Annotated in this window: 46 protein-coding genes (2 of these 46 only partly in view); 30 read left to right on the top strand and 16 right to left on the bottom strand. The window is 61.0% G+C overall.

Features of this window, described 5'->3' with window-relative positions:
* The 8 genes from ACSSU5_RS26395 to ACSSU5_RS26360 all read left to right on the top strand — a co-directional run.
* Window positions 1-1,262, top strand: the 3' portion of a protein-coding gene (locus ACSSU5_RS26395; RefSeq protein ID WP_264312883.1) for a cystathionine gamma-synthase family protein. 4 nt of this gene lie to the left of the window's left edge; 1,262 of the gene's 1,266 nt are visible here — the last part of the coding sequence; its start codon lies off the left edge, out of view; its stop codon occupies window positions 1,260-1,262.
* Between the two features lie 123 nt (window positions 1,263-1,385).
* Window positions 1,386-2,822, top strand: coding sequence for an amino acid permease (locus ACSSU5_RS26390; RefSeq protein ID WP_492560283.1), 1,437 nt, complete (start codon window positions 1,386-1,388; stop codon window positions 2,820-2,822).
* Between the two features lie 49 nt (window positions 2,823-2,871).
* Window positions 2,872-3,762, top strand: coding sequence for a LysR substrate-binding domain-containing protein (locus tag ACSSU5_RS26385; protein ID WP_264312885.1), 891 nt, complete (start codon window positions 2,872-2,874; stop codon window positions 3,760-3,762).
* 15 nt (window positions 3,763-3,777) lie between these two features.
* Window positions 3,778-5,166 (top strand): threonine synthase, encoded by a 1,389-nt coding sequence (thrC, locus tag ACSSU5_RS26380; protein WP_492560282.1) that lies wholly within the window; start codon window positions 3,778-3,780, stop codon window positions 5,164-5,166.
* Entirely contained in the window at window positions 5,163-5,600 is a 438-nt protein-coding gene (locus ACSSU5_RS26375) for an Lrp/AsnC family transcriptional regulator (protein WP_492560281.1), read from the top strand. The genes thrC and ACSSU5_RS26375 overlap by 4 nt, the downstream gene beginning before the upstream one ends.
* A 151-nt stretch (window positions 5,601-5,751) precedes the next feature.
* Window positions 5,752-6,792 carry a homoserine dehydrogenase gene (locus ACSSU5_RS26370; RefSeq protein ID WP_264312888.1) on the top strand — a complete coding sequence of 347 codons (1,041 nt, stop codon included), beginning with the start codon at window positions 5,752-5,754 and terminating at the stop codon, window positions 6,790-6,792.
* 12 nt (window positions 6,793-6,804) lie between these two features.
* Window positions 6,805-8,229: an aldehyde dehydrogenase family protein gene (locus tag ACSSU5_RS26365; RefSeq protein ID WP_492560280.1), complete on the top strand. Its 1,425-nt coding sequence runs from the start codon at window positions 6,805-6,807 to the stop codon at window positions 8,227-8,229.
* 480 nt (window positions 8,230-8,709) lie between these two features.
* Window positions 8,710-10,239 (top strand): hypothetical protein, encoded by a 1,530-nt coding sequence (locus ACSSU5_RS26360; protein ID WP_264312890.1) that lies wholly within the window; start codon window positions 8,710-8,712, stop codon window positions 10,237-10,239.
* Window positions 10,240-10,507: 268 nt separating this feature from the next.
* On the opposite strand, the gene ACSSU5_RS26355 is transcribed toward ACSSU5_RS26360, so the two are convergent.
* The 5 genes from ACSSU5_RS26355 to ACSSU5_RS26335 form a co-directional block, all read right to left on the bottom strand.
* The gene (locus ACSSU5_RS26355) at window positions 10,508-10,867 is read right to left on the bottom strand and encodes a cupin domain-containing protein (RefSeq protein ID WP_019472176.1); all 360 of its coding nucleotides are present in this window, start codon (window positions 10,865-10,867) and stop codon (window positions 10,508-10,510) included.
* Complete coding sequence (locus tag ACSSU5_RS26350; RefSeq protein ID WP_264312891.1) at window positions 10,864-11,457, bottom strand: GNAT family N-acetyltransferase; 594 nt, start codon at window positions 11,455-11,457, stop codon at window positions 10,864-10,866. The genes ACSSU5_RS26355 and ACSSU5_RS26350 overlap by 4 nt, the downstream gene beginning before the upstream one ends.
* Before the next feature lie 501 nt (window positions 11,458-11,958).
* Window positions 11,959-14,400 carry a TonB-dependent siderophore receptor gene (locus tag ACSSU5_RS26345; protein WP_492560279.1) on the bottom strand — a complete coding sequence of 814 codons (2,442 nt, stop codon included), beginning with the start codon at window positions 14,398-14,400 and terminating at the stop codon, window positions 11,959-11,961.
* Between the two features lie 94 nt (window positions 14,401-14,494).
* Window positions 14,495-15,469 (bottom strand): FecR domain-containing protein, encoded by a 975-nt coding sequence (locus ACSSU5_RS26340; protein WP_492560278.1) that lies wholly within the window; start codon window positions 15,467-15,469, stop codon window positions 14,495-14,497.
* A 5-nt stretch (window positions 15,470-15,474) separates the two neighbouring features.
* Entirely contained in the window at window positions 15,475-15,993 is a 519-nt protein-coding gene (locus ACSSU5_RS26335) for a sigma-70 family RNA polymerase sigma factor (RefSeq protein WP_492561371.1), read from the bottom strand.
* A gap of 815 nt (window positions 15,994-16,808) precedes the next feature.
* On the opposite strand from ACSSU5_RS26335, the gene ACSSU5_RS26330 reads away from it, so the two are divergent.
* The 7 genes from ACSSU5_RS26330 to ACSSU5_RS26300 all read left to right on the top strand — a co-directional run bounded on the left by ACSSU5_RS26330 (window position 16,809) and on the right by ACSSU5_RS26300 (window position 23,198).
* Window positions 16,809-17,435 carry a LysE family translocator gene (locus ACSSU5_RS26330; RefSeq protein WP_264312894.1) on the top strand — a complete coding sequence of 209 codons (627 nt, stop codon included), beginning with the start codon at window positions 16,809-16,811 and terminating at the stop codon, window positions 17,433-17,435.
* A gap of 211 nt (window positions 17,436-17,646) precedes the next feature.
* Window positions 17,647-18,099 (top strand): hypothetical protein, encoded by a 453-nt coding sequence (locus ACSSU5_RS26325; protein WP_264312895.1) that lies wholly within the window; start codon window positions 17,647-17,649, stop codon window positions 18,097-18,099.
* A 193-nt stretch (window positions 18,100-18,292) separates the two neighbouring features.
* The gene (locus ACSSU5_RS26320) at window positions 18,293-18,847 is read left to right on the top strand and encodes a helix-turn-helix domain-containing protein (RefSeq protein ID WP_264312896.1); all 555 of its coding nucleotides are present in this window, start codon (window positions 18,293-18,295) and stop codon (window positions 18,845-18,847) included.
* Window positions 18,848-18,874: 27 nt separating this feature from the next.
* On the top strand, window positions 18,875-20,221 hold the full coding sequence (locus ACSSU5_RS26315; protein WP_264312897.1) for a glutamine synthetase family protein: 1,347 nt from the start codon (window positions 18,875-18,877) through the stop codon (window positions 20,219-20,221).
* A gap of 78 nt (window positions 20,222-20,299) precedes the next feature.
* On the top strand, window positions 20,300-21,073 hold the full coding sequence (locus ACSSU5_RS26310) for a gamma-glutamyl-gamma-aminobutyrate hydrolase family protein (protein WP_264312898.1): 774 nt from the start codon (window positions 20,300-20,302) through the stop codon (window positions 21,071-21,073).
* Window positions 21,074-21,144: 71 nt separating this feature from the next.
* A complete protein-coding gene (locus tag ACSSU5_RS26305; protein ID WP_492560277.1) occupies window positions 21,145-22,503 on the top strand; it encodes an aspartate aminotransferase family protein in 1,359 nt (452 codons plus the stop codon).
* Between the two features lie 140 nt (window positions 22,504-22,643).
* A complete protein-coding gene (locus ACSSU5_RS26300; RefSeq protein ID WP_264312900.1) occupies window positions 22,644-23,198 on the top strand; it encodes a helix-turn-helix domain-containing protein in 555 nt (184 codons plus the stop codon).
* Window positions 23,199-23,240: 42 nt separating this feature from the next.
* Here ACSSU5_RS26300 and ACSSU5_RS26295 read toward each other — a convergent pair whose 3' ends face one another.
* Both ACSSU5_RS26295 and ACSSU5_RS26290 read right to left on the bottom strand, forming a co-directional pair.
* Entirely contained in the window at window positions 23,241-25,532 is a 2,292-nt protein-coding gene (locus ACSSU5_RS26295) for an Ig-like domain-containing protein (RefSeq protein ID WP_492560276.1), read from the bottom strand.
* A gap of 35 nt (window positions 25,533-25,567) precedes the next feature.
* A complete protein-coding gene (locus tag ACSSU5_RS26290; RefSeq protein WP_492560275.1) occupies window positions 25,568-26,959 on the bottom strand; it encodes a hypothetical protein in 1,392 nt (463 codons plus the stop codon).
* 781 nt (window positions 26,960-27,740) lie between these two features.
* On the opposite strand from ACSSU5_RS26290, the gene mnxG reads away from it, so the two are divergent.
* A complete protein-coding gene (mnxG, locus tag ACSSU5_RS26285) occupies window positions 27,741-33,458 on the top strand; it encodes a manganese-oxidizing multicopper oxidase MnxG (RefSeq protein ID WP_492561370.1) in 5,718 nt (1,905 codons plus the stop codon).
* Between the two features lie 381 nt (window positions 33,459-33,839).
* Here the strand turns inward: mnxG and ACSSU5_RS26280 are convergent, their stop codons facing one another.
* The gene (locus tag ACSSU5_RS26280) at window positions 33,840-34,349 is read right to left on the bottom strand and encodes a ProQ/FinO family protein (protein WP_264312903.1); all 510 of its coding nucleotides are present in this window, start codon (window positions 34,347-34,349) and stop codon (window positions 33,840-33,842) included.
* Window positions 34,350-34,726: 377 nt separating this feature from the next.
* Between ACSSU5_RS26280 and ACSSU5_RS26275 the strand changes: the two genes are divergently transcribed.
* Window positions 34,727-35,470 carry a hypothetical protein gene (locus tag ACSSU5_RS26275; RefSeq protein ID WP_264312904.1) on the top strand — a complete coding sequence of 248 codons (744 nt, stop codon included), beginning with the start codon at window positions 34,727-34,729 and terminating at the stop codon, window positions 35,468-35,470.
* A gap of 24 nt (window positions 35,471-35,494) precedes the next feature.
* On the opposite strand, the gene ACSSU5_RS26270 is transcribed toward ACSSU5_RS26275, so the two are convergent.
* Window positions 35,495-36,376 (bottom strand): LysR family transcriptional regulator, encoded by an 882-nt coding sequence (locus tag ACSSU5_RS26270; protein ID WP_492560274.1) that lies wholly within the window; start codon window positions 36,374-36,376, stop codon window positions 35,495-35,497.
* Between the two features lie 122 nt (window positions 36,377-36,498).
* Between ACSSU5_RS26270 and ACSSU5_RS26265 the strand changes: the two genes are divergently transcribed.
* Window positions 36,499-37,599 (top strand): oxidoreductase, encoded by a 1,101-nt coding sequence (locus ACSSU5_RS26265; RefSeq protein WP_492560273.1) that lies wholly within the window; start codon window positions 36,499-36,501, stop codon window positions 37,597-37,599.
* Window positions 37,600-37,635: 36 nt separating this feature from the next.
* On the opposite strand, the gene ACSSU5_RS26260 is transcribed toward ACSSU5_RS26265, so the two are convergent.
* On the bottom strand, window positions 37,636-38,052 hold the full coding sequence (locus ACSSU5_RS26260; RefSeq protein WP_492561369.1) for a c-type cytochrome: 417 nt from the start codon (window positions 38,050-38,052) through the stop codon (window positions 37,636-37,638).
* A 379-nt stretch (window positions 38,053-38,431) separates the two neighbouring features.
* On the opposite strand from ACSSU5_RS26260, the gene ACSSU5_RS26255 reads away from it, so the two are divergent.
* Window positions 38,432-39,847 (top strand): NAD(P)/FAD-dependent oxidoreductase, encoded by a 1,416-nt coding sequence (locus tag ACSSU5_RS26255; RefSeq protein WP_319026040.1) that lies wholly within the window; start codon window positions 38,432-38,434, stop codon window positions 39,845-39,847.
* Between the two features lie 81 nt (window positions 39,848-39,928).
* The gene (locus tag ACSSU5_RS26250) at window positions 39,929-40,426 is read left to right on the top strand and encodes a RidA family protein (RefSeq protein WP_264312907.1); all 498 of its coding nucleotides are present in this window, start codon (window positions 39,929-39,931) and stop codon (window positions 40,424-40,426) included.
* A gap of 57 nt (window positions 40,427-40,483) precedes the next feature.
* Here the strand turns inward: ACSSU5_RS26250 and ACSSU5_RS26245 are convergent, their stop codons facing one another.
* Genes ACSSU5_RS26245 through ACSSU5_RS26230 form a run of 4 tightly spaced genes read right to left on the bottom strand, consistent with a single transcriptional unit; the run spans window position 40,484 to window position 45,208 of the window.
* Window positions 40,484-41,785 (bottom strand): MFS transporter, encoded by a 1,302-nt coding sequence (locus ACSSU5_RS26245; RefSeq protein WP_492560272.1) that lies wholly within the window; start codon window positions 41,783-41,785, stop codon window positions 40,484-40,486.
* Window positions 41,786-41,817: 32 nt separating this feature from the next.
* Window positions 41,818-43,068: an OprD family porin gene (locus ACSSU5_RS26240; RefSeq protein ID WP_264312909.1), complete on the bottom strand. Its 1,251-nt coding sequence runs from the start codon at window positions 43,066-43,068 to the stop codon at window positions 41,818-41,820.
* Window positions 43,069-43,114: 46 nt separating this feature from the next.
* Entirely contained in the window at window positions 43,115-44,224 is a 1,110-nt protein-coding gene (locus ACSSU5_RS26235; RefSeq protein WP_264312910.1) for a Rieske 2Fe-2S domain-containing protein, read from the bottom strand.
* 33 nt (window positions 44,225-44,257) lie between these two features.
* Complete coding sequence (locus ACSSU5_RS26230) at window positions 44,258-45,208, bottom strand: PDR/VanB family oxidoreductase (protein WP_492560271.1); 951 nt, start codon at window positions 45,206-45,208, stop codon at window positions 44,258-44,260.
* Between the two features lie 174 nt (window positions 45,209-45,382).
* On the opposite strand from ACSSU5_RS26230, the gene ACSSU5_RS26225 reads away from it, so the two are divergent.
* Window positions 45,383-46,147, top strand: a complete 765-nt coding sequence (locus tag ACSSU5_RS26225; protein ID WP_492560270.1) for a helix-turn-helix transcriptional regulator — start codon at window positions 45,383-45,385, stop codon at window positions 46,145-46,147.
* Here the strand turns inward: ACSSU5_RS26225 and ACSSU5_RS26220 are convergent.
* Window positions 46,120-47,826 (bottom strand): M24 family metallopeptidase, encoded by a 1,707-nt coding sequence (locus ACSSU5_RS26220; RefSeq protein ID WP_492560269.1) that lies wholly within the window; start codon window positions 47,824-47,826, stop codon window positions 46,120-46,122. The genes ACSSU5_RS26225 and ACSSU5_RS26220 overlap by 28 nt on opposite strands.
* A gap of 88 nt (window positions 47,827-47,914) precedes the next feature.
* On the opposite strand from ACSSU5_RS26220, the gene pdxR reads away from it, so the two are divergent.
* The 3 genes from pdxR to ACSSU5_RS26205 all read left to right on the top strand — a co-directional run bounded on the left by pdxR (window position 47,915) and on the right by ACSSU5_RS26205 (window position 50,378).
* Window positions 47,915-49,420 carry a MocR-like pyridoxine biosynthesis transcription factor PdxR gene (gene pdxR, locus ACSSU5_RS26215; RefSeq protein WP_492560268.1) on the top strand — a complete coding sequence of 502 codons (1,506 nt, stop codon included), beginning with the start codon at window positions 47,915-47,917 and terminating at the stop codon, window positions 49,418-49,420.
* Window positions 49,421-49,706: 286 nt separating this feature from the next.
* A complete protein-coding gene (locus tag ACSSU5_RS26210; RefSeq protein WP_492560267.1) occupies window positions 49,707-49,952 on the top strand; it encodes a hypothetical protein in 246 nt (81 codons plus the stop codon).
* 156 nt (window positions 49,953-50,108) lie between these two features.
* The gene (locus ACSSU5_RS26205) at window positions 50,109-50,378 is read left to right on the top strand and encodes a DUF3077 domain-containing protein (RefSeq protein ID WP_492560266.1); all 270 of its coding nucleotides are present in this window, start codon (window positions 50,109-50,111) and stop codon (window positions 50,376-50,378) included.
* Window positions 50,379-50,472: 94 nt separating this feature from the next.
* Here the strand turns inward: ACSSU5_RS26205 and ACSSU5_RS26200 are convergent, their stop codons facing one another.
* Window positions 50,473-52,326 (bottom strand): ABC transporter ATP-binding protein, encoded by a 1,854-nt coding sequence (locus ACSSU5_RS26200; protein ID WP_492560265.1) that lies wholly within the window; start codon window positions 52,324-52,326, stop codon window positions 50,473-50,475.
* Window positions 52,327-52,475: 149 nt separating this feature from the next.
* Here ACSSU5_RS26200 and ACSSU5_RS26195 point away from each other — a divergent pair, with 149 nt between their 5' ends.
* The 6 genes from ACSSU5_RS26195 to ACSSU5_RS26170 all read left to right on the top strand — a co-directional run.
* Window positions 52,476-52,778: a hypothetical protein gene (locus tag ACSSU5_RS26195; protein ID WP_492560264.1), complete on the top strand. Its 303-nt coding sequence runs from the start codon at window positions 52,476-52,478 to the stop codon at window positions 52,776-52,778.
* Entirely contained in the window at window positions 52,771-53,472 is a 702-nt protein-coding gene (locus tag ACSSU5_RS26190; protein WP_264312919.1) for an SDR family NAD(P)-dependent oxidoreductase, read from the top strand. The genes ACSSU5_RS26195 and ACSSU5_RS26190 overlap by 8 nt, the downstream gene beginning before the upstream one ends.
* Window positions 53,469-54,827 (top strand): class I adenylate-forming enzyme family protein, encoded by a 1,359-nt coding sequence (locus ACSSU5_RS26185; RefSeq protein WP_264312920.1) that lies wholly within the window; start codon window positions 53,469-53,471, stop codon window positions 54,825-54,827. Before ACSSU5_RS26190 ends, ACSSU5_RS26185 begins: the two co-directional genes overlap by 4 nt.
* The gene (locus tag ACSSU5_RS26180) at window positions 54,824-55,060 is read left to right on the top strand and encodes an acyl carrier protein (protein WP_264312921.1); all 237 of its coding nucleotides are present in this window, start codon (window positions 54,824-54,826) and stop codon (window positions 55,058-55,060) included. Before ACSSU5_RS26185 ends, ACSSU5_RS26180 begins: the two co-directional genes overlap by 4 nt.
* A gap of 6 nt (window positions 55,061-55,066) precedes the next feature.
* Window positions 55,067-56,086, top strand: a complete 1,020-nt coding sequence (locus tag ACSSU5_RS26175) for a 3-oxoacyl-ACP synthase III family protein (protein WP_492560263.1) — start codon at window positions 55,067-55,069, stop codon at window positions 56,084-56,086.
* Between the two features lie 65 nt (window positions 56,087-56,151).
* Window positions 56,152-57,671, top strand: the 5' portion of a protein-coding gene (locus ACSSU5_RS26170) for an acyltransferase family protein (protein WP_492560262.1). The gene runs 496 nt beyond the window's last position; 1,520 of the gene's 2,016 nt are visible here — the first part of the coding sequence; the start codon lies at window positions 56,152-56,154; its stop codon lies off the right edge, out of view.

Here is a 57,671-nt window from a genome sequence, read left to right as displayed (position 1 = left end):
ATAACCAAGCAAAGGTCGCTAACGGCGCGCAGCCGGGTATCGGAACACGGGTGGTGTGGGAGGGGGAACAGGTCGAGCACCCCTTCAACGCCACCCAAACCCCGATCATCGCCAGTGCCGCCTATGGCTACCAGGATATCGACGCCTGGTACGACATTGCGCTGGGCAAGCAACCGGGCTTCATCTACAGCCGCATGAGCAACCCGACGGTTGCCGTGCTTGAGGACAAGCTCTGCGCACTTGAACACGCCGAATCGGCTGTGGCCTTCAGTACCGGCATGGCCGCCATCAGCGGTGTGTTGCATACCTTCTTGTGCAATGGCAAGCGCGTGGTCTCGACCCGCGACAGCTACGGCGGCACCAACAAGATATTCGAAGAGTTTTTGCCCCGTCAGGGCGTCGAGGTGACGCTGTGCGACACCCTCGATACCGAGGCCATTGAGCGTGAAATCGCTCGGGGTTGCGATGTGGTCTACCTGGAGACGCCGAGCAACCCGACACTGAAAATTCTCGACATCCGCCGCCTGGTGGCCGCGGCCAAGCGCGTGGGGGCATTGGTCGTTGCCGATAATACGTTTGCCACACCCCTCAACCAGAACCCGCTGCTGCTCGGTGTCGATGTGGTGGTGCACAGTGCGACCAAGTTCCTTTCTGGCCATGGCGATGTGCTCGGCGGGGTTGTCTGCGGTAGCGAAACCTTGATGGCGCAGGTGCGTCATTACCGTGAAATCAACGGTGCCTCGCTGGACCCGTTTTCCGCGTACCTGATCATTCGCGGCATCAAGACCCTGGCGCTGCGCCTGCGCCAGCAGCAGGCCAGCGCCCAGGCCCTGGCTGAATACCTGTGCAGCGAGCCGCTGGTCGAGTCGGTCAACTACCCCGGTTTGCCGCAACACCCCGGCCACGCGATTGCCAGTGCACAGATGCGCGGCTTTGGCGCGATCGTCAGCTTCGTGCTGGTGGGCGGCATGGACACTGTCGTCAAACTGCTGCCCAAGCTGCGCTATGCCCACCGCGCCGGCAACCTCGGTGCGGTGGAAACCATCTACGGGCCGGCACGGACAACCAGCCACGTGGAAAACACCCTGGAAGAACGCCAGGCACTGGGCATTTCCGAAGGCCTGGTGCGGGTTTCGGTGGGCATCGAAGATACCGCCGACCTGCTGGCAGACCTGCGCCAGGCGTTCGCCACAGTGCACGCCCAACGGGTGCAGGGGCAGGCCAGCGGTACCTGTGGCCGGCACGTCGAAGTGTCCACCTGAGGCACTGCGCACGCCCTTCAAGATTCATGAAAGCCATAACAATAACAGCCGCTGGCACATCGACGGGGCAGGCCTCAGGGCCTGTTGCCGGTTGATTGCCAGACACTTCATGAGAACCCAATTATGTCCACCGAACACTCAAACGCGGCGTCGGGCCAACCGGCCGGCTACAAGAAAGAGATGCACACGCGCCATATCGTTATGCTGGCGCTGGGCGGTGTGATCGGCACTGGCCTGTTTCTCACCTCGGGTTACACGGTCAACCAGGCCGGGCCCCTGGGCGCGGTGATCGCCTATATCGTTGGCGCGGTCATGGTCTACCTGGTAATGGTCTGCCTGGGCGAGCTGGCGGTGCAGATGCCCGAAACCGGCTCGTTCAGCAGCTACGCAACCCGCTATCTGGGGCCGGGCACCGGGTACACGGTGGCCTGGTTGTACTGGCTGACCTGGACGGTGGCCATCGGCTCGGAGTTCACCGCCGCGGGTATCCTGATGGTGCGTTGGTTCCCCGACACGCCGGTGTGGATCTGGAGCGCGCTGTTCGCCATCACGGTACTGGTCAGCAATGTGGTGTCGGTGCGCCTGTTCGCAGAGACCGAGTTCTGGCTTTCGCTGGTCAAGGTGCTGACGGTGATCACCTTCATCGCCATCGGTGGGGCCGCGATCTTCGGGCTGTTCGAGGTGCAGCATGTGCAGGGCATCGGGTTGTCCAACTTCACCCGTGAAGGTTTGTTCCCAACCGGCTTGCTGCCGATTGCAATGACGTTGCTAGCGGTGTCCTTCGCCTTCTCCGGCACCGAGCTTATCGGCATTGCCGCCGGTGAGGCGAAAGACCCACAGGTCAGCGTGCCCAAAGCGATACGTACCACTGTAGTACGCTTGGCGCTGTTCTTCGTTGGCACCATCATCGTCCTGGCCACCTTGTTACCGCGTGAACAGGCAGGCTTGGTCGAAAGCCCCTTCGTTATGGTCTTTGACCTGATCGGCATCCCGTACTCGGCCGACATCATGAACTTCGTGATCCTCACCGCGCTGTTGTCTGCCGCCAACTCCGGGCTTTACGCGGCCTCGCGGATGCTGTGGACGCTCAGTGACCAAGGCCATATGCCCAAGTGCTTCGCCCGCCTGTCGCCACGCGGCACGCCGGTCAACGCCATCATGCTGAGCATGGCCGGGGCCTTGGCATCGCTGCTCAGCAGCGTGCTGGCGCCGGACACGGTGTACCTGGCGCTGGTGTCGATTTCCGGCCTGGCGGTGGTGGTGGTGTGGATGAGCATCGCCGCCAGCCAGATGGCCTTCCGTCGGCACTATGTGGCCAATGGCGGTCGGGTCGAGGACCTGCACTTCAGGGTGCGCGGCTACCCGTGGGTGCCGCTGGGCGCGATTGCCTGTTGCGTGCTGGCGTGCGTCGGCATCGCCTTCGACCCCGAACAGCGTGTTGCCCTGTATTTCGGCATACCGTTCATTGCCTGGTGCTACTTCGTCTACTGGGTGACCTGCAACAAACGTGCCCAACGGTTGGCCGCAGCGCCGGCAGGATCAGGTGTTGGCGCGACCTGAACGACTCGGTTCATGATGCACGGATCCAACGGTGAACGAGGTCGTGTCGATGAAGCAAAAATCCCTGCCGCCGCTCAACTGGCTGCGGTCTTTCGAAGTGTCGGCACGCGCCTTGAACTTTACCCACGCGGCAGAGGAACTGCACCTTACCCAGGGCGCGGTGAGCCAACAGATCCGGCAACTGGAGAGCCACCTGGGCGTGGCTTTGTTCAAACGCTTGCCCAGGGGCCTGGGCCTGACCGAAGAAGGGCAGTCCTACCTGCCGGTGGTGCAGGATGCGATCAGCCGCCTGGCGGTGGGCACCAACGAGATTTTTGGCCAGCACAAACGCGGGCCGGTGAAGGTGCGTGGCAGCTTGTCGTTCCTGCAGTACTGGCTTGCCCCACGGCTGCCGGACTTCAGCCGCCAGCACCCGCACATCGATATCCGCTACATCAGCAACCTGTGGGTCAAGGCGCCGGATGGCGAGGACGACCTGGAGGTGCGCTGGGGCAATGGCGAATGGCCCGGCCTGCATGCCCAACGGTTGACCTGGGACGTGCTGGTGCCGGTGTGTTCACCGGCACTGATGGCGCGCTCGGCCATTCGCGAGCCACGCGACCTCAGGCACCACCCGTTGCTGCATGTGCTGGGCTATGAGGAGGGCTGGGGGTATTGGCTCAAGCGGGTTGGCGCGGACGATGTCGATTACTCGCGAGGGCTGCAGTTCGACACGTTGGTGTCCACCATCCGCATGGCCGAACTGGGCCAGGGGGTGGCGCTGGCGCGGTCTTCCGTGGTCGAGGACCAGCTCAGGGAAGGCCAGTTGGTCGCGCCGTTCAGCCAGCGCATCGAAGCAAGTGAGTCGTTTTACCTGGTACGCGAGCAGGGCCGTGCATTGCCGCCCGATGCTGCGCTGTTTTCTTCCTGGCTGGTGGCACACGCGCACCGGCCTTCGTAACCCTGTGGAGTTTTCATGCACTACGTCAGTACCCGCAACGGTGATGTACGGGCGGACTTCCGTGAGGTCGTGCTGTCAGGGCCTGCCGCCGATGGCGGGCTGTATGTGCCGGCACACTTGCCGGTGATCAGCCCGGAGGCGATCGCCAGCTGGTCTTGGCTGCCATTCGATGAGCTGGTCTGGCGGGTGATCGCGCCCTTCGTCGGCGATGCCATCGATGATCAGTGCTTGCGCGCGCTGCTCAGCGACAGCTTCAAGGCCTTCAGCCATCGCGCCATCACGCCGTTGCAGCAAATTGGCCATAACGAATGGATTCTGCAGCTGTTTCATGGCCCCACACGTACCTCCAAGGACTTCGCCGCGCAGCTTCAGGCGCGGCTGGTCGGCCACTTTCTCGACCAGTCGGGCGATGAGGCACTGGTGGTGGGCGCCACCAACGGGGATACCGGCATTGCAGCCATCGAGGCCTTCGCGACCAGGGCGAATGTGCGCCTGGCAATCCTCTACCCCCGCAACGAGATCCCTGCAGACCGCCTGGCCGCCTTGCTGGCGGCAGACCCCGCCAGTGTTCAGCTGATCCCCGTCGATGGCAGTTTCGATGATTGCCAGACGCTGGTGGCGCGGCTGTTTCGTGCCTGGCCACTGGAGGGGTTGATACCGGTGTGTTTCAACTCGACCAACTGGGTAGGGGTGCTTGCGCAGATCGTATTCTACTTTCACGCGGCCTTGCAGCTGGGGGGCGGCACCCGCCCGGTCGGGTTCAGCGTACCAGCGGCGAGCTTCGCTGAAATCTACGCCGGCTTCATTGCGCAGAAAATGGGGTTGCCGATCAATCAGGTGATCGTTTCGACCAACAGCAACGATGCCCTTCACCGTTTTCTGCACCGCAATCGCTACGCCCCGCACGCCAGCCAGCGCACGTTGTCACCGGCCATGGACTTCTCACTCTATTCAAACCTCGAACGCTTCATCTGGGAGCTGTACGGGCGCAGTGGCAGCAGCGTCGCGGCGCTGATGGCGCAGTTCGAGGCGTGCGGTGAACTGAGTATCGGCAATGCGCAATGGCTTCAGGCGCGGGTGTTGTTTGATTCCTATGCGGTGGATGAGGGGGAGGTGCGTGGCGAAGTCATCAAGCTGCACGCGCAAGCCGCAGCGCTGGTTGACCCGCACACGGCAGTCGGCGCGTTGGCCGGCCGGATGCATCGGCGCAGCCTGGGTGCGCCGATGGTGACCCTGGGCCAGATCGCGCCGGTCAAGTCTGCCGCGCTGCTGGCGCAGCTGGGCGTCTGGGACGGTGAGCTTGCGCCTCAGCCAGCGCTGCAAGACGGGCCGCCAGCCCTAGGCCAGGGGGATCTGGAGGGCTTGTGCAAGGCCTTGCTGGCGGCGCAGTCGAGGCCCGCATGAAACGCATCCTCGATCCGCTGGACGAGCGCATACTCGCCGAGCTGAGTGCCAACGCGCGGATCGCCCATGCCGAGCTCGGGGCCAAGGTAAACCTGTCGCGCAATGCGGTGCGCCAGCGCATCGAACGGCTTGAGCGCGATGGCGCGATACAGGGTTACACCGTTCGGCTGGGCGACTCGCGTCGGCCGTCCTCGTTGATCAGCGCGGCGATTTTCGTCTATCGCTACGATCGCATGCGCGGCGACGACGTGCTGGCCAAACTGCGCACCATTCCCGAGGTGATCCAGTGCGAAGTGCTCAGTGGCGAGTTTGACCTGATGTTGAGGGTTGAAGCGGCCACCCCAGAACGGGTCCACGCGGTCTGGAAGGAAATCGCCGGCATGCCGGGTGTTGAAAACACCGTTACCTCGTTCGTCCTCTCCGCTGTCTTTTAATCCCCGCTCCTACATGAAACGCGAGCTACCTGTGACGGCCATTTCGCACGTGGGCAGAACGCCCAATAAATACGGCGCTTTGGCCTATTCAACTGCCCGTAGCCGGCTCGTACGCTGGGCCCATCAAACAACAGCAAAGAGGAATGCCTTCGTGACTGAATACAAAATTGCCCTGGTCGGTTTTGGTGGTGTGAACAGGGGCCTGGCCCAGTTGATCGCAACGAACAACGACAACTGGCAGGCAACCCTCGGTTTCAGCCTGAAGATCGTCGGCGTCACCGACTTGTTCCTCGGTTCGGTGGTTGACCGCAATGGCCTGGACGCCGCCGCGCTGGCTGCCTTGCCAAGCGAGAAGGGCGCGCTTGCACAGATTGCAGGGGGCACTGCCGAGGCGTTCAACGAAACCGTGATCAAGCAGTCCGGCGCTGACATCATCGCCGAGGCCACCTTCACCAACCCCGTCGATGGTGAGCCGGCCGCCACCTTCTGCCGCTGGGCACTGGAGAGCGGCATCCATGTGGTGACCACCAACAAGGGGCCGATTGCATTGCACGGTGCCGAGCTCAAGGCGCTGGCCCGCCGCCACAACGTCGCGTTCGAATACGAGGGCTCGGTGATGAGCGGCACACCGGTGATCCGCCTGGCCAAGCAGGCCCTGGCGGGGTCGCAGATTCAAGGCTTCGAGGGCATCCTGAACGGCACCTCCAACTATGTGCTGACCCGGATGAAAGACGGCATGTCGTTCGCTGATGCCGTGGCCCAGGCGCAGCAGCTGGGGTATGCCGAAGCCGACCCGACGGCGGACGTCGAGGGCTATGACGTGCGCCTGAAAGTGGTGATCCTGGCCAACGAGTTGCTGGATGCGCGGTTGAGCGTCAGCGATGTGACGTGCTCGGGCATCAGCGGCATCACCGCGTCGGACATCGTCAAGGCTCAGGCCACGGGCCAATGCTGGAAACTGATCGGCGCTGCCAGCAAGGGCGCTGACGGCGCGGTGTCGGCGAGTGTCGAAGCCCGTTTGTTGCCGCTCGACCATCCGCTTGCCGGCATCAGCGGCGCCATCAATGCGGTGTCGTTCAACACCGGGCTGCTGGGCGCTGTCACGGTGTCCGGGCCGGGTGCGGGGCGTATCGAAACCGCCTATGCCTTGCTCTCCGACATCATCGCCCTGCACACCACCCCCCGCCAGTAAAACGGAGCCTTTATGAGCGTATCTCGCATGGCCAGTGTTCACGCTGTAGCGCCGAGCCACATCGACGTGTTCAGCCCGTTTGACGGCCGCGTGGTGGGGCGCGTGCCCTGTCTGGACGCCACCGCTGTGCCCGCCTTGCTGGCGCGGGCACGGGCGGGGTGCGTTGAAAGTGCAGCGATGCCCCGGCACCGTCGCGCGCGCATTCTGGAAGAGGCCGCGCGGTTGGTCGAGGCCGATGCCGCCGCGTTCGCCAACTTGATCGTGGCCGAAGCCGGTAAAACCCTGCGTCAGGCCCAGAAAGAAGTGAAGCGCTGTGTGAACACGCTGAAGCTGTCCGCCGAGGAAGCGCGGCGCAATGCCGGCGAAGTGGTGCCCTTCGAAGCGTATGAGGGCTCCGAGGCCCGCCAAGGCTGGTTCAGCCGTGAACCGCTGGGCCTGATTGTCGCGATCACGCCCTACAACGACCCGCTGAACCTGGTGGCGCACAAGTTAGGCCCGGCGATTGCCGGTGGTAATGCCGTGATCCTCAAGCCGTCCGAACTGGCGCCGCTGTCGGCGTTGAAACTGGTCGATTGCCTGGTGCAGGCCGGGCTTGGCGAAAACGTGGTGACCACGGCAACCGGGGGTGTCGAGCTGGGCAAGGCATTGGTCGAGCTGCGCGAGGTGCGGATGATTTCGTTCACCGGCGGCTTTGCCACCGGTGAAGCGATCGCCCGCAGCGCTGGGTTGAAAAAGCTCGCCATGGACCTGGGCGGCAATGCGCCTGTGCTGGTGCTGGAGGACTGCGAGCTGGGGCCGACGGTGGAGTCTTGTGTGTCGGGTGCCTTCTGGGCAGCGGGGCAGAACTGCATCGGCACACAACGGATCCTCGTGCAACGTAGCCTCTACGCGGCCTTTCGCGAGCAGTTCGTGGCGCAATCCAAGGCATTGTCCGTGGGGGACCCGGCGAGCACGGACACGGATGTCGGCCCGATGGTCACCGAACAGGCGGCCCGGCGCACCGAGCAACTGGTGGACGAGGCGCTGGGGGAGGGCGCGACACTGCTCTGCGGCCATCGTCGGCAAGGCGCGCTGTATGCCCCCACCGTACTGGAAGCGGTCAGCCACAACAGCCGAATCTGGCTGCAGGAAGTGTTCGCCCCGGTGGTGATTCTGGAGCCGTTCGACACCCTGGACGAGGCCGTTGCCCTGGCCAATGCCCCGGAATACAGCCTGCATGCGGGGGTATTCACCCGCGACCTGTCGACGGCGCTGAAGCTGGCCCGGCGGATCGAGGCCGGGGGCGTGATGATCAACGACTCGTCCGATTATCGCTTCGACGCCATGCCGTTTGGCGGCTTCAAGTACGGCAGCCTGGGCCGCGAAGGGGTGCGGTTTGCCTATGAAGACATGACCCAGCCCAAGGTGGTGTGCATCAACGACCTGGACCCGCAGTAACGGCCTGACCTGCCTTGACTCTCCCGTTACAGGCAGGCTTTACCCAGAGGTCGCCAACAAGAAACCCACTGCGCTGTCGCGCAAGCGCAAAGGCTGTCAGCCAGTCACGGACCCTGTGGGAGCGGATTTACCCGCGAACACCGGCAAAGCCGGTGCCATACCTGCGGCGTCTGCTTGGCAGAACCCGTTCCCACAGGGGCAGCCATTCGCTTATGACCTTTGCTGTCTGCGTGACCGTGCAACCTCGAATTCAAACAATTCGAAGGAAAAACCTCGTGAAGCGCATAGCCATTTTCTGGCCCTGAGTTGAGAGGGATCGCCGTCGCGTCTTTCAGCCACCTTGGTTGCTGTCGAAAACGGAAAGTAATGTGGGTATGATGTGATGGCCTTGAGCCACCTTTGTCGAGGGCCGCGCCTCACCTTTGATAAAACTGACTTACTCCCCTACTTTTACCCGCGACCTTGGAACGGTGACACGCAATGGATGCCAGCATTCAGAAGATTGAACTCTACGGCCACACCCTCGAAACACCGCAGAGCAAGCTTGATACCAACCAGGTCAGGCGAGCGTTCTCGACGATCGCCTCGACGTGGTCGCGGAAAATCAACGCCAGCTTTTATGATCTGTTTTCCAATCTGGATAGCCTCTATGACGGTGGCGACGATCTAGCAGACAAGATTCGCGCCGAGGCAATAGGCCAAGCTATCAAACTCACCGTGGCCCACGGGATTTACGATATCGACGAGGAACGCTTCTACGACGCGTTCATGCAGCGCTACGACTCATGGGATGAAGACTTCGGCGTATTGGCCGAGCAATATGAAGCCATTGCCGAGCGCTCAGCCGAACTGGATGCGCATCGCACCAATCGCCGACGTGGCCGACGCCAATGGGTAGGCTACTCAGAGAAGGCGGTACACGATGCCGACGCGAAGAACCTGATGTCCAATATTGGCCATGGTGTATTCAACCTGATGGCCAAAGGGATCAGCGCACTCGGCGACTCGTTCAAGAAAGAAGAGATTTTCAAGAACCCGGCAACGGTCAAGGCTTTCGCAGACGGTGCCAGCAGTATCGTCAATGCGGCCTACCAGGCGACGCTCGACGCCATCAATGCCGATTCACCTGGGAAGTTACATGGCTACTCGAAAGACGAGATCAGAAAATCCCAAGCGATTACCGAAAATATCGAAAAAGGCCTGATCCCGGAAGAGGCCGTTCTGCCATCAGCGATCAAGGCGATCAGTGCTTATCCTTACAACGAGCGGATCTACCCAATCCTGCTGCGCAAGTTCGGCGGTGATCAAGGGCGACTCGATGGCGTTGTGGAGTACTTCGGTGCGGGCGACTTGCTCAAGGAAAAGCAAACGCTGATCCAGGAGCAATTGCGCCAGTGCGACCTGAGCACGGTGGATACTTTCAACGCCAGTCGGCCGGACATCAAGCGCTACGCGCAATTCATCTGTTATGACGGTTTCGAGGAACACTGTGAGCGAGTGATCGCGAAAATTGTGGCGCGCGAAACTCAAGCAAGCGCGCAGTCTGCCGTCGCACCTGAATTACCGGGCGCACCAAAACACGGTGGCAGCGGGTTGACCGTGGCAACTGCCGCCCGAGGCTTCAGATCCAATGCCGACCATAAGTTTTACGTGGCGCCAGACTTGCCGGTGAAGAAAATCCTGGCCTTCGAATCCAAAAACGCGCTGAACATTGCCAAGGACGAGGTGGTGTTCTTCTTCGACGAAACGCTGTTCGGTTCGGGCGACAAAGGCGTATTGGTTGATCTTGAGTACGTGTATGTGCACTTGCAATTCAAGGAGTCGCACCGCGTGGCGCTTGCCGATATCGCCGACGTTATCATCAGCGGTCTGATGAATAAAAAGCTGACGATCGCCAAACGTGACGGAACTCGGGTGGATGTGGTGCTGACGCAAAGCAACAAAGGCGCGACCAGCCTCAGCGAGGCTATTGTTGGCCTTGTGCGATTGAGAGGGGAAGCGGGGAACTGAATAAAAGCGGCTAGACAGTGTGGGCGAGTCCATACATAGGAGCGGGCTTGCCCAGCGTACACGGGCGTAGCTCGTGCCAGGCGGGTTCATTTTCAGGGCTGTTCTCTTCGCGGGACAAGCCCGCTCCCACAAAGGCTCAGTTCTATGCGCGACCGCGCAGCCATGAAGTAGAGGGCTGTTGTGGCCTGCCGAAGAGCATTCGAGCGCCGCCAGCAGACAAGCATGCAAACTGTCCTTGCGCTGCGCTCGATGAAACGCGACCCCGTGCCTAGTTCGCGGGCAAGAGGATCACGAAGTTCTTTTTCATGTCTTCCAGCACCGTCCATTTGCCCTTGGCGCCCGGTTCGATAATGAACGTGTCGCCAGCGGCCAGTGTGATGGGGGCGCAACCCTCAAGCTCGATGACGCAGCATCCACTCAGGACATGGCAAAACTCCCAAACTTTGTAGTCGATGCGCCACGCTCCGGTGCTGGCTTCCCATTCTCCGGAAATGCGACCTTGCTGTTCATCGTGATAGTACTTGGACGTCAGCGTATGAGGGGTGCCTTCCACGACCTCTTCAAAAAAGGGAAGGTCGCGCACCGGTTGGATATCCAGTTCGCGGAACACGGTCAGTTTCTTGTTCATGGTTTTTTCTCGAGCACGTTGTGGATAGGGCGATACATCAAATAGGCTTCACCGGTTACGCCCAGCATCGGGTGCGGAACGATCTGGCAAGTTTTAACAATTTGAAAACCGTGACGTTCGTAGAAGCGGCGTGCACCGTGGTTCTCTGCATAATCGATCAGGCATAGCCCATTCAGGCCAGCGTCCTCAGCGCGCTGCTGGGCGTGGCGAAGAAACTGCACGCCCAGCCCCTGGCTGCGCCAGGCCTCATCCAGGGCCAGGCTGGATATGTACAAGGTGTCGGGTATTTCCATATCGGAATAAGGTGCGAGGACCGGGTCTGTCTCGACAGGACTGTCAGGGGTCTCGCGCAAGGCATAGCTATGCATCATGCCGATAACGCGCCCTTCGAAAGTGGCCATCAGGCAGTTCTTGTAGGAAAAGTCGCCCTGTTCCCTGGCATAGCGAGACGCACCGACACTCAGCAATGCTTCTCCAGGTGCGGCAAGCTTGCTCCATATGTAATCGGCCATGCCCTCCGATGTCAGTTGAAAGAAGCGCGCAATATCGTGCGCGTCCGAGGCTTGAGCGGGCCTGAAGTCGATAGGCATGTACAGTGCTCCCATGGGATCGGGTGGTTAGTTTTTCAAGGATTACGCCTTTGACTGGGAGGCAGGGTAGGCGGGTTGAACGGTTCCCATCATGCTCTGGGCGAACACTGTCAGCACGGCGTGCGACGCTGCCCCATGCTCAAAGGCACGTGGCCGTCTAATGGCTCAGGCCTGGGGAATCGATCGTGCAGTTGCCGGAGGTGGTGAGGCGAGAAGCGGGGCGACGTGTACTTTCATGGCGGGATGGCCGGAGTCAGAGCAGGGGGGCCTCCGATATGGGGTCGTATGTCACGAAAGGCAGCTACCGACCCATAGCGGCCCCTCGTGGAGGGCAGCTCATGGCCGATTGCTCCCCTCCGCGAGAGGCTGCTGTGGGCCAGCCCCTGGCGAGCGGCCACTCTGGGTCGACAGCGGCTACCCGCACCCTCGGTGAAGCTGGGGCCGCGTTGCAGCCCCTCAAGGGAATGCATCACAAAAGCCCCAGAAAACAACTCCGTGGTTTCAGAAGCTATATTTCACGGTGGCTAGCAAGTTGCGTGGTTCGCCATAGAAGGTAGAGGTATAGCTGCCCATGCCGCTGAAGTATTTCCGATCCGTAACGTTGTTGAGGTTCAACGTACCGCGCAAGTTGTCAGTGAAATCGTACGCAGCCATCAGTCCTGCGAGTGTGTAGCCCTTTTGCTCGAAATGGGCACTGACGGCGCTGGCGCCGAAGCCCAGGGTAGTGTCGTAGTAAGTCCTGCTCTGCCAGGAGACATTGCCACCGACAGTCAGGCGGTTGAGCAGGCCAGGCAACCGATATGTGGTAACCATACGGGCAATTTGTTCGGGCTGAGTGGTGCTGACTTTATTGTCGTCTTTGTCTTCCGAATGCCGGTAGGTATAGCCACCATGGACATTCCAGTCAGGCATCAGCTCACCGGAGATTTCGACCTCAAAACCCCGAGTATAGACCCCAGACGCGGCGCGGTAGGCGGTGGAATTGGGCACATCAACGCGCAGGCCATCAGCCTCGGCTACGTTGTCTTGCTCAGAGGTGAACACAGCCAGGCTGGCATTGAGGCGACCGTCGAAGTACTCGCCTTTAACTCCCAGTTCGTAGCTAGCACCGGTCAGTGGGTCGATCGGTGTGCCGTTGCGATCCGGGTTGAAAGGTTGCGGCTTGAAGATATCGGCGTAGCTGGCATAGACCGTGTGGTGTTCGTCCAGGTCGTATGTAATGCCGGCATACGGCGTCACTACTCCGCTGTCGCGAGTATTGTAATGAACATTCGGGTTAGCCAATGGTGGGATTACCCCCCCCTGATCCCAGTAGTAGTCAGTTACTCGCGTACCTAGAATTATGTTCAGCTCATCGGTGGGTTTGAAAATCGCAGCGACATACGCCGCGCGCTCCCTGGCCACGGTATCGTACGGCACGGCATACAGTGCATTGGTAGGCTTGGCTGGATCATTGTCCCAATTGAAGAAATCGTTAATTCGATAGCTACCGAACGAAATGGTTGCCGATTCATTCTCGTTGCGTGCCCAGTTGACGCCCATGACCATCTCATGCGTACGGCCGAACAGTTCGAACGGTCCGTTGGCGTAAGCTGCAAAATCTAGCTCTTTGGAAGTGGAATAGTACTTGCTGGTGTACGCAGTGGCCGAATGATCTAGCGCGTTGATCTGGCCATTGGCAGTGGAGGTCAGGTTATCAACGTCGTAACGCCGGAAGTTGGCCTCCATCTTAATTAGCCAGTCGTTTGCCAGGCGGTGCTCAACGCTTGTGAAGAAACGCTGGGTTTCTGTGTCGCTGTAGGACCACTTGGCACCGGAGTTGGTCGAACGCGAAGGTTTGACAGTAGCGCCGTTGGTAAAGAATGCTGGCAGGTTTGAGTTGGTTGAACCGTTGGCATGACCTTTCTGGTAGTCCAAGCCGATAGCGATGGTAGTGCTGTCGCTGAGGTCTGCTTCAAGGATGCCATAAAAAACGTGATCCTCACGCTTGAGATAGTCAATATAGCTGCCTTCTTCCTGGGTGGCAGCCACCATGCGGCCCCGTAGGTGGTTGCTGTCGCTGAGTGAGCCAGAAAGATCTACTTCGGTTCGATACTGGTCCCAGGTCCCGGCACCTGCGCTGACATGCCCCTGGAACTCAGCCGTGGGCCGCTTGCGCACGAAGTTGACAACGCCAGAGGGGAAACCGGTGCCATTGAGTAGACCGGCCGAGCCACGCAGTACCTCGATCCGATCGTAGATGGCAGTACCGATCAGGCCATAGTTGTCACGCAATGGCGCGTTGGTGCTCAGGCTTGGCAGGCCATCGAACTGAAAATTGCTAATCTCGAAGCCGCGGGCATAGAAGGCGTTCACCTCGGTATTGCTTTGGCTGACCGTCACCCCCGGCGTCTGGTTGAGCACGTCGGCAACACTCAGTAGGCCTTGGTCCTCTATCTGCTGACGGGTGATAACACTGACTGACTGCGGCGTGTGTCGCAGTGACAGCTTCATCTTGGTTGCAGTGCTGGTGCTGCCAGTGGTGTAGGAACCTGTATTCTCGGTGGTTTCGCCCAAACCGTTGGCCTGGATACTGGTAGCGCCCAATTGCACGGTGCCGGCTTGCACCTCGGCTTTTTCGAGGGTCAGTGTGCCGTTATCTGTGGTGCGCAGTTGTAGGCCACTGCCGATGAGCGCTTGTTCAACGGCAGCATGGGGGCTAAACAAGCCATTGACAGGATGGCTTTGCAGGCCGCGTAGAAGGTCCGGGTCAGCGATGATCACTTGGCCACTTTGCCGGGCGATTTGGCTTAGCGTCTGGTCTAGCGGTTGGGCGGATAGCTCATACCGCATCTCATTCTGCGCAGCTGAAGCCGATGCGCTGGATAAGGCCGTGATACTGCCGGTGATGGCCAGGGAGACGGCTAGAGCCAGGTTCGCGGTGGGCGATCTAAGGGCGCGCATGGGAGAATTTTCCTCGCTATGTGAGTGGTGTCAGCTGCTCTGTCGCACGAGCAGGCGAAACCCCTCACGACGGCGAAAAATTTTTTGGCTGGACCTACACGATGTCAATCAAGGTAATCGGGCCATAGCGGCTGAGCGTGATTGGCAGAACCTGAGCGAGCGATTGCAGGCTGCGTTCGCTATCGTCCAATGGGAACACGCCGAACACCCGTAGCTTGGCTGCTGCCTCACTGATGCGCAGTACCCCGTCGCGGTATGGCCGCAGCGCATCGATGACCTCGCCCAGAGCCACATTGTTTACGTCCAGCAATCCTTCCAGCCACGCATTCAGCCTCCGATGCTGACCGTCGAGCGGGTAAAGCTTCTCGCTGTCAAAGCGCAGTGCGTGGCCTGAGTCGAGCCTTACGCTGGCGCCATGCAGGGTGAGTACCTGTACGCTCTGTTGTTCAACGCTGACCAGTGTACGATGTGCCTGCTGGGCCACGATAAAGCGGCCGCCCAAGCAACTGATAAGGCCTTGAGCGGTACGCACCTCGAATGGGCGCTGGGCATCGTATTTCACCTCGATGCACAGCTCACCTTGGTGCAAGTGGACCCGACGCAGGTCTACGCTGTATTCAACATCCACTGTGGTGCGTGCATTGAGTGTGAGTACACTGCCATCAGCGAGCGCCATGCGTTTGCGTTCGCCAGTGCCGCTGAATGAATCGGTGAACAAGCCTTCGAGCGGCATACGTCGCTGCAAAGTGAGTAACCCGCTGAGTCCGGCCAGGAGCAACAGCGCACTACCTCCGCGTAAAAGCCGACGACGTTCGGGCGATATCGCGCCAGCGCGTAGTACCTGGGTTGCCGCACGCGCCGTGCTGGGTGACTGAACGGCGCTCAGTAACGGTTCGAAGGCAGGTGACATTGCACGGTTGAGACTTTCCCAGGCCTGCCGATGTTCTGTATTGATGGCCAGCCAGCGGTCAAACGCTTGCCGCTCAGTGGCCCCGGCCTCCCCGGAATCGAGCCGCACTAGCCAATCAATGGCCTCCTGCACGGCTGGTGATAGAGCAGAGTGGCGCACGGCCTTTAGCTCCCTATGCCTAGACTGGCCAAGTAACACTGGGTGACCGCACGCTTGATCCATCGCTCGATGGTGGCAAGGGATACGCCCAATTGCTCGGCAATCTGCTGGTGGGTGAGCCCTTCGAGGCGATTGAGCAAAAACGCGTGGCGCACTTTCTCGGGAAGCCCGTCCAATAAGGCATCTACCGCTTCGAGTGCTTCGCGCAGTAGAGCAAGGTCTTCTTCGCTCGGCACTACCGCTTCGGGCAAGTTGGCCAAGGCGTCGAGGTAGGCACGGTGAAGTTCGGTACGGCGCCAGAACGAACACAATACTCGCTTGGCGATCAGGCACAGAAATGCCCGAGGTTCTTCAACACTCGTCAGCTGAGGGGACTTTAGCGTACGAACGAAAGTATCTTGCGCCAAGTCTGCTGCATTGGCATGGCATCCCAATCGGCGCCACAGCCAGCCTTGCAGCCAGCGATGGTTTTCACTGTAAAGGCGATGGAAATGTTGGCTGTGGTGGAGGCTTGAATCGGTCATTAACATGGAGGACTAAGAGGTTAATGCTCTTGATTCTCATTCATTGCTTAGTAAAGAGCAATGCCCCGGTGGAGGACAGGCTTCAGCGTTTTTTCTACCGGTGCGACCGGTTGCTACGGCCACATTGTCGTCAGTCGATCTAAGACCGAACTCCGGAAGACGTGTACGCGGCGCATGCCCAGGAGGGATGAAGGTGCACCTGGATAAGCGTGTTGCACTGCTGATACTCACTGCGGGTCCGGTTCAGGCCGATCTGGAAATACAGAGCCAGACAGATAATCCAGGTCAGTCAGCAGCATTGACGCGTATGCAAGATTCAGCCGCAAGGCGACCGCCATCGGTGGCAAGCATTCCTAGCTTGGAACAGGGCAGGAAGGCGGGCTTGACGTGACTGAGCGCTTTGGGTCGAAAGCAGTCACTCGCGAACGGCTGCTTTCGACTTAGGCTCTGTACGAAAAGTTTTGTGGGAGCGGGCTTGCCCCGCGATGGAGTGCGAAGCGCTCCTGTACCCGATATCAAATAGTGTCAAAGACGCCGCGAATTCAGGCTTTGCTGCCGCGTTGCGGCAGATCGCGGGGCAAGCCCGCTCCCACAACGATGGATAACCATACTTTTTTTCACGTACGTTCGGGTTCATCAAAGAGCAGCTTGGGTTTTCACACAGCCTGGCCCCATAGCGGATATAGCGTTCGTTGCTAGCCTAGGCAACTCAGCAGGTCTAAGCCCATCAGAGCCAGCAATCCTTGAGTTATCGCCTTGCCATTGGTACATCCCACCGTCAGGATAAATGCTTCATCAGGCTTAAGGAGAGAGCCATGTTTCCAATGAATGTGTGGTTTGCCTACACCGCTGCCTGCGTGCTGTTGGTATTGGCGCCAGGCCCTGACAACCTGTTGGCCATTGGCCGTGGTCTCAGCCAAGGCAAAGTCGCAGCGGCCGTATCTGGCATGGCGTCAGGCGCGGGTATTCTGTTTCACGTCGCAGCCGCCTCCTTAGGGTTGACCCTTCTGATGCAAACCTCGGTGGTCGCATTCTGGGTGATTAAATTCATTGGTGCCGGCTATCTACTCTGGCTCGGCATCAAGGTCTTGCGCGCTCGCAGCTTGATCAGCTTTCAGCCGGCGTCCCGGCAATCGTTGCCCAGCATTTTTCTAACGGGTCTGCTTTCGGCTGCGCTCAACCCGAAGCCAGGCTTGTTCGTGTTGGCATTCATTCCCCAGTTCGTCGATCCGGCACGTGGATCGGTCAGCGTGCAGATGATGGTTTACGGGGTGTGGTTTGCTGTACTCACAGCCTTGGGTTTTGCCTTGATGGGCATTTTCGCCACGGTGTTGTCTCGCTACCTGTACCAACGGCCAAGGCTGGTAAATGGGCTAAACGTGGGCGCAGGCCTCACCTTCGTCGCCTCTGGCGTTTCGATTGCGGCTTTGAGTCAAAGATAGTGGAGGGAGAAAGCGGCGGGGCTTTGGGTGAAACCCGCCGGTTTCGTCAGCCATTTCACGCACCTTTCTTATCACTTGTTCAACCCGAGCAGGCGCACGCAGCCCCTGCAACCGCGTGCAACTGCCGATCAGGCAGAGCAGCTGTCTTGCGACTAGCTTTACCTCGAACGCTAAAGTCTGCGCCCACAGTTCAACCAGGTAAAGGTTCGTTATGACTAAAAGAATCGATCTGACGATCACCCACGATTACCTCAATCCGTTTGCCTCGCCGGACGACCCCAAGTTAAGCCCCGAGCTGGTGGACTACCTGTCAGATAGCGCCTGGTACCACCCCGAGCTGACCCTGCACATTCGCTGCCCGGAAGATGAGCGAGAGCGCCTGCAGCAAGCCATCAGCAATACCTTTGCGGAAAAAAGCGAACAACTCAGGGGGGATATTCGCAGCCTACGGCTGGTAGCGTTGATACTCCTGGGCTTGGCACTAGCCTTGGTGCTGGCAGGCACGGCTCTGGGCATTGAAGGCACCATCCCCGTGGGCGTCGTTACCGTCACCGCGTGGATGCTGCTCTGGCGTAGCGCAGAGATATTTTTTCTGGATATCCGCAGCATTAACCGGCAGCAGCGCAAGTACCAGCGCATCGCCAGCGCATCAAAGCAGTTTTGATTGAGCTTGATCGCCCCACGCTACGTGTGGACGTGAGTCGGAACCGTCATCCTGGTTGAAATCAACGCGGGACTGATCCGCCAAAGCGGGCAGGGGAGCCATCCCCCCGTTTACCCAATCGCTTGACTCGTGAATTTTTTAGTGTATTTTTTCATGAAAAATAACTCTAAAAATTTCACGGCAGTCCTAAGCGATGAAGATGAACGAAGAGGTTGAAGCCCTCGCTATCCTTATTCACGACCTGCGCAAATTCAAGAACCTGACCCTGGGCGAACTGGCCGAGCGCATCAACCGCTCGGTCGGCTTCCTGTCCCAGGTCGAACGAGGCGTGTCGCGCCCTACCGTGGCAGACCTCACCGCCATCAGTGAAGCGCTCGGCGTCTCCACCGCGTACTTCTACAACCTGAGCAAGCCCCGCAGCGTCGGCTGGGTCACGCGGCCCCACGAGCGGCGCACGCTGTACCTCGAGTCGGGCATCACCGATGTGCTCGCTTCTCCCACCATCGCCGGCGCCTTCTCCATGCTCGACAGCCACCTCGAACCAGGTGCCAGCAGTGGCGAGCCGTACCTGAGTGACCGCTCCGAGCAGGGCTGTTTCGTGCTCGAGGGCGAACTCACGGTATGGCTGGACAACGGCGACGCCGTGACCCTGCAGGCCAACGACTGCTTCCAGCTGCAGCCCCACGCGCAGTTCCGTTACGCCAACCTGACGGAAAAACCCACCCGAGTGCTCTGGGTCTTCAATTGAATTCGTTCACCTCACAAGGACAAGAAGATGAGTGTCATCTTTCCGGATCTGCTGACTGAAGTGCGCTCGTTCCGAGCGGAACACCCAGAAGTACGTTATGTCGACCTGATTGCGCTGGATATCCCCGGGCACTTCTACGGCAAGCGCTACCCCATCGACATGCTGGAAAAAGTCGCCTCCGGCACGCCGCTGAAGCTGCCGCAGAACTGCGTACTGCTGGGCACCCAGGGCGGTCTCTACCCCATTGGCGACTACTGCTTCGCCGACGGCGATCCGGATGCCGCGCGGCGCTTGGTGCCGGGTACCCTGAAACCGGTGCGCTGGGAAAAAGAACTGATCGCCCAGATGCTCATCACCTCCGACGGCACCGCCAAGCCGATCGAGTTCGAGCCCCGCGAAGTGCTGGCCCGCGTGATCCAGCGCCTGGCCAAGCGCGGCATCCGCCCGGTGGTGGCCTTCGAGCTGGAGTTCTACCTGTTCGACCGCAAGCTCGATAACGGCCTGCCACAGTACCCACGCGACACCGCGACCGAGGACCAGGACGACCAGCCGAACATGCACATCGAGCGGCTGTCGCGCTTCTCGTCGGTGCTCCACGAGATGGTCGATGGCGCCAACGAGCAGGGCGTGCCGGCAAACGTCATCACGGCGGAGCTGGGCCCCGGCCAGTTCGAGATCAACTTCTCGCACAGCGACGATGCCCTGAGCGCGGCAGACTGGTCGGCGCTGTTCTGCCGCAGCACCCGCGGTATTGCGCTGAAACACGGCTACCGTGCCAGCTTCATGAGCAAGCCATACCTGGACGCACCGGGCAGCGGCATGCATGTGCACGTCAGCCTGTACGACGCTGCCGGCAACAACATCCTGGCGGGCACCGACCAGCGCAAGCTGCGTCACGCCGTGGCCGGGTGCCTGGAGCTGCTGCCCCACTGCATGCCGATTTTCGCCCCCAACCACAATGCCTACCGCCGTTACGGTGCGATGGTCAACGCGGCGAGCAAGGCCAGCTGGGGCTTCGAAGATCGCGATGCGTGCATTCGCATCCCTGAGTCCGACCCGCGCAACCTGCGCATCGAACACCGCCTCGCGGGTGCCGATGCCAACCCGTACCTGGTGCTGGCGGCCATCCTGACCGGGATGGAGCATGGCCTGGATCGCGGCGTCGAACCCATCGCGCCACTGAACGACAACCGCCAGAGCGGCATCGACTTCCCCAAGGATGCCCTCAGCGCCCTGGCCGCCATGCGTCACCACCCGGTGATCAACGAGGGGCTGGGCAGTGAGTTCGTGATGGTCTATTGCGAAAACAAATACCAAGAGCAACTGGACTTCATGCGCCACATCGATGCCCGCGAGTACCGCTGGTTCTTGTAGGTGCCAAGGTTCGAACAGCGACGCCTGTCTTTCCACCGTTTCAATACAACGCGCAATATGGATTTGCCGGAGGACGATATGCCCCGTGTGCCCGTTATCGGCATCACCGCATGCACCAGCATGATTGAGCTGCATGCAACCCAGACCATCAGCGAGAAGTACGCACGCGCGGCGGCCAAGGCGGCGTGTGGGTTGCCCATCGTGATTCCCAGCCTCGCCGACCTGATGGACAGCGCCGATATTCTCGACGTGGTGGATGGGCTGATCTTCACTGGTTCACCGTCCAACATCGAACCGTTCCACTACAACGGTCCGGCCAGTGCAGCGGGCACCCATCACGACCCTCTGCGTGATGCCACCACGTTGCCGCTGATGCGTGCGGCCATCGCCGCGGGTGTACCGGTGCTCGGTATATGCCGTGGTTTCCAGGAAATGAACGTGGCGCTGGGTGGCACCCTGCACCAGAAGGTCCACGAGACCGGTATGTTCATGGACCACCGCGAAGGCAAGGGCGAGCCCATCGAAAAGCAGTATGGCCCGCGTCACGCCTTGCATATAGAACCCGGCGGCATGCTCGAGCGCATGGGCTTGCCGGCAATCATCCAGGTCAATTCCATCCACGGCCAGGGCCTCGATGTGTTGGCCCCTGGGCTGAGGGTGGAAGCGCTGGCACCGGATGGCTTGGTGGAAGCGATTTCGGTCGAGCACAGCAAGGGCTTTGCCCTGGCCGTGCAATGGCACCCCGAGTTCCAGGTCATGGACAACCCGCATTACCTGACGATTTTCCAGTCCTTCGGCAAGGCTTGCCGGCACCGCTCGGTGCTGCGCCAGAGGTTGTTGAAGTCCGCCTGAATACCCAGTGTTTCCCACCTACAAAAAAGTACCCGCGCAGCACGGCTGCGCAACTTGATGGAGTGAAGTCAATGAGTGAACAGAATTCGCAGACCCTTGCCTGGCAAGCGATGAGCCGCGACCACCACCTGGCCCCGTTCAGCGATGTCAAGCAACTGGCCGAGAAAGGCCCGCGCATCATCACCTCGGCCAAGGGCGTGTACCTCTGGGACAGCGAAGGCAACAAGATTCTCGATGGCATGGCGGGCCTGTGGTGCGTGGCGGTCGGTTATGGCCGTGATGAACTGGCCGACGTCGCCAGCCAGCAGATGAGGCAGCTGCCGTACTACAACCTGTTCTTCCAGACCGCGCACCCGCCCGCGCTGGAGCTGGCCAAGGCGATCGCCGATGTGGCCCCGCACGGCATGAACCATGTGTTCTTCACCGGCTCCGGCTCGGAAGGCAACGACACCGTGCTGCGCATGGTCCGCCACTACTGGGCGATCAAGGGCCAGAACAACAAGAAGGTCATCATTGGCCGCATCAACGGCTACCACGGCTCCACCGTGGCGGGCGCTGCGCTGGGCGGCATGAGCGGCATGCACCAGCAGGGCGGCATGATCCCGGACATCGTGCACATCCCGCAGCCGTACTGGTATGGCGAAGGCGGCGACATGACCGAGGCCGATTTCGGCGTGTGGGCGGCCGAGCAGCTGGAGAAGAAGATCCTGGAAGTTGGCGTGGACAACGTCGCCGCCTTCATCGCCGAACCGATCCAGGGCGCCGGTGGCGTGATCATCCCGCCGCAGAGCTACTGGCCGAAGGTCAAGGAGATCCTGGCCAAGTACGACATTCTCTTCGTCGCCGACGAAGTGATCTGCGGCTTCGGCCGTACCGGTGAGTGGTTCGGTACCGACTACTACGACCTCAAACCTGACCTGATGACCATCGCCAAGGGCCTCACCTCCGGCTATATCCCCATGGGCGGCGTGATCGTGCGTGACGAAGTGGCCAACGTCCTCAGCGAAGGCGGCGACTTCAACCACGGCTTCACCTATTCCGGCCACCCGGTGGCGGCCGCGGTGGGCCTGGAGAACCTGCGGATCCTGCGGGACGAGCAGATCATCGAGCAGGTGCAGAAAAAGACCGCCCCTTATCTGCAGCAGCGCTTGCGCGAATTGGCCGACCACCCGCTGGTTGGCGAAGTGCGCGGCCTGGGCATGCTCGGCGCGATCGAGCTGGTGAAGGACAAGGCCACCCGCGCCCGTTACGAAGGCCAAGGGGTCGGCATGATCTGTCGCCAGCACTGCTTCGACAATGGCCTGATCATGCGCGCCGTGGGCGACACCATGATCATCGCGCCGCCGCTGGTGATCAGCATTGAAGAGATCGACGAACTGGTGGAAAAAGCCCGCAAGTGCCTGGACCTGACGTACGCGGCTATTGGCTGAGTGAGGGCGTCGCTGGGGCCGCAACGCGGCCCCAGATGCTCGACTCCCACGCAGCAATAGCGTGAACAATTTTGCTTTGCGAGTTGAATCCTGTACTTTTCACGGCATCAATTTCCCCGTCCGATAGCCGCGATTCAACTATGAAAGTGCACGAAGAAATCGAAGCCCTGGCCGTCCTGATTCGCGACCTGCGCAAGTTCAAAGGTCTGACCTTGGGCGAGCTGGCCCAGCGCATCGGCCGTTCTGTGGGCTTTCTCTCACAGGTCGAGCGCGGCGTGTCGCGCCCAACCGTGGCCGACCTCACGGCTATCAGCGAAGAGCTCGGCGTCTCGACTGCTTATTTCTACAAGCTGGACAAGCCTCGCGAGCTCGACTGGGTCACTCGCCCTCACGAGCGTCGCACGCTTCACCTGGCCGGCGGCATCACCGATGTGCTGGCCTCCCCGACGATAACGGGCGCGTTCTCCATGCTCGATAGCCACCTGGAACCGGGGGCCAGCAGCGGCGAGGAGTACCTGGATGACAGCTCGGAACAAGGCTGCTTCGTGCTCGAAGGCGAGCTGACCGTCTGGCTGGATGGCGGCGAGCCGGTAACGCTGCGCGCCAGTGACAGTTTTCAGCTGCAACCCCACGCCAGTTTTCGATACGCCAACCTCACCGACAAGCCCACCCGCGTACTCTGGGTATTCAGCTGAGGGTTGCGCCCCGCTGCCTGATCAAGGTAGCGGGGCGCCTTGCTACTGAATGACCACCGGCACTGTGCGCACCGTTCCAAGCGAGGAGCGGATCGTGACCGTTGGGGCAGCGCTCGGTACCACGCCCGTGGTGGTGGTCGACAGCCGCCAGCGGCCGCTGATCGGGACTGTAGCGGTGCCCAACGTGACCAGCCCGTTGGAGGTTGTAACTTGAACGGTCAACGTATTGCCGACTACCGCCGAGGAGGTCCCAGACAGGTCCCAGGTCAAGCGGTCGTTGGCGCGCGCCCGTGCCACGGCGGTGGTGACTACCAAGGTTTCTTGCGTCACCTGCGGTGTAACCTGCACGGTGACGGTGGCGGGTGCCGAGAGCGTTCCGAGCGCATCCCGGACCTGGTAGGTGAAGGTGGTGGCAAAGGCGCTGGTGACATTCTGCGGTGCGGTGTAGGTCACCACTGTGCCGTCGGTGCTGACACTGCCCTGGCCCGCTGCCGGCTGGGACAGGATGATGACGGTCAAGGGCGTACTGCCAGAGTCGTTGAGCAACACATTCAACGTCAGCGTTCCGCCTTGGCTGGCTGCAGTGTCGTTAGTGGCGACCGGTACCGGGTTCGGGGTCACGTTGACCGTGACCGTTCCAGGCTCCGAATCGAGGCCCTTGCTGTCCCTGGCGATGTAGCTGAAGGTCGCCTGCAGCGGGGCATTGGTGGCCGGTGGTGTGTAGGTCAGGCTGGTGGTGCCATTGAGCACCACCGTACCCTGGCCGGCCGCCGGTGGTACGAAGCTGCCGATGGTCAGCGGCGTGTCGTTGTCGGGATCGCTGTCATTGGCCAACACGTTGATGGTGATCGGTACGCCTGCGTTGGTGCTGACGGTATCCGCCACGGCAAGGGGTTTCTCGTTGCCGGAAGGAACCTCGACGATGCCGGTAACGGTCACCGGTTCGCTGTCCGCTCCGCCAGCAGCCGACTTGACCGTAACGCTTTCCGGTGGCTGGCTCAGATCATTGACCACCAGCGTGCCGTCTGCTGGCAGAGGACCGTATCCCTGGGCGACGAGGCCAGGATTAAGGACCTTGTCGCTGGAGCTCGCGGTGATGGTCAGGCGGCGATTGGCCGGGTCGTATTGAGCCGTACTGACTTTCACCACATCGACAGGCGTGCGTGAAACCGACGTGGGTTTGCTCACGCCACCCAATTCGCTTGCTGTCAGTACCACCACTGATGGCGGTGCCGCAGAGGTGGCGAAGGTGGTGTAGAAGTAGCCGTTGTTGTCCGTCAGCAGGTTCGCGTTGGGCAGGCACGGTCCTGGTGGTGTGCCGGTCAGGATCAGGGTGGTGCGGTAGCACACTGTCGAAGCAGCCGGCGTCACTGCCTGGGTACTGCTGTTGGTACGGAACGAGTCGGCAAATACTTCGATCTGCGAGCCGTTGCTGTCACGCTGGTAGGTGATGCGCTCCACTTCCACCGGCGTCTGGGTGCGGTCGTCGTAAATCTTGCCGGAGATAGCGAACAGGTTGCTGCGCAGTGTGCCCGCAGGGCCGGAGATCTCCAGGTAGTTCTGTGGGTTGCCCTCGGCATCAAGGACCGGGCTGCCGCGCACCTGGTCAGCGAGGTTCGGGTCGCCGACGAACTTCTCCTGCAGGCCGGTTTCCGGGTTGGTCTCGGTGAAGTAGCGGGTGATTTCCGTGCCGGCTTCATTGGTCAGGCTATTGGGGGCAGACGCGCTGTACAGGAACGGCCCGAGGGCTCCCTGCAAGGCCCCCGAATAGTTGAGCGTGGCGATGCCGATATCACTGGTATCGTTGATTGCCCGCCGCCCTGGCGTGGCAACGACGTACACTTTGGTACCGTACGGATGGCGCACGGTGTACATCCCCGCGGTGGGAACGGCGGCGCGGATACGGATGCGCGCGAAGTTGTGCTGTTCCCCATCGATGATCTCGCCTTCGCCGGCCACCGCTTCCAGTGCAGCAACGTACTGCTCGATGCCGAAGGTTCTGTCACCGACGCTGCCGTCAGCGGTGAACCAGAAGCTTTCACCTGGCCAGTTATTCGGGAAGATGATGGGCTCGGCGGGATTGAAGCCGCCTTCTGCAGGAATGGTGCACATGTAGCCGGGGGCAGCGGCGTTGCCCGGCGCACGGGAGCTGACTGTCTTGGACAGGCAGAGCTCCAGCTTCACATTGTTGAAGTCCTGATACCACATGGGGAACCGGCCGGTGGCGAGGGTGTAGGGCCCCGGGTCGAAACCCTGCAGCGCGGCGTTGGCACCGCCCACCATGGCGATGGACAGGCTCAGTGTGTTGAATATGAAGCGTGGCCATTTGTTCATGTTAGCTCCTGGCGCTTGATCCGAATTCGGATGGGTCACTGGACGATGACCACTTCTTCTGTATCGCTGCCGCCGTTCGCCGAAGTGACCCGAATGGTCGCCGGCGGGACGGTGCCGGCGTTGGGTGACAGGGACTTGTCGGCGCCGCCGACAAGTTCACCGATCAGCCCACCGCTCCTCCCGGCGTAGGCCGTCAGTTTTGGCGGGGTGATACGGTCGCTGGTCGAGGCCTCGATGGTCAGTCGACCGGTGCTGCGGCTGTATTCGGCGCGGCGGATGGTGACCAGATCGGTCAGTTGCACAGGCACGGTGGTGGGCACATGGAGGGTAGGGATCGCCAGATGGTTGTCGACAGTCACTTGCAGGATCGCCGGCAGCGTCGGGTTGACTATCGACTGGCCATACCAGCTTCCGGTCGAATTGGCTTCGGTCATGGTCACGGAAGTGCCCGCGCTGTCCAGGAAGCTGGCCGAACCGGGAGGCGGAGGCGCCATGGTGAAGACATCTTGATGCGCGACCACACCAGTGGCCGTGGTTCCCCTCGAGTAAGTCGCACGTTGGACCAAGGCAGGCGCAGGCAGATCCACCGCGCTGAGCTTGCCGGAAACGGAGAATGTAGTGCTGCGCGTATCGATGCCGTCAGGACCCTGGATACGCAGGTAGTTGGTATTGAAGGAGCTGCCAGTCACTTGCTCCTGCAAGTTCGGGTCGCCGATGTAGGTCTCCTGCTGGCCGGTTTCCGGGTTGGTCTCGGTATAAGGGCCATTGACGCTGCGCAGGAACGGTCCGATGTCTCCCTTCAGCGCGCCGTAGTAATCGCCGGCTGGGCCGATGCCGATGTCCCGGGTCATGTTGATTGCCCGGGTGCCGCCGGTGTCGGCGAACGCTTCCGGTGTGACATTGAACACGTCGACGCCATACGGGTGGGTGACGGTGTAGACGCCGGCTGCGGGAACATCCACCCGAATCCGAATACGGGCGAAGCTCAGTTGGTGGCCGTCGGCGACCTCGCCGTTGAACGCTGCTTCGATGGCCGCGACGTAGGTCAGGTCGATGCCACTGGCGGCGTCGGTAATGGCGCCGTCCGCGGCGTACCAGAAGGTTTCATCTGGATAGTTGGTTGGGAAGACGATGGGTTGGGTGTCATCGAACTCCCCAGGGGCCGGGTTGAGGACGCACATGTAGGCAGGCGCCCCGGGCGTGGCGGCTGTGCGCGAGCTGACGGCCTTGCTCAGACACAGGTCGAGGGCGCGGCCGTGGGTGTCCTGGTACCAGGCGGCGTAACCCGTCTTGTTTCCGCTGTCGAGCGGGTAGGGGCGCTCTCCAGGGATACCCGGGTCTACGGCGTAGAGGCCTGCCTGCGCCGTCCCGCCACTCAATGACGCAAGCAGGAGCGAACTTGCCAGTAGGGTCAATCTGTTGTGCATGATTCAGTCCTCTGGAAATGACCCAGGCTGGGTGACGCAGCTCGGTCGAAGGGGGCTGAACGGCATCAGCAACGATCGTGCCTGTTTAATGCTCAACACAGTTTGGAAGTTATATCGACAGCAAAATACTTGAGTCGAAAATAGTTGAGGAGATCCCTGTTTTGGCAGTGATTCACGCCGTGTTAGTGCGGGGCAGGTGATTCAGTGGCTACTGAAGATTGCCAGTGGTTCATGCTGCAATTGTGCAGATCGAACCGCTGCCTTAATTGATTGAAAGCGGGTCCGGTAGGCGGGCAGAGAGACGCTCATTCTTGTCGAAACGGATACAAATGGGGGATTTCGCCCAGTGGTGGGGGATGTGTACTCAAGCGCCGAGTGCGGCTCTTCAAGGCTTGCGACCGTTTCACCGGTGATACGGTAGGCGATACGTTTACGATTTTTTGTAATTGATGACCGTTTTGTGACAACTAGTCGCGCGCGCGTGCATGCCGGGTTTTCATACATAATTTGAAACAAGTTCCAGGATTTGGGGTAAATAGGGGCGCGTATCTTTTCCCCTCTATTGGGTGGCAACTTCGCAACTGATTGAATTGGTGCTTTTTTTATTTTGGCGCGATATTTGCGCGCGCTAAGTTCAGCCCTGTTTGTGCTGACTTGGAGGCCCGCCCAAATGACCTGCGCACACTTACACACTCCTATCGATCTCAATCGCATACGTTGCTGGTTGAGGCGACCGCAAGGGTTGGCTTTGCTTGCCGGCGTATGGCTCGCGGGTGGCGAAATGGCCGAGGCGGCGGTGCAGTGCCAGCGCATCTTGGTGGCCAATGTCGTGGCCATGGACCAGCCGTTGATGTTCAACCGGCTCGGTGCGCATAACCCCAACGGCATGATGTATGCCCTGCGCGGGGATGTAGTAGACACCAATGGGGTGTTGATTACCCAAGGCGGCAGCGCCACACCCGGTCAAGTCACCTTGCGTCCGGACAAACGTCCGCGCCCATTGGTACTGCGGGTTGCTGCCGGGGATTGTTTGACGGTCAACCTGCAGAACCTGCTGGCTTTCCAGGCCAACCCCAATGGCCAGGGCACTGACCACGAGAATGCCGCCAATGGCGAGTTGCATGTCGACGCTCAAGTTGCCGACCGTCATGTGGGTTTCCAAGTCAACGGCTTACAGGCATTTGGATCGATCAACGATATTTCCGCCAACAGCGGCCGCAACGACAACACCTTGCTGGCGCCCGGGCAAAGCCGTAGCTACACCCTCTACGCCGAACGCGAAGGCACGTTCGCGGCGACCAGTTACGGCGCCACCTTCGGTAGCGAGGGCTCTTCGGGCAACGTCGGCAATGGCCTGTTCGCCCAGGTCGTGGTGCTGCCCAAAGGCGGGCAGGCTTATCAAAACACCGTCACCGAAGAAGAGATGCGCTTGGCCACGCGCGGTCGTACACCGGCCGGCCAGCCCATCATCGACTACCAGGCTCGCTACCCGGTGCTTGAACCCTGGATCTCGGAAGGCAAGGCCGGCAAGCCGATCCTGAGCATGGTCGACGGCAGCGAGATCATTGCCAGCAACGCAGACGCCGTGATCATGGGGCCCAATGCCGATGGCAGCTTCCCACCAACAACCTATCCCCTTGAAAGCCAGGGCAAGCGTAACCCCAGCCTGCCCAATCGCCTGGAGCCATTCCGCGATTTCGCTGCGGTGTTCCATGACCAGTCTGCAGTTGTCCAGGCGTTTCCGGGGTTCTGGGGCGACCCTGTGTTCGGCCAGATGCTTGATCCGACCCGCGACGCCTTCATGGTCAACTACGGTTCCGGTGGCATGGGCGCGGAGGTCATCGCCAACCGGGTGGGTGTCGGCCCCATGCATGATTGCTTGTCGTGCGCCTATGAAGAATTCTTCCTCAGCGCACACACCACCGGCGATATCGCGATGCAGGTGGACGTGCCGGCTAACATAGGGCTCGAGTTGCTGGCGCCTGGCCAAGTACCTCCCGCCGACAGTGTCGGTATCAAGGCCAGCATGGCGCTGTATCCGGCCGAGCCTTCCAACGTTGCCCACAGCTACCTGGGCGATGCGGTGAAGGTTCGCAATATCAGCGTGGGTTACGAGCAACACGTTTTTCATCTGCATGGTCACCAGTGGTTGTTCAACCCCAACGATGACAACTCCGACTACATGGATGCACAGGGCGTGGGCCCAGGCTCCGGTTACACCTACGAGATCGCCAATGGTGGGTCCGGCAACCGCAATCGGGTGGTCGGCGATGCGATCTATCACTGCCATTTCTACCCGCATTTCGCCCAGGGCATGTGGGCCATGTGGCGCATCCATGATGTGTTCGAAGAGGGCACGCGGCTGGCGGTAAGCCAGGCGGGCAACAACAATTTCCACACTCAGCCGTTTGCCTTGCGCAGTGGCTTGCCGGCCTCGGGCGCGCGGGCCTTGCCCGATGGCGAGATCGTCGCCGGCACGCCCATTCCGGCGGTCGTACCCCTGCCGGGCAAGGCCTTGCCGCCGATGCCGGGCAAGGTGGTGGTGATTCCCAAAATGAGTGGTGGAACGCTGGCCGAAGGCCAAGAGCCGGGTGACGATAGCCAAACGCCGGCTGCGCAGCGAGTCGTCGGTTCGCTGGCCCTGGTCGATCGCAGTGAAGCCAACCGCAACGCCGATGGCAGCCTGAAAAATCCCGGCTACCCGTTCTGGATCGGCGGCGTTGAAAGCACCGTCGGCCAGCGGCCACCGACACCGCCGCTGGACATGCTCGATGCGCAAACGGCCACGGCCTTGAAGGGCAGCGGCAAGGCGCTGTGGGCGGCGCTGGATCCGGCCCAGGCCGGTGGTTGGGATGGCGGCCTGCCACGGCATGGCCTGGATGGCTGGGCGGCGGGCGGCGAGGCGCAGGTGACCACCAGCCTGCTGGACATGAGCAAGGGCCTGGAGCGCGCCAAGCCGGTGTATTTCCCCGAGGAGGGCACCGAGGTCGAACAGTCGGCCATGGCCTTCCACGCCACGCCATCACATGCCAGCTTCGCCGTGCTGCCCAGTGGCCAACTGCTGCCGCGCGACTTCCTCACCAACGGCGGCCCTCCCGTGGCGGGTGCGCCGTTTTTCGAGCCGTGCATGGACGACCGGCAAAAACGCCTGACCCGCAGTGCCGGAGCCGGCAATTTCAACAGTGGTGAGCGTCTCGACGCCCAGACGTTCAGCGGTGCCTCGCCGTTCAGCGCCGATCATCCGCGCATTTACAAAGGCGCCAATATCCAGTTCGACGCGGTGTTCAACAAGGTCGGTTATCACTTCCCGCAAACCCGCATCCTCACCCTGTGGGAGGATGCATGGCCGGTGATCAACAAGCAGCGCCCACCTGAGCCGTTGGTGATGCGCATGAACACCTTCGACTGCACCATGTACCAGCACACCAACCTGGTGCCTTCCGTCTACGAACTCGACGATTACCAGGTGCGTACGCCCACCGACGTCATAGGCCAGCACATCCACTTGCCCAAGTGGGACCTGACTGCCGCCGATGGCTCGGCCAATGGATGGAACTACGAGGATGGCGTGCTCTCGCCGTCTACCGTGGTCGAGCGCATCCACGCCATTCGCCGGTTCAACGCTTGCCGGGACGACGACCCACGCGAAGGTACCGGGGACTGTCCCGTGGCCAAACAGCACCCTTACTTCGGGCGATTCAATCGCGCCGACTGGCTGGGTGCGCGCACCACGATGCAACGCTGGTTCGCCGACCCTGTGCTGAACGTGCACAACATCGATCGCGGCCTGGGCAATATCTTTACCCATGACCACCTTGGCCCTTCGACCCATCAGCAAGTGGGCATGTACGCCACCGTGCTTGCCGAGCCTGCCGGTTCCAAGTGGTACCACGCCGAAACCGGCGAAGCCTTGTATAACGGCAGCGGGCGCCAGGACGGCGGGCCAACTTCATGGCAAGCCGTGATCGAGACCGGTGATCTTAACGGTGACAACAAGAACGACAGTTACCGCGAGTTCTTCCTCGAGTTCAGCGACTTCCAGCACGCCTATGAGGCCGGTGTCTACGTCGGCGCGGGCCCCGATGGTATTCCCGATGCGCAAGCCTACCCGGCCACCGCAGACAGCTTCCGCTACGCCATCAACCCGCCAGCGCGCAAGACCGCCGGCAACCTGCTGGAGTCTGTCGTGGAAGTTGCCAGCGGCCAGTTGCTGACGTGTCCGTCGCGGCCGTGCCCGCAAGCGATCTCGGCATCGGACCCGGGCATATTCGTCGTCAACTACCGCCATGAACCCCTGGGCTTGCGCATCTACGACCCCAACAAGGTCGCGCCAGACGGCAAGCGTGGCATGCAGGCCGATGGTTTGGCCGGTGACCTGGCCTATGCCCTGCAAAACCGCACCGACCGGGCGATCCCTGCACTCAACCTGGCCCCTAGCGCGATCACCGCCGCTACCGGCCCCACCGGCGGGGTCACGCTATTGCCCAAACACATCAACCGGGGGGACTTGCCGGGCGATCCGTTCACGCCGACGTTACGCACCTATACCGGCGACAACGTGCGCCTGCGGGTCAATGCCGGCGGCCACGAAGAGGAGCACAACCTGACGTTGCACGGGGTGAAATGGCTGCACTCGGGCAGCGGCTTCGGCAACAGCTCCAACACCGGCTGGAAGGCATCGCAAATGGTGGCGATTTCCGAGCAACTGGGCTTCATGGCCCCTGTCGCGATGATGTCCAGTGCCGCCAGCGATACCGGCGATTACCTGTATTCCATGGATGCCTCCCTGGAGGGCTACTGGAGTGGCCTGTGGGGCGTCATGCGCAACTACTCGTTGAGTCGCAGTGACCTGTTCCCGCTACCCAACAACCCCAGGCCGGTGGCCGCGCGCAACACGGTCAATTTCAATGGCGTATGCCCGCGTGTCAGCCCTAATCCAAGTGGGGTCGGCAACCGGACGACGGTGCAGCGTAACTATGAGGTCGTTGCAGCGCTGGCCAACGATATCCTCGCCAACCCGTTGGGTCTGACCCTTGGCGATCCGGCAGGTGCCGGCCAGCATGTCGGCGGCCCGCTGAACTCGCAGGGCGGCACCCTGGTGTACAACCCGAGGCCGGTAACTGTGCCGCAGGTGACGATCTTCGACCCTGAAGATGGCGAGACATTCACCATTGGCGGGCAGTCCGGCCCATTGCACGACCCGACTGCCATCTTGTATGTGCGCAAGGCTGATCTGGACCCGGTCACCGGCAAGCTCAAACCCGGGGTGCCCGTCGAGCCGCTGGTACTGCGCGCCGCCGCCGGCGATTGCATCAACATCACCCTGGAGAATCGCCTGCCCTTGATGATGCCGGACCTGCCGAACTACGCGGTGATGCAAGGCACGGTCAAGCGTGACCGTTCCGCTGCGCAAGGCTCGACCACCTTCAACAACAACCTGATGCGCCCCTCCAGCCACATTGGCCTGCACGCCCAGTTGCTGACCTACGACGTGAGCAAGTCGGATGGTTTCAACGTCGGCAGCAACCCGGTCCAGACGGTGGCACCACGGGTAGGCAATACGGGGGCTTGGCCAAGCCGGACCTATCAGTACTACGCCGGGCACCTGGAGCGCGCCGGTCAGCCGGTGGCGTCTCAATTGGGGCGCAACGTCGACGTGATCGAGGCGACCCCCATCGAGTTCGGTGGCCTCAACCTGATGCCGGCCGACCCGATCAAGCAACCGCAAAAAGGCCTGGTGGCGGCCATGTCGGTGATGCCGGCGGGTGCCACCTGGCAGGAGGATGCCGCTTCCAGGGCGTCGGCTACGGTGCAGGCGCCGGGCGCGAGCCTGTATCGCGACTTCATCATGGTCTGGCAGAAGTCCCTGAACATGCGTTGGGCCAACGGCTTGCCGGTGGAGAACATGTCGTCCGAAGGGCCGGGCATTCCCAACGACCCGAAAGACAACTCGGACATGGCCATCAACTACAAGAGCGAGCCCCTGTGGTACCGATTCGCCCGAGCGCCTAACGCGCCGTTCGGCCAGGCGGGTGGCAATGGCCTGGGCGCAGTCACGAACGCCCACATGGCCTACAGCAATGCCCTGGTCGGTGGCGACCCGGTAACGCCGATACTGCGCGTCAAGCCGGGGCAGCCGTTCCGCACCCATGTGCTGATGCCTTCGGGAGGGAGCCGTGGAGCGACCTTCCAGCTCGACGGGCATGTCTGGGCGTTCAACCCGTTTCAGGCTGAAAGGGTGGACCTCTGGGGCTACCCGATGAAAGACGCGGGTATCGGTTCGGTTCGATTCGGCTACAACCCCATGGCCATGTACATCGGCGCCCAGGAAAGCGTACTGCCAGCAGCGCATTTCAGCTTCATGTTCCCCAGTGCCGGTGGTGCCAACGCGGTACCTGGCGATTACCTGTACCGGGACTATGCGGCCTTCGGCAATCTGGGCGGCATGTGGGGGCTGTTGCGGGTCAGTGACGAGCCTGCGTCAACCACCGCGCAATGACAGATGCTGTTTATTACGCTCTGTACGAAAAGTTTTGTGGGAGCGGGGGCAGGTAGCATGGACGGCGTGGCGTTGGCGAAAATCATCTGGTCGCGATGGCCATCCATTGCAGTGCTCATTACATCTGGGAATTGCTTGCTCGCGTCGGACGTGTTGCCAACCCACGCGGCTTTCGTTCCCAAGCCTTGGTCTGTTGGCGGGCTGCTGCAAACGGCTAATAGGCTCCTGCATTGCTGAGCCGGACAGAATCGACATCGATTTCAAGTCTCAGCCCAGCGGCCCAAGGGGGTGCATTTCTGAAGACTGCCAAGTAACGGCAATGCCTGTCGTGCTTCATCCCTTGGGCTAGTTTGCTGAAAACAGAGCAGAGCGCGACTGGACTCAGTCCGTCGTCTGCTCCGCTGTGGTATCAGCGGCAGCGGCCGGGGCATCTGCTTTTGACTTCGCACGATTGCGTCGGCCCTGGCTGCGTTGCCGCGAAGCTTGTTGCTTGGCGTGCAGCGCCTGAGCGGCGGTTACAGTGCCAGATGCTTGACCACTCAAGTCCAAGCGCGGCGCACCCTCCACCATGCTTGCCCAGTAGCGGGTTCCCCGACACCAGGTAGAGATGCCCAGCTTAAGCTGTTCGGGGGTCAAGCCGAGCAGCTCCAGGTGTTGCTCGGCATCCTTGAAGATACCCTCCTTTAGCGGCACCTTGGGGGCCGGATTGACAGGGAAGGCCAATGGAAAATGCTTCTGCAACGGCCAGATCGCTGCCACCGCCGGGTCCAGGTCGCGAGGCTTCGCCTGCGGGGGAGATTTGCGCTTGGGGTGTTTCGCGCTATCGGCCTTTACCTGCTCTTTTTCTGCCCTGAGGCGGTCACGTAGCTCAGCTAGTTGTTCAAAACCCATCGTTTAATTCACTGCTTCGAAGTTGATTGCGTGGCGTAAGGATATGCCATTCAGCGCTTGAGAGCAGCTGAAACAGGATGAATCGCCACTGTTTTCGTGAGCGCGAGAATGAGTTGATCTCATCAACGGGTAGGGGAGAGTGGCGTTGACGGCGTACGCGCTGGCGTCTGCGCCTGAATGAAGAAGGAGGATGAATGAGGTAAACGCTACCCTTCAGGTGTAAACCACTATTACTATCGAATCACGCCTTCCATGATCGGCAGGCGTATTGGCGCCACCGATGTGTGCTGACACCCCGCTCGGGCTGCGAGGGGTGCTGATGGCAGTTGCTATGGACGGCGCCGAGTCAAAAGCCCTCTTGTCGAAAAGTTGATTTCATGCACGAAAAAAACGCCGTACTGATTCTTGAAGCCCCTTGGAACATCTATGAAGGGGATATCAACCGCAGCTCGGTCGAGCCCTTTTTTCAAGGTCTGGCCAAACAATCCAATGATGTCGAAATTCTGCACTCACGCTTCTACGATGTGAGCAGCTTCAGGTTGGCATTCGCTGCGCTGAGCAAGCATAAGTACAAAAATGCCATCGTCTATGTCGCTGGCCATGGCGACGGCCAGCGCGTGGGAGGCGCCAAGATCATCGACATCATGGTCGAGTGCAGCCTAAAGTCAGTGGCAGCCAATATCACCGGGGTGGTTTTGGGCTCGTGCTTCTCCGCTGGCACCGCCAAACGCTCGCAGGCTGACACGATCAATTTCATGGTCCAGGAATCGAACATTGCCTGGGTGGCCGCCTACAACTGCGCCGCGTACTGGCATGAAAGCACCATCATCGACCTGTCCATCATCCGCCAGATGATTCGCGCCAAAGAGTCGGATTTCCAGGATCGCAGTGACATCAGCGAGCAACTGGCGATGGGCATTGAATGTTTCAGCCCTCACTTTGCCGTGGGCAGCAATGGTAAGCCTGGTAATGAGCGGGAGTTAATCAGCCTCAAGCAAGGCATCTCATTCTTCTCTCAACCGCGGGGCCAGGGTAACCGCTCACGCTGTGTCACCTCCGAAGTCTGGAGCATGTGGGAAGGTCTGCAGTTGGAGCATGTAGATGAGCTCGAAAGAGGCTGACTGATGGTAGGTCGACGCGGCCTTCTAGCCGCGCTTGGCCAATTCTGTTTCGAGCATCTGAAGAAACACCTTAACCCGCGCGGGAACATATCGGCGCGATGGGGTGACGGCCCATACCGAGAGCTGTTCCATACCCGCATCCGACAACGCAATTTCGATCAACGAACCGTCTCTGAGCTGAGGCAGGACATCCCAGTAAGCCAACATCGCTATGCCAAGGCCTTGGAGGGCTGCGTCTCGCACCGCACCGACACTACTGGTACTCACTCGGCCTTCCATGCGCCGTCGAACGATGTCTGCGTTTACCACGAACGGCCATTTCGGAACAGCTTGCAGGACGATGCACTGGTGCTGCTGTAGTTCCAGCAGTGTGGAAGGTTTGCCGTGCTTATCCAGGTACTTCGGTGCGGCGCACAACACGCGAGGATTGGGGGCGACCCGCCTGGCAACCAACTCGGAATCGGGCAGCGGCGCGATCCGCAGCGCCAAGTCAAAACCGCGTCCGACGATATCAACCACCGAGTCTGAAACATCCAGCTCAACGCGCAGCCCAGGATACTGCTGGAGCAATCGCTCAAGTATCGCTAGAACAATGGACTGGCCGAAGACGCTGGGCGCCGTCAGCCGCAATACTCCGGTGACCTGGCTCGAAGCAGGCTTTAGGTGTGCAAGCGCACTTTCCTCGGCCTCTATCATCGTGTGGGCGTATGGAAGAAAAGCTTCGCCTTCTGCGGTGAGCGAGACCGACCGCGTAGTGCGGTGAAACAACCGAACCCCTAGCTCTTCCTCCAGCGCAGCTACTCGCCGGGAAACCTGCATCGGTGCCACGTCCAGCTGCCGGGAAGCCGCTGACAGACTACCTGCTGCGACCACCGAAAGAAACACTCGAACGTCCGCTACCAACATCATTACATCCTATTTTGTTATGCCGGTTTCACAGTTGAACGGCTTGGTCAGGGTACAGCCGCACCGTAGCATTCGCAATTATAGGTAAGTAAGTACCAATCTTGAGAATGACGAGGTCTACCATGTCCGATTCGAACCCCGCTATTTTAACGCCTTACGATATTAATCGGCTTGAACTACCCAATCGCTTGGCAGTCGCTCCGATGACGCGTGTGAGTGCCACCCCGTCAGGCCTGGCTACCGATGCAATGGCTCGATACTACGAGCGCTTCGCCCAAGGCGGGTTCGGTTTGATCATCACTGAGGGTATTTACACCGACCAGCAATTTTCCCAAGGCTACCCCTTCCAGCCGGGCATTACCGACTATGAACAGGCTCTCGCCTGGCGTGCGGTGACGGATCGAATTCATGCTCATCAAGGCGCCGTCTTTGCTCAGGTCATGCATGCAGGTGCCCTGAGTCAAGGTAACCGCTTTAGCGGCCAAACCGCTGCTCCCTCTGCGGTTCGGCCCAAAGGGGAGCAAATGGGTTTTTACTATGGAGAAGGCCTGTACCCTGTTCCTAAGGCGATGACTGATGAAGACATCGCTGACGCCATCGCAGGGTTCGCCCAGGCGGCAATACGATCAGTCGCCGAGGCGGGTTTCGATGGCATTGAAATCCATGGCGCAAACGGCTACCTGCTTGACCAGTTTCTTACGGATTACGCCAATAATCGTCATGATCGTTGGGGGGGTAGTACGCAGCAGCGGATGAGGATGATCCTTGAAGTCGTCAAAGCGGTCAGGCAAGCGGTGCAGAATTTCCCGGTTGGGATACGAATCTCTCAAGGCAAGGTCAACGACTTCGTGCACAAATGGGAAGGCGGCGAGCAGGATGCCGAGATTATCTTTGGTCTGCTGGAAGACGCTGGCGTCGACTTTATCCACGTGACCGAGTTCGAGGCCTGGAAACCGGCATTTGCTACCAGCAGTGCCAGCTTGGTCGCATTGGCGCGTCGATACGCGCCTAGAACGGCGCTTATCGCAAATGGCGGTCTGCACGAGATGGCGCATGCTGAGTCGATGCTCGCTGCGGGCGCCGACATCATCGCCGTGGGGAAAGCAGCACTGGCAAATCCCGACTTCCCGAGCCTGCTGTGTGCCGGCAAACCTGTCGCTCCATTCGACGCCTCAATCCTTGCACCTATCGCCAATATCAAAGAGCAGGAGCTGGCGCTTTGAGCAACCAGCCTGGTGTGCTTCGGCGCAGATCTCCGATCATCGCGTTTTTGCAATCACCCCCGTCATGTATTGATTGAGGTCGCGAAAATCCTTAACGCTCCAGGCGTGCGGCGGTATCTTCACGCCGTTCTCCTGCAAGGTCTTTGGGATCAAGTTTCCATTTGGGCGCAGTATCACCGACGCTACAATAACGCCTGGATAATCGCTCAGCCGTTTCTTGAAAGCAGCCGTTGTAAGGTCAGGTGTTGGTGGGTTGCTTTTATTGGCCAGCGCCCCGGTCCCCTTGATATCGGCGCCGTGGCACACGGCACACCGCTGTATGTAGAGATTTTTGCCATTGGCAGTCTCTGCGAGCGCGTGGGGTGTTTGTGCGAGTGAGAAAACCCCTAGTAAAACGAAGAGCGATCTTCTAAATTTAAGTTGGCATTGTTGCTGAAACAGGTTATCCAACATCCCGGTGGGTTCCGACATTCTTTCTTCCTTGGGTGTCAGCGCAGGGCAGGGCAGCCTACTTGCCGCTGTGGCCCCGGGGATGTTATCAGCTCCTGCCAGACTCGTTTTCCCTGCGCGCGCCGCGTAGCGGCTTCGAATACACCGCGTCGCTAAATCAACTCTTTATGTCCCTTTCGCGAAAGTTACGAAATACATGAACTAAGTATTTGTCCTCAGCGATTCTTCTCGCTGCACGGCATCACCAGAATAGCCGCCCTCAATTTGAACCGTCAGCCTGACGCGATGACCACAAAGTTGGCCACGGCGGCTGTCGGCCTTGCATGCGCCCGTTGCTTAGGGCTGATGTAACCCATACCGAATGCTAGGAAAGGAAAGTGTCATGGGAATGACCAGGCGTAAATTTTTGATCGGCGGTGGCGTCGTGGCGGCTGCAGCGGGTGCGGGGATCCTGACCCCTATGCTGACGCGCGAGGGTCGCTTGATCCCCGGCAAACCACGGTTTGGCTTTGTAGAAGGCACCGAGGGAACGTTGCCCAAGCAAGCAGACGTGGTCGTCGTCGGCGCTGGCATTCTCGGTCTCATGACCGCGATCAACCTTGTCGAGCGTGGCCTGTCGGTCGTCGTCGTTGAAAAAGGTGAGATTGCCGGCGAGCAGTCCTGCCGGTTCTATGGCCAGGTCATGACCTACAAGATGCCGGATGCGACCTTCCAGTTGCACCACCTTGGCAAGCAACGCTGGCGCGAGATGAATGCCAAGGTCGGTGCTGACACCAGCTACCGCACTCAAGGCCGTGTCGAAGTGCCTTTCGACGAAGAAGACCTGGAAGGCGTCAGAAAGTGGATCGACCTCAAAACCCGTGAGGTTGGCTCGGACATCCCCTTCAAGACCCGCATGATTCAAGGCACTGAACTTGAGCAGCGCCTGCGCGGCGCCTCGTCCAGCTGGAAGATCGCAGGCTTCGAGGAAGACTCGGGCAGCCTGGACGCCGAGCGTGCCTCGTACGTCATGGCCGACTACGCCAAGAAAATGGGCGTGCGCATCTACACCCACTGCGCCGCGAGGGGGCTGGAAACCCAAGCAGGTGTCATCTCCGACGTGGTGACAGAGAAGGGCGCCATCAAGACTTCTCGCGTCGTCGTGGCCGGTGGTGCCTGGTCCAGGCTGTTCATGCAGAACCTGGGGGTCGATGTGCCGACCTTGCCGGCCTACCAGTCCCAGCAGATCATCAGCGCTGCACCTCGTGCACCTGGCGGTAACGTGGCGTTGCCTGGGAACATCTACTTCCGCGAGCAGGCTGACGGCACCTACGCCACCTCGCCGCGCGTTGTGGTTGCGCCGGTGGTCAAAGAGTCGTTCATGTATGGCTACAAATACCTGCCACTGCTGGCCATCCCTGACTTCCCGGTTCACGTCGCGCTCAACAAGCAGTTGATCGATTCGTTCCTTCAGCCAACCAGCTGGAAACTGGATGAAGTGTCGCCGTTCGAGAAAAACAGGCTGATGACGGCGGCCCCTGATCTTCCAGAGCTCAATGCATCGCTGGCAAAACTCAAGGTCGAGTTCCCAGCCTTCAGCGAGTCGAAACTGATCGATCAGTGGAGCGGCGCCATGGCGATCGCCCCGGACGAGAACCCGATCATTTCGACGGTCAAAGAGTATTCTGGCCTGGTCATCAATACCGCGACCGGTTGGGGCATGACAGAAAGCCCGGTGTCTTCCGAGTTGACGGCCGACCTGCTGCTGGGCAAAGCCCCGGTGCTGGACCCAACACCGTTTAGCCTGTATCGATTCTAAACCCCGTTACGACAATGGAATGACCGTGCACGCCTCGTCGAGGCGTGCACATCACCCGTGGTAATCAATTAGGAGAAACACATGAAGGTCGCTTTCAAGACCGTTGCTGCATTGGCCCTGACAATTGCTGGTGCCGGGAGCGTTCATGCACAGGATGTTGTGCGCCATAGCGCAGGCAGTTTCCCCATTTCGGCAGCTGTGGAAGTTCCTGCAGGCAAGACCGTCGTTTATCTGAGCGGCTCTGTTCCGTCGGCTATCCACCCTGAGGCAGCCAAGGATTCGCTGGAATCCTACGGTGATACCAAAGCACAAACCATCAATGTGCTCGAGAACATCCAGAAGCAGCTCAAAGACCTCGGTCTGGGCCTGAAGGATGTGGTGAAGATGCAGGTGTTCCTGGTAGGCGGCCCGGAGAACGGCGGCAAGATGGACTTCGACGGCTTCATGGCCGGCTACACCCAGTTCTTCGGCCCAGACGCCAAGCAGCCAGTTCTGCCTGCACGTTCCGCGTTCCAGATCGCAGGCTTGGCTCACCCAGCCTGGCGCGTAGAGATCGAAGTCACCGCAGTTCGTCCCTGAGAGGGATGCCTGCTGAAAGCAGGCGCGGCCTAGCCACGCCTGCCTGCGTACCTTGCCTCAGCGGGGGTTGACCACCGCGGCCGAGGTACGTAGCACCAGCAGGGCGCCCAAGGCGATGACCAGCGACAACAGGTACAGCGCCAGGCTGGCGCTTTGCGTGTTATCACGCATCCAGCCGATGAGGTAGGGCGCGACGAACGCCGCAACGCTGCCCAGCGAGCTGATCAGCGCCAGCCCCGGCGCCAGTATCGGCCCGGCCAAGTAGGCCGGTGGCAATTGCCAGAACATCGGCAGCGCGCTGCTGGCGCCCATGCCGGCAATGACCAGCCCGGCCATGACCAGTAGCGGTGACTGCGGCTGCAGGCCGGTCAGGGTCAAGCCCAGCGCGCACATCAGAATCGGCACGCACAGGTGCCAGCGCCGCTCCTTGCGGTGGTCGGACGAGCGCCCCACGGCAATCATGAACACGCACCCCGCCAGATAAGGCAAAGCACTGAGCAGGCCGACCTGGCTATCGTGGGCAATCCCCGAGCCGTGGATCAGCGCCGGCATCCAGAACGCCAGGGTGTTGACCGCCAGCATGACCGCGAAATAGATCGCCACCAGCAGCCAGACCTGGCCATTGGTGAAGATGCCGCGCCAGGAACTGATCTGTTTGCGCGCTTCTTCGCCGGCCAGCGTTTGCCGCAGGGCGTGCTTCTGCTCGTCGCTGAGCCAGCGCGCGTCTTCGATCCGGTCGTCCAGCCGTGCCAGTATCACCATCCCCAGGGCCACGACCGGCAGGCCTTCGATCAGGAACATCCACTGCCAGCCGCGCAGCCCGGCGGTGCCTTGCATGTGTTCGAGGATCCAGCCCGACACCGGGCCGCCGACCACGCCAGCCATGGGTACGGCCAGGGTGAACAGGGCGGTGATCGACGCCCTGCGCCCGGCTGGGAACCAGCGGTAGAGGTAGACCAGAATCCCTGGGAAGAAACCAGCTTCGGCCACGCCCAGGCCGAACCGCAGGGCGTAGAACCCATGCGCGCTGTCAATCAGCAGCATGGCGCTGGAGAGCAACCCCCAGGTCACCATCATCAGGGCGATCCAGCGCCGTGGGCCGAGTTTGTCGAGCACCAGGTTGGCCGGTACACCGAACATCGCGTAGGCCACGAAGAACAGCCCGGCACCCAGGCCATACACGGTGTCGGAGAATTGCAGGTCGTTGCTCATCTGCAGCTTGGCGAAGCCGATGTTGATGCGGTCCAGGTGGGCGAATACGTAGCTGACCAGCAGCAGCGGCATGATTCGCCAGCTGACCTGGCGGTGGGTACTGGCAATGCTCTGCGCGTGGTGCAGAGACGCGAGGGTCTGGCTCATGAAATGACCTCGAAGGGCAGGTGTAAGGGGGTTCACCAGAGTTTCAGGGTGTAGCTGACGATCAGCCGGTTCTCGTCCATGTCGCTGGCGTAGCTGGAGCGGTAGGCCGCGTTGCGCCAACGCACGCCCAAGCCCTGGAAGTAGCCGGCCTGGATGACGTAGGCGAGGTCGGTGTCGCGCTCCCACTCACGGCCGTCGGCAGCGCTGGTGCGGATCTCGTCGCCGCGCACATAGCGGGTCATGAAGGTCAGCCCGGGTAGCCCGAGGGCGGCGAAGTTGTAGTCATAGCGAGCCTGCCAGGACACCTCGCCGGCGTTGGTGAAGGTGCCGATCGTGACCAGGTTGGCGGTGTAGGGCGGGGTGTAGCCGTTCAGGGTGGGGAAGGCGTCGTTGCCGTACATGCGCTGGTAGCCCACGCCGAACTTGTGCGCGCCCACGCTGAGGGTGCTCATCATGTTGAAATTGCGGTTGTCGACGCTGCCGGCCTTGGCGGTGCCGGCGCTGTTGCTGTCGAAGTAACGCAGGTCGCTGAGCAGCGACATCCCCGACGCCAATGGCAGCGTGTGCACCAGGCCGTAGAAGTCTTGCCGGTAGACGTCGTGCAGTTCGCCGCGAAAGACGCTGGCGATCAAGCCGTGGCCGACGTCGTAGCTGGCCCCCAGTACGTCGAAGGCGCCGCTGTCGAAATCGGCGCTGCGCCCGGCCAGGTACATGCGGTCGCTGCCCGACGACTCACGGGTGCGTGAGCGCCAGAGTTGCCCGGCGGTCAAGGTCAGCCGTTCGATGTCCTGCGACTGCAGCAGCGCGCCGTCGAACGTCTGTGGCATCAGGCGCATGTCATCACGAAAGACCACGGGCAGGGTTGGGGTCAGGATGCCGACATCGAGGCGGGTCTTTGACACCCGCAGCTTGCCGGTGACCCCCATGTGGCTGAAGTTGTCCACCGGCCTGCCTGATTGCGAGCCGAAAGGCAGCGTGCCGTCGCCGCTGCGGCCACGTCCCGAGTCGAGCTTGACCCCCAGCAGGCCGAGATAGTCCACGCCGAACCCGACAGGCCCTTCGGTGAAGCCCGATTGCATGCGCAGCATGAAGGCTTGCGACCAGTTGCCGACTTGCGAGGCCTTGGCACCGCTCTGGCGAAAATCGCGGTTCTGGTAGAAATTGCGCAGCTCCAGGCTGCCCTGGCTGTCGCCAACGAAGTCGGCGCGGGCTGGCAGTGGCAAGGCCAATGCTGCCAGCAGCGCCAGGCGCAGGCAGGTGATACCCCGTTCAGGCTTGAACATGTGATGTCCCTTTTATTGTTGTTATGGACGGCTGCCGGCGCTGGCTTCAGCCGACCTTGCGGCTGGCGTGCAGGCGTTCGGCATCGGCACGTTTCTTCAGGTAGATGCGGGTGGCGACGGCAGGCGCGTCACTGGCTACGGAGATTTCGTAGTGGTGGTCGTCGCGGTCGTCGAGCGCGGCTTCCAGTGCCCCTAGGCCCTCGACGTCTTCGTTGAAGGCGGCGAACAGCTGCTCGTGCATGTACTCGCCCAGGGCTTCATCGTGCTGGGCGAAGTCGCGGCCATGGACGATGAAGTAGTGCAGGCTGTTGGCGGTTTCCGGGGTCAGGATGTGCGCGGTACGAATGTGAAACTGCTGGCGTTGTTCCACCGGTTGCGCACTGTCGTAGAAGGCCACGCTGACCCGGTGCAGGGCCGGGGAGAGAAACTCCGAGGTGGCAATGCGTGCTGCACTGGCGCAGCCTTCCAGGCCTGTGGTCTTGCCCCAGACCGGCGACAGGGTGGTGGGTACCACTTCGCGGATCAGGGTGTAGTGGCCTTCCTTGAGGTCCAGTTTGTACGGTGCGCTGGCGTAGTCCGGGGTGCCGATGGTGTTGGCGTGGAGGAAGCTCAGGTGGGTCAGGTCCATGAGGTTTTCATGCAGGCTGACGTAGTTGCCCGGGTGATGGAAGTACCCGGAGGTACAGGCCCAGGCCGGGTCGTCGATCCACGCCTGATGGGGGATCTGCGCCGCATCGGCAAGGGCTTCCTCGCCCAGCCAGATCCACAGCAACGGCCCCTGGCGCACCAGGGGATAGCGGCGTACGCCAATGCCACGCGGGCAGTTTTTCTGGGAGGGCACCTCGGTCAGGTCGCCGGAGGCGTCGTAGCGGAAGCCGTGGTAGCCGCAGACGATGGTGTCGCCTTGCAGATGGCTGCGCGAAAGGGGGAAGGAGCGGTGCGCGCAGCGGTCTTCCAGGGCGACCGGTTCGCCGGCTTGCGTGCGGTACATCACCACGCGCCGGTCGAGCAGGCGCCGGGCCAACAGGTGCCGGCCGACTTCATCGTCAAAGGCGGCGACGTACCACTCGTTGTAGATGAACGGGGTTTCGCGGTTGGCCATCGGTTCGCTGGCCTTGCGGGCATGGGCGATGAGGTTGCTGGTTGGCAGTGACATGTTTGGAGGCTCCTTCAAGCAGGGTGAGGCGGTTCAGAGGTCCAGCACCAGGGTGTCGCCGAGGGCGCGCGAGACACAGATCATCAGGCTGCGGCCTTCGGCCTTGTTGGCGTCCGAGAGGATCAGGTCGCGGTGGTCCGGTACGCCTGCGCAAATGCGGGTTTCGCAACTGCCGCAAATGCCCGCCCGGCACGAAAACGGCAGCTCGATGCCGTGGGCCTCAAGGGCTTCGAGGATGCTTTGCTCGGGCGCGACCCAGAGGCTGCGGTCGCTACGGTTCAGGTGCACGGTGAAGCCGCTGTCGCCCTCGGTGCTGGTCGGCGCGGCGCTGAAGCGCTCGATGTGCAGGCGTTCAGCGCGTGGCCCGGCAGCGGCTTGCAGGGCGTCGAGCATCGGCGCCGGCCCGCAGGCGTACAGGTGCTCGTCGTCGTGCAGGGTGTCGAGCAGCCCAGCGGTGTCCAGATGGCCGCCCGCTTCGTCGTTGAAGTGCAGGTGCACCCGGGCAGGGTCGAGTTCGCGCAGGGTTTCGTAGAACGCGGCGCGCTGGCGATTGCGCGCGCTGTACACCAACCGCCAGTCTTTGTCGTGCGCCTGGCACCAGCGCAGCATCGCCAGTATCGGCGTAATGCCGATGCCGCCCGCCACCAGGCAGTAACGCTGCAGGCTTTCGTCCAGCGCGAAGTGGTTGCGCGGAAGGCTGCAGGCGAGGGTGTCGCCCAGGCGCAGTTGCTGGTGCAAAAAGCGCGACCCGCCACGGCTGTCTGGCGCCAGGCCCACGCCGATCAGGTAGCGGTCGCGTTCATGCGGGGCGTTGAGCAGTGAGTAATGGCGTGGCAGGTCGCCGGCGACGAGGATTTCCAGGTGCGCACCCGCGCTGAAGGGGGGGAGTGCCCGGCCATCGGCGGCACGCAGTTCGATCAGTACGACGCCCTTGGCTTCGGCGGCGTAGCGCGTGACGCGCAGGGCGAGGGGGTGGAGGTCCATGGGTGTTTCCGGTCATTGTCGTTGTCGGGCCAGCTTACGGGCGCGTGCCTGGCAGGGCTGTCACCCGTGAGGTGGACAAGGGCAATGATTGGCGGCAGACTGATAGTTAATAGGTTAACTATTTATCGGGCGTTGCTTACCCGATCCAAAAACAATAAATAGCCGAGTGCCGCCATGATTCGTCTCAGCACCCCACAGGCATCGACCTTGCCCGCGCAAATCCGCCCGTTCAGCGACTTGACCTGCACGTTGGGCACGCCCGGTTTTCCCGGCGCGTTGCTGGATTGCCTGGGCCAATGGGCGGCGTGTGAGCACTTCTCTGTGTTGCGCATGGATGGCGCCCGGCCGCAGCTACTGGCGGCCGGCACGCGCCACGCGGATGCTAACTTGGTGCTGCGCTGCGGCCAGGCGTATATCGAGCACTACCATCGCTATGACCCCCTGTTCGAACCCTTGAAGGAAGCGCCTGGGCAAGTCGGCCACTTGCTGGCCCAGGACATCCGTCATGGCCCTTACCGCGAGGCGATCTACCAGCGCAACGGCATGATCGAGCGCTTGTCCAGCGTGTACCTGGACGAGCAGGCACGCCCGGTGCAGTTCAACCTGTATCGGCATCACGACCAGGGTTTTTTCAACGACCATGAACTGCAGATGTGCGAAGCGCTCAGCCCGGCGTTGTTGCAACTCTTGCGTGGGCACCTGGCGTTGAAAGGTTTGAACCCTGTGAAGGATCCTCAGCAGCAGTTGCTTCAGCGCTGCCCCGAGCTCACCACGCAAGAGTTGAACATCTGTGTCCGCCTGCTGCAGGGCATGACCCACGCGGGTATCGCCGCAGACTTGGGCATTAAAGAGAGCACCGTGAAAACCTACCGTAACCGGGCGTTCGACCGGCTTGGCATTCACTTTCGCAGTCAGCTGTTTGCCTTGTTCTCGGGGTAGGGGTAGGGCGCCGGGCTGGCCTGACCAACCAGAATGTCCTCAAAAAACGCCCCGACCGGCTCCGTGGGGTGGCACAGCTGAATCTCCAGCACCCAGACCATCTCGCTCGGCACGATGTCCAGGTCGGCCAGTTTGTCCTGCCCGAACAGGGCATGGGGGAAGTCGGCGATGCGATGCCCGGCCAGGTTGCGCTCCAGCTGCCAGCCTTTGGCGAGGGCGCTGCGTTCGGCGACGTCGTACAGCTCACGGCCTGTCAGCCCCGCGCACCAGGCTTGGCGCGTTTCTTCGAACACCTCGTGCAGGGCCTTGACGCAGGCGTGGTACAGCGGGTGCTCGCCAAACACGAAGGTGTCGCCATAGTCGCCTTCATAGCCATCCCACACCGGGCCAAGGTCGACCACTGCAATATCGCTGGCGCGCAGTTGGCGTTGCGGGTCGATGCCTTGGCGAGGGGTACGTACGGTGTCGTCGCCAAAGCGGATATAGGTCGGGTGCCAGGTGTGCGATGCGCCCATCGCCTGCAGCGTTTGGCTTGCCATCTGCAACGCTTCGGCGGTGGTCATGCCGACCCTTAGTTGGCTGGCGATGGCCGCCAGGGCCCGTACTGACTGCTCGCGGGCGGCGAGCATGCCGTCCAGCGAGTAGCGCGGGCCGACTCTTTCCAGCACCGGGTCCAGCCCTTCGAGCATTGAGGCAGCCGGCAGCGATGCGCCGCTGGCAACGAACGCCTCGGCGACAAATCGATGAGCCTGCGCGCCCGCAGCCAGGCACAGTTCGCGGGCCTGGCTGATCATCGCGCTGTTGCCGCAGGCATAGACCTGGGTATCGGCCCAGCAGTGGGCATGTGTCAGCGCAACCTGCTGCACGCGGGCTTGGGCAGACAGTACTCGGTGCCAGCGAAAGTGTGGATGGGCAAGGCTGGCCTGGTCCAGGAACGCGCCGTCATAAAAGTCGGCTAGCGATGAGCCGCCCCAATACAGCGTGACCGGGGCAGTGCCAGACAGGGCCGTCAGCAATAACGGCTTGATGCCGGCATAGCCGGTGCCGGTGGCGAACAGCACGACCGGGCGTTCACCTTCGTGCTGCCAGGTGCAGGCGCCCACTGGCCCTTCGAGTTGCAGCGCGTCACCTACCTGCAGGGCGGGCAGGACGCAGTCGGTAAACAGCCCGCCGCTGACCTTGCGCATATGAAACACCAAGCGCCCCTGGTCTTGCGCTGGCAGGTTGGCGATGGAGAAACAGCGGCTGTCGCCATTGTCGAGGCAGAACCTGAGGTACTGACCGGCGCGTACCTCGACAGGTTGGGTGGGCTGCAGCACCAGCTCTGTGATATCGACGCTCAGGGCGCGTTGGCTCAGGACATGGGCGGTGATTTCCAGCGTTGGCGTGTCCAGTGACCAGCCGGGGATTTCCAGGCGCATATCGCTGCAGGCATGGCTTTGGCACAGCAGCATCTCGTTGGCGGCCAGTGGGTAGCAAGGGGCGGGCATGTCTTCGCTGCGCTGCTTGTCCCGGTATTGGCCCGACACCACCTTGACCTTGCAAGACCCGCAGGCGCCACGGCGACACGAGAAGGGCACCGACAGGCCGCTGGCGAGCATGGCATCGAGCAGCAAGCCTTCTGCGGCTTCAACGCGCTTGCCCGAGGGCGACAGTTCAATGACATGGCGGTTTTGCATATACACCTCAGGGCTGAATGGGGGCTAGAGAGGCCTGATTGTTGCGTTAGACTAGGACCATAAAAACCTCCAGTTCTGGATAATTCACATGGTCCAGCTTCGCAAATGGCGGCCGCTGCTAAAGCTCGACGGAGCTCAGCCGCAGGCGTCTTACCGAAAAATCGTCGAGGGCCTGGTGACTGCAATCGTCGAGGGCCGCCTGCGCCCCGGCACGTTGCTGCCCGGCACCCGGGAAATGGCGCAACTGCTCGATGTCAATCGCAAGACGGTGATCCTCGCTTACGAAGAGGCGGTCACCAAAGGCTGGCTGGAGAGCGTGCAGCGCCGGGGCACCTTTGTCAGTACCCGGCTCGCGGCGGGCACGCTGCCCGCCCACAGCGCGCTGCCGCCGTTTGCCCTGGCGCTGAACGAGGCGCCTGCAGTTCCCTACTTCACCAACAGCGAGCAGGTGACCGCGCTGCAACATCGGCCGGGCGCGCTGTTTTTCGATAACGGCGCCTGTGACCACCGCCTGCTGCCCCAGGCTGTGCTGCACCGCTATTACCGTAAAGCCTTGCGCAACAGTTTCACCACCAACACCGTGCGCCATGGCTGCGAAAGCAGCAGCCAGTACCTGCGCAGTGCACTGGCCGACATGCTGCGCCACAACCGCAGCCTGAACGTGGGGCCCGAGCATATCTGCCTGACTCAAGGCGTGCAGATGTCGCTGTACCTGACGGCCAGTGCCTTGCTCAAACCGGGTGATGTGGTGCTGGTCGAACGCCTGAGTTACCCGCCGGCGTGGGAGATTTTCCGCCAGCTGGGTGCGCGGCTGGTCACTGTCGAGCTGGATGAGGAAGGTTGCCGGGTCGATCAGATCGACGCGCTGTGCCGGCTGCACGACGTTCGCATGATGTATGTCACGCCTCATCACCAGTTCCCCACCACGGTCAGCCTGCATGCCGCCCGCCGGCAGCAGTTGCTGGAGTTGGCAAGGCTGCATGATTTTTGCGTGATCGAGGAAGACTACGACCATGAGTACCACTTTGCCGGGCGCCCCTATTTGCCCCTGGCCAGCGACCGCTCGCAGCGCCATGTGATCTACATCGGCTCGCTGTCCAAGTCGTTGGGCAGCACCTTCCGTTGCAGCTTTATCGTGGCGCCGCCGAATGTGATCGAGGTGCTTGAGCGCACGGCGGTGCTGACCCTGGGGCAGGGCGATGCGGTGATGCAGCGGATGCTGGCCGACCTGATCAATGACGGCGAGTTGAAAAAGCACCTGCGCCGGGTTTCCACGGAGTACCGTCGGCGTCGGGAGACCCTGTTGAGTTGCCTGCGCGATGCCTTTGGCGAGCAGATAACGGTGCAGGAACCAGAAGGCGGGTTGGCGCTTTGGGTGAAGTTTGCCGATTCGATCGATGTCGACCAGTTGGCGGCCAAGGCGCTGGAACTGGACTTGGTGGTGCGCGGCGGTCGCCAGTTTTCACCGTTTGGCCAGCGCGAGAATGCCTTGCGCCTTGGGTTCGCTTCGCTGGATGTGGATGAAATTCGTTGCGCCACCCAGCGTCTGGCACAGGGGTTCGTGGGCGGCTTTTGTAGAGAAAATCAGATTTAACCCCTTCCTTGCAGGGCATTTCCCAAACATACTCCTGCCGCCTTTTTTCCGTTGCGGCCGCTCGGGCAGCGCTCTAGTCTCGCCGTGTTGTTGCACATCAACGACACGGCTTTGACAGGCCGCAACGGTAATCACGCTTACGGTTCGTTCGCTATGGCGGCTGTACGTGTGGGCACGCTTGCGTGCGCCGGAGCTTCGTGATTCCGCCGGTCTGTCAACCCACGTACAGCTGCCACCCTTCTGTTTGACAGCAGGCGGGTGGTCGCCATCTAGAAGGAATCATAAGATGCTGAAGATAGTCCCCGATCCACCCCACAACCACCATTCCCTCGAAGACACCCTCATTCAAGCTGCTGACTATGCCCTGTGTGCGCAGACCGTGGCTCATCAGGCGATTCTGCTGCAGCCCAAGTCACCCGTGGCGATCCTGATGATGGCGACGATGCATGAGCTGGAGGCGCTGCGTGTGCTGCTTGAATCGGCTTTGATCCCAGTGCAGATGCCGGCGCAGCAGCCGCGGACTCAGCACTAAGGCACATGTGATGTGTTGCCTGGGCGGGCCTCTTCGCGGGGCAAGCCCGCTCCCACAGGTACAGCACCGGCCTTGAAACCTGTAGTGATCCTGTGGGAGCGGGCTTGCCCCGCGAAGAGGCCCGCCCAGGCAGTGCAATTTCAGGGAGATGGAACAATGACCAAAGACACCCCAAAACCCCAAACCACTGTCGGCAAGACCAAGTTCTACCAAGGCGAAAAAAAGACCCAACCGCTGTTCTGCATCGAACCCGGCATCCCTTGCCAAGACGCCCGTGACCAGGCCTCAGAGCTGATGGGCTGCGTACGCGACCTGACCATCGCCGGCCTGATGGACGACAACCCGCAGTTGATCTGGGCCTCGCATTACCTGAGCGCCTTGGCCAAGGCGCTGATGGATGATGCCGAGCTGGGCATGATGCACTAAGGGTGCACCACCCTGACCAAGGCGCAGTTGATCGACGCTTTGCGCAACGTGCGGGTGAAGTGAGGCAGCCGCAACCGGCTGCCTCCCCTCAGGCTTACTCCATGGCCTCCGCCACACCCTGGTCTTCACCCAGAAACCCACCACTCTGATGCTGCCAAAGCCGCGCATAGGTGCCGTTGCGGGCCAGCAATTCGGCATGGGTGCCTTGCTCGATGATGCGCCCTTCGTCCATCACAATCAGCCGGTCCATGGCGGCGATCGTCGATAACCGATGGGCGATGGCGATGACGGTCTTGCCGTGCATCATTTCGTTCAGGCTTTCCTGAATGGCAACTTCGACTTCCGAATCCAGCGCGCTGGTCGCTTCGTCGAGCAACAGGATCGGGGCGTTCTTGAGCATTACCCGGGCGATGGCGATGCGTTGGCGCTGGCCACCAGATAGCTTGATGCCGCGCTCACCCACCAGCGTGTCATAGCCGCTATGGCCTTGCCGGTCGCTCAATTGGTTGATGAAACCGTCGGCCTGGGCGTTGGCGGCGGCCTGGCGGATTTGCGCGTCGGTCGCGTCCGGGCGGCCGTAGGCGATGTTGTCGCGAATTGAGCGGTGCAGCAGTGAGGTGTCCTGCGTGACCATGCCGATGGCGCTGCGCAGGCTGTCTTGAGTCACGTGGGCGATGTTTTGCCCATCGATGCGAATGGCGCCGTTGTCTACGTCGTAAAAGCGCAGCAGCAGGTTGATCAGCGTCGATTTGCCCGCACCGGAACGCCCCACCAGGCCAACTTTTTCGCCTGCGCGGATGTTCAGGCTCAGGCCATCGAGCACCTGCCGTTCACCGTTGTAGTTGAAGCTGACATCATCGAACGTTACCGCGCCACCGGACGTCACCAATACGCCCGCGTTCGGCGCGTCCTGCACCTTGGGGCCACGGGTCAAGGTGGCCATGCCGTCCTGCACGGTGCCGATGTTTTCAAACAGCGAGGTCATCTGCCACATGATCCAGTGCGACATACCGTTGATACGCAGGGCCATGGCGGTAATCGCCGCCACGGCCCCGGTGCCGACCTCGCCTTGGTGCCACAGCCACAGGGCATAGCCGCCTGCACCGATAATCAACCCGACCACCAGCGCCTGGTTGACGATCTCGAACTGGCTCACCAGGCGCATCTGGCGAAAGCCGGTCTGCTTGAAATCCTCCATCGCCGCCCGCGCGAAGTGCGCTTCGCGCTTGGAGTGCGAGAACAATTTCACGGTGGTGATGTTGGTGTAGGCGTCCGAGATGCGGCCGGTCATCGATGAGCGCGCGTGGGCCTGTTCCTGTCCGACCTTGCCCAGGCGTGGCACGAAGTACAGCAAGGCAAGCCCAAACAGCGCCACCCAGGCAATGAACGGCAGCATCAGCTTCAAGGCAAAACCGCCCGCCAGGGCGATGATGGCGATGAAGTACACGCCGATGCCGGGGGCGATTTCGATCAGGGTGAACAGCACTTCGCGTACGGCAAGCGCGGTCTGCATCACCTTGGTGGTCACACGTCCGGAAAACTCGTCAGAAAAGAAAGAAAGGCTTTGCCGCAGCATCAGGCGATGGAAGTCCCAGCGTAGCCGCAGCGGCAAATTGATCGCCAAGACCTGGTGCTGCACCATCGTGCGCAGCGCCACCAGCCCGATGCTGGTCAGCAGCACGATGCCGATACCCCACAGCACGCGGCTTTCCTCGGCCGCTTCAGCGCCGCCCGTTTGCCAGGTCGAGAGCAGGTCGACCACCTGGCCCAGGAAGGAAAACAGCCAGGCTTCGTAGATCGATACACCGGCGCTCAGCAGTGCCAGCGCCAGTACATAGCCACGCGCGCCGCGCGTGCAGGCCCACAGAAAGCGCAGCAGGCCCACCGGTGGTGGCGGGGCCTCGTCGGGTGGGAAGGGGTCTAGCCGTCGTTCAAACACACGAAGCATATTCCAGCACCTGTCAAAACTCGCAGTGTGAATCTTCCCAGCTAGGAAAGTAAGTACCTGTTGCCGAGTATATCCAGGCCGCGCTGACTGAATCCGCATTCGTCAGTTGCGGTTCAACGGACCTGGATATGACCAAGAGGAACTTGCGTGTGAAAGATAAGATCGAGGACATCATTTTTGCGGCACTGGATGGATTGAGCCCTGTATTGGCTCAACCTGTGGATTGTTCCGCGGGGCGCGAAACTGCCCTTTTCGGCGCGCAGGGGCAGTTGGATTCCATGTCCCTGGTATCGCTGATTGTTTCGGTGGAAGAGGCGGTCGAGGACACCTTTGCTGTCGCCATCGTACTGGCCAGCGAAAAGGCCATGTCAGCCCGGCGCAGTCCTTTTGCCAGCGTGGCTTCGCTCACTGACTACATTGCCAGTCTGGTCGAGGAGCACGCTCATGCATGACGCTCCGGTTACCTTGATCACAGGCACTCGCAAGGGCATTGGCAAATTCCTGGTCGAGCACTATGTCGCACAGGGCCATCGTGTCGTAGGTTGCAGCCGAACGGATATCGATTGGGAACTTCCCGGTTATCGACACTTTGTCGGTGACGTTGCCGATGAAGCCGCTGCAAAGTTGATCTTCCAGCAGATTCGCCGGGACTATGGCCGGCTGGATAACCTGATCAACAATGCCGGCATCGCGAGTATGAACCATACCGTGCTGACGCCCTTGGCAACGGTTGAGCAGATTCTCGACACCAACGTGATCGGCAGTTTCCTGTTTGCCCGCGAGGCTGCCAAGTTGATGTCTGCGCGCAAGCACGGTCGAATCGTCAACTTCACCACGGTTGCCACGCCGCTGAAGCTTGAAGGCGAGGCGATCTATGCCGCTTCCAAGGCCGCCATCAAGTCTTTGACGCAGGTAATGGCGCGCGAGCTTGCACCATTCGGTATTACGGTCAATGCCGTGGGCCCGACGCCGATCGAGACCGATCTGATCCGCTCGGTGCCTCAGGACAAGATGCAGCGTCTGCTGGCACGCCAAGCCATTGCCCGGTTCGGTGAAATGGCGGATGTGGCGAATGTGGTCGATTTTTTCATCAGCGCTCAAAGCGGCTTTGTCACTGGGCAGAACATCTATCTGGGGGGCGTATGAACCCACTCCAGACACTGTTGACGCGATTTGCCGAACAGCCCCATCGTTTGGCGATCGTGCACCGCGATCAGCAGGTAAGTTACGGCCAGTTGCTGGAGAACGTCCGACATTTTCAGTCGGTGCTGGCCGAGCGGATCGATCAGCACAGCAGGGTGTCCTTGGTGGCGGACTTCACCCCTGATGCTGTCGCGCTGCTCATTGCGCTCTGGCTCAAGGGGTGCACGGTTGCGCTGATGACACCCCGACCGGAGCCGCAGTTACAGGTGCTTCACGAAATCTGCCAGCCGCAGTGGGTGGCCGGGTTCGACGAGCATGGTCAGCTGTTTCTGGCAGCGCGCAACGACGCTGTCGAGCCGGCGCTGGTGAAGCAATTGCGCGAGCAGCAGGCACCGGGCGTGATCATCTTCACCTCGGGCTCGTCCGGAACGCCCAAGGCCAGTGTGCATAGGGCCTTGGCCTTGTTGGAGCAGCATCAGCAACGCAAGCGCCAGCTCACCAGCATCGCCTTTCTGCTGTTTGACCACATCGGTGGGCTGAACGCGCTCTTCTACACCTTGTACAACGCGGGTTGTCTGGTCATCCCCGAGTCGCGTCAACCGCTGCCGGTGGCCAGGGCGATCGAGAAGCACAAGGTGCAGGCGCTGACCACTTCACCCACCTTTCTCAACCTTCTGTTGCTCAGCGGTGGGTTCGAAAGCCATGACCTCAGTTCGCTCGAGGTGATCAACTACAGCGCCGAGCCGATGCCCGAGTGGGTATTGCAGCGCTTGCACAGGCTGCTGCCGCATACCCGGCTTTCGCAAAGCTATGGGCTGACCGAAACCGGTGTCGTGCCGGCCCGTTCCGAATCATCCAATTCAGGATGGATGAAGCTGGGTGATGAGAACTGCGCAGTGCGCGTGGTAGATGGCCTGCTGGAGATTCGCAATCGAAGCACCATGCTCGGTTACCTGAACGCGCCGAGCCCCTTTACCGAGGATGGCTTCTACCGTACCGGCGATGCGGTGGTTCAACGGGGTGAGTGGATGAAGGTCCTGGGGCGTGCCACTGAAATGATCAACGTGGGTGGCGAAAAGGTGTTCCCCAGCGAAATCGAGAACATCCTCAAGGGCCTGCCCAAGGTCCTGGACGTCATGGTCAGCCATGAACGGCATGCGATCGCCGGCAGTCTCATCACTGCCACATTTTCGCTTCCGTCTCCCGAACCCCTTGCGCAGTTCAAGGCTCGCCTCTACGCGTTCTGCCGCGACCGACTGCCTGCCTTCCAACTGCCCCGCAAAGTGATCCTCACACAAGACACGCTGCATAACGCGCGATTCAAGAAGAACCGCAACTTGCTCAAGGAGATGAGATGAACGATCAGGCCTTTGCCAGCGAACTGGCACAACTGCTGGAAGTCGACGTGGAGCAGTTGCAGGTGGATACCCCCCTGGACCAGTTCGATAACTGGGACTCGTTGACACAAATTTCCGTGTTGGCGCTGGTGCGTGAACGCTACCGGCGAACACTGGGCAATGAATTGTTCAATCAGGTCATCACCTTCGGTGAGTTGCTCGAATCCATCCGCAATAGCCGCAGCTCGGAGTAAGCGATCATGAAGGTTGGATTGACGGGGGTGCGCATCGCGGCGTTGACCGCGGCGCTGCCTGAACAACGATTGCCTCTGGTTGATTTGGCGGCTGATTTTGGTGCGCTGGAAGTCAAGCGCATCATCCAGAGCACAGGCATCGAGACTGTCCGGGTGGCAGGCAGTTTGCGCACTGGCGACCTGTGCGCGGCAGCCGCACGGCACTTGCTGTCGTGCAGTGACACCCGTGCTGCCGACATTGATGGCATCGTCGTGGTAACGCAGACACCGGACGACCTCATGCCAGGTGTGGCAGTGCAGTTGCAGCAGCGCCTTGGACTGAGCTCGGAATGTGTAGCGTTCGATATCAACTATGGCTGCTCGGGCTATGTGTACGGGCTTTACCAGGCAGCCATGCTGATTCGCTCGGGTGGCTGCAGACGGGTATTGCTCTGTACGGGAGATGTCACCACCTCCTTGCTCGACCCTGCTGACCGGCAGGTGCGGATGGTGTTCGGTGATGCGGCCAGCGCGACCTTGCTGGAGGCGGGCGAGGATCATATCGACCTGTTGATCCGCTCCGAGGGCAGTGGCAGGGACCATCTGTATACACCCTGGGTGAGCCGACGGCACCAAGGGGTCAGCCGGCAGGCGGGCTTCTTGCACATGAACGGGACGGCAATCATGAACTTTGCCCTGAACAGCGTACCGCCTGCGATCAATGAACTTGTCCATCATTGCGGCCTGGCACTTGAGGATATGTCGATGCTGGCGCTGCATCAGGCCAATGGTTTCATGCTCAATTACCTGCGCAAGCTACTGGGCGTGGAACGAGACAAAGTGCCGATCAACGTACGTGAGGTGGGCAACACCGGCCCGTCTTCAATTGCGCTGCTGCTGGCATCGTTGCCGGCGGGCAGTTGGCCGGAGCGCGAACACATCCTCCTTTGTGGTTTCGGTGTCGGCCTCTCGCTGGGCGTGGCGCGGGTCGACCTGCGCGGCACGCGTATCTTCGAGCCGGTCGAGGTGCCTCAGGCAGCCGCCTGAGGCGCTTTGGCGCCGGTTTTCCCCGACCTTTGGCATCTCGCAAAGAGGTGCAAGGAATCAAGGTAATGAATGGATTTCAGCGTCGCGCGGACATCGATGGTCTGCGCGCTGTAGCGGTGCTCTCGGTCATGGCGTTTCACTTCAACGCGGCCTGGCTACCCGGTGGGTTTGCAGGTGTTGACGTGTTTTTCGTCATTTCGGCCTACTTGATCACGCGCATCATCGCCACGGCGATCGAGGCGGGTAACTTTTCCTTTACGGCTTTTTATGCCCGGCGGATCAAACGCATCTTTCCGGCTGCACTGTTGGTATTTCTGGTCAGCCTGCTGGCGGCCAGCCAGCTGAACAGCATGTTGTTGCCATCGGCGAAGTTCGTGCTGTTGTCGCTGTTCAATCATTTCACCAGTGACTACTTCACCCAGGACACGCAGCAGAATTTCTTCCTGCATTACTGGTCGTTGTCGATTGAAGAGCAGTTCTACTTCATCTGGCCGGCACTGCTGCTGGGCGTCAGCTGGCTCTGCGGCCGTTGGCTGGCCCCGGCTCACCGACCGCGCGTACTGATGATGCTGTGCCTTGTGATTGCTGCGCTGTGTTTCGGCCTGGGTGAGTATTGGGTGCAGGATTCGCGTCAGCAGGCAGGGGTGTACTTCTTCTCCATACCGCGCTTCGGCGAAATGGCACTGGGGGCGTTCATTGCCCTTGCGCCGGCGCCGAGGGTTAATGCGCCACGGGTTCTGGATGCCCTGTCGCTGCTGGGCGTGACATTGCTGCTTGGCAGTTTCGTACTACTGGCGGAACGGCCTTATCCGGGGTTGCATGCACTGGCGCCCTGTGCAGGCGCGATACTGTTGATCCGTTACGGGCAAACCACCGCTGCAGAGCCGTCGCTGATGGCGCGCTGCTTGTCTTGGCGGCCCTTGGTTGGTATCGGCCTGATTTCCTATTCGCTGTACCTCTGGCATTGGCCGGTCCTGGCCATTGCACGCTTCATCCTGGGGGACAACCGGTTGCCGATGGGTTGGATGGCCGGCTTGCTGGCGTTGATCGTGGCTTTGTCAGTGCTGACCTACCTGGGCGTCGAGCGCCCGCTGATTCGCTCAAAAATCGCTTTCAAAGCCGCCTTCGCTGGCTTCGCCGGTCTCTCCAGCGCGACGTTCGCGCTGATCGTCGCCATGACCGGCATCGAAGCCTGGAACGTGCCGCCGATGCTCGGCGAGCGTTATGCCAACCTGACGGTCAACGGTCAGAACATCCACATGACCGAGGGGTGGTTGGCGCCTTGCTGGGAGGTCGAACACAAGGATGCGAGCAAGGCCGCGGTGGACAAGCGTTGCCACATTGGCGCCGACTCCCCCAATCAAGTGCTGATGGTGGGGGATTCCCACGGGGCAGCATTGGGCGGGTTCGTCGATCAGTTGGCCAAGGCGGAAGGGTTTTCCGTCACCTCCTACGAAGTCGGCGGCTGCCAGGTCGCCGAATGGGGGATGGCCAAGCGCGTGCCCGCCATCGTGCAGACCGATGAGCGTCGTGCGAAATGCGCAGCACTGCTCGAATTCATCGAAGCGAACCACAAGCGCTACAA

Source organism: Pseudomonas sp. E1MeOHC2 (genome assembly GCF_058745025.1).
This window is presented reverse-complemented; position numbering and strand designations above follow the sequence as displayed.

Bases quoted from the DNA above. Each gene is read 5' to 3' on its own strand.
- ACSSU5_RS26365 (WP_492560280.1), top strand. From the start codon at position 6,805: ATGAGCGTATCTCGCATGGCCAGTGTTCACGCTGTAGCGCCGAGCCAC.
- ACSSU5_RS26235 (WP_264312910.1), bottom strand. From the start codon at position 44,224: ATGTCACTGCCAACCAGCAACCTCATCGCCCATGCCCGCAAGGCCAGC.
- ACSSU5_RS26300 (WP_264312900.1), top strand. From the start codon at position 22,644: ATGAAAGTGCACGAAGAAATCGAAGCCCTGGCCGTCCTGATTCGCGAC.
- ACSSU5_RS26275 (WP_264312904.1), top strand. From the start codon at position 34,727: ATGCACGAAAAAAACGCCGTACTGATTCTTGAAGCCCCTTGGAACATC.
- ACSSU5_RS26175 (WP_492560263.1), top strand. From the start codon at position 55,067: ATGAAGGTTGGATTGACGGGGGTGCGCATCGCGGCGTTGACCGCGGCG.
- ACSSU5_RS26310 (WP_264312898.1), top strand. From the start codon at position 20,300: ATGCCCCGTGTGCCCGTTATCGGCATCACCGCATGCACCAGCATGATT.
- ACSSU5_RS26360 (WP_264312890.1), top strand. From the start codon at position 8,710: ATGGATGCCAGCATTCAGAAGATTGAACTCTACGGCCACACCCTCGAA.
- ACSSU5_RS26220 (WP_492560269.1), bottom strand. From the start codon at position 47,826: ATGCAAAACCGCCATGTCATTGAACTGTCGCCCTCGGGCAAGCGCGTT.
- ACSSU5_RS26270 (WP_492560274.1), bottom strand. From the start codon at position 36,376: ATGTTGGTAGCGGACGTTCGAGTGTTTCTTTCGGTGGTCGCAGCAGGT.
- ACSSU5_RS26305 (WP_492560277.1), top strand. From the start codon at position 21,145: ATGAGTGAACAGAATTCGCAGACCCTTGCCTGGCAAGCGATGAGCCGC.
- thrC (WP_492560282.1), top strand. From the start codon at position 3,778: ATGCACTACGTCAGTACCCGCAACGGTGATGTACGGGCGGACTTCCGT.
- ACSSU5_RS26355 (WP_019472176.1), bottom strand. From the start codon at position 10,867: ATGAACAAGAAACTGACCGTGTTCCGCGAACTGGATATCCAACCGGTG.
- ACSSU5_RS26210 (WP_492560267.1), top strand. From the start codon at position 49,707: ATGCTGAAGATAGTCCCCGATCCACCCCACAACCACCATTCCCTCGAA.
- ACSSU5_RS26250 (WP_264312907.1), top strand. From the start codon at position 39,929: ATGAAGGTCGCTTTCAAGACCGTTGCTGCATTGGCCCTGACAATTGCT.
- ACSSU5_RS26375 (WP_492560281.1), top strand. From the start codon at position 5,163: ATGAAACGCATCCTCGATCCGCTGGACGAGCGCATACTCGCCGAGCTG.
- pdxR (WP_492560268.1), top strand. From the start codon at position 47,915: ATGGTCCAGCTTCGCAAATGGCGGCCGCTGCTAAAGCTCGACGGAGCT.
- ACSSU5_RS26240 (WP_264312909.1), bottom strand. From the start codon at position 43,068: ATGTTCAAGCCTGAACGGGGTATCACCTGCCTGCGCCTGGCGCTGCTG.
- ACSSU5_RS26180 (WP_264312921.1), top strand. From the start codon at position 54,824: ATGAACGATCAGGCCTTTGCCAGCGAACTGGCACAACTGCTGGAAGTC.
- ACSSU5_RS26185 (WP_264312920.1), top strand. From the start codon at position 53,469: ATGAACCCACTCCAGACACTGTTGACGCGATTTGCCGAACAGCCCCAT.
- ACSSU5_RS26245 (WP_492560272.1), bottom strand. From the start codon at position 41,785: ATGAGCCAGACCCTCGCGTCTCTGCACCACGCGCAGAGCATTGCCAGT.
- ACSSU5_RS26260 (WP_492561369.1), bottom strand. From the start codon at position 38,052: ATGTTGGATAACCTGTTTCAGCAACAATGCCAACTTAAATTTAGAAGA.
- mnxG (WP_492561370.1), top strand. From the start codon at position 27,741: ATGGCCGAGGCGGCGGTGCAGTGCCAGCGCATCTTGGTGGCCAATGTC.
- ACSSU5_RS26225 (WP_492560270.1), top strand. From the start codon at position 45,383: ATGATTCGTCTCAGCACCCCACAGGCATCGACCTTGCCCGCGCAAATC.
- ACSSU5_RS26295 (WP_492560276.1), bottom strand. From the start codon at position 25,532: ATGAACAAATGGCCACGCTTCATATTCAACACACTGAGCCTGTCCATC.
- ACSSU5_RS26265 (WP_492560273.1), top strand. From the start codon at position 36,499: ATGTCCGATTCGAACCCCGCTATTTTAACGCCTTACGATATTAATCGG.
- ACSSU5_RS26330 (WP_264312894.1), top strand. From the start codon at position 16,809: ATGTTTCCAATGAATGTGTGGTTTGCCTACACCGCTGCCTGCGTGCTG.
- ACSSU5_RS26315 (WP_264312897.1), top strand. From the start codon at position 18,875: ATGAGTGTCATCTTTCCGGATCTGCTGACTGAAGTGCGCTCGTTCCGA.
- ACSSU5_RS26390 (WP_492560283.1), top strand. From the start codon at position 1,386: ATGTCCACCGAACACTCAAACGCGGCGTCGGGCCAACCGGCCGGCTAC.
- ACSSU5_RS26335 (WP_492561371.1), bottom strand. From the start codon at position 15,993: ATGACCGATTCAAGCCTCCACCACAGCCAACATTTCCATCGCCTTTAC.
- ACSSU5_RS26230 (WP_492560271.1), bottom strand. From the start codon at position 45,208: ATGGACCTCCACCCCCTCGCCCTGCGCGTCACGCGCTACGCCGCCGAA.
- ACSSU5_RS26385 (WP_264312885.1), top strand. From the start codon at position 2,872: ATGAAGCAAAAATCCCTGCCGCCGCTCAACTGGCTGCGGTCTTTCGAA.
- ACSSU5_RS26255 (WP_319026040.1), top strand. From the start codon at position 38,432: ATGGGAATGACCAGGCGTAAATTTTTGATCGGCGGTGGCGTCGTGGCG.
- ACSSU5_RS26320 (WP_264312896.1), top strand. From the start codon at position 18,293: ATGAAGATGAACGAAGAGGTTGAAGCCCTCGCTATCCTTATTCACGAC.
- ACSSU5_RS26325 (WP_264312895.1), top strand. From the start codon at position 17,647: ATGACTAAAAGAATCGATCTGACGATCACCCACGATTACCTCAATCCG.
- ACSSU5_RS26280 (WP_264312903.1), bottom strand. From the start codon at position 34,349: ATGGGTTTTGAACAACTAGCTGAGCTACGTGACCGCCTCAGGGCAGAA.
- ACSSU5_RS26350 (WP_264312891.1), bottom strand. From the start codon at position 11,457: ATGCCTATCGACTTCAGGCCCGCTCAAGCCTCGGACGCGCACGATATT.
- ACSSU5_RS26205 (WP_492560266.1), top strand. From the start codon at position 50,109: ATGACCAAAGACACCCCAAAACCCCAAACCACTGTCGGCAAGACCAAG.
- ACSSU5_RS26290 (WP_492560275.1), bottom strand. From the start codon at position 26,959: ATGCACAACAGATTGACCCTACTGGCAAGTTCGCTCCTGCTTGCGTCA.
- ACSSU5_RS26190 (WP_264312919.1), top strand. From the start codon at position 52,771: ATGCATGACGCTCCGGTTACCTTGATCACAGGCACTCGCAAGGGCATT.
- ACSSU5_RS26345 (WP_492560279.1), bottom strand. From the start codon at position 14,400: ATGCGCGCCCTTAGATCGCCCACCGCGAACCTGGCTCTAGCCGTCTCC.
- ACSSU5_RS26200 (WP_492560265.1), bottom strand. From the start codon at position 52,326: ATGCTTCGTGTGTTTGAACGACGGCTAGACCCCTTCCCACCCGACGAG.